This window comes from Methylobacterium sp. FW102-HT35C08 (assembly GCF_058790235.1).
This window is the reverse complement of sequence record NZ_JBYTCL010000002.1, coordinates 969,188-1,025,591: the sequence shown is the minus strand read 5'-3', so window position 1 is coordinate 1,025,591 and position 56,404 is coordinate 969,188. Positions and strand designations below refer to the sequence as shown.

The window sequence follows — 56,404 nt, the reverse complement described above, 5'->3', positions numbered from 1 at the left end:
CGATGTCGCCGGTGCCGGCGCCGACCCGACGCAGCACTATTACAACCACGGCTCCGAGGAAGGGCGCCTCCCCAGCACCCTCTGAGGGTCTGGTCTGGGGAAGCGGCCGGCTGATTGCGCGTTCGAGGGATCTGCGAGGGATCGGAGTGATGCAGGACGGGGCAGGAGAGGCCGCACCCGCGCTCGAGCCGTGGCAGGACGATTTCGCGACGATCTACGCGAGCGGCCTGTTCGACCACATCTGGTACGCGACGCGCTATCCCGAGGTCGGTCTGACCGACCTGTCACCCCTCGAGCATTACGTGAAGTACGGCGCCCGCCTCGGGCGCCAGCCCCGGGCCGACTTCACCGCCCCGCCGGACGAGACCTTCGACGGCAGCTTCGTCAATCCCTTCGCGGCCTGGATCCGCGCGCGGGCCGAGACCGAGCCGGCGCCGGCCTGGAACCGGCCGGTCGTCTCCGTCCTGTGCATCACCTACAACCAGGCGGCGTTCATCCGGCAGACGCTCGACAGCATCCTCGGCCAAGCCACGAACTTCCCCTTCGAGCTGCTCGTCGGCGACGACCGCTCCACGGACGGCACCGCCGAGATCATCGCCGAGTACGCCGCGCGCCATCCCAACCTCGTGGCGGTGCTGCGACCTGAAAATCTCGGGCCCAACAAGAACTTCGCCGACCTCACGACGCGCGCCCGCGGGGAATTCGTCGCGATCTGCGAGGGCGACGATTACTGGACCGATCCGCGCAAGCTCCAGCGCCAGGTCGAATTCCTGCGTGCGCGGCCGGAATTCACCCTCTGCTTCCATCCGGTGCGCGTCGTCTACGAGGACATGCCGGGGATCGAGGAGATCTACCCGGAGCAGTGCAGCCCGCAGCCGTCGCTGTCCGACCTCGTCGCCCACAACTTCGTCCAGACCAACAGCGTGCTGTATCGCTGGCGCTACCACGGCGCCGAGGCATTCGTGTTCGACGAGGGCATCGCGCCGGGCGACTGGTACGTCCACCTGATGCATGCCGAGGTCGGGCGCATCGGCTTCCTGCCGGAGGTGATGGCGGTCTACCGCAAGCACGCGGCCGGGATGTGGGCGACCTACGCCACCGAGCTCGCCCGGCACAAGAAGCTCGGCAATGCCGAGATCGCGTTCTTTCGCAAGCTGCGCGGCCATTTCGGCGGCCGCTACGCGGTGGGCTACGAGGCCGCGCAGAAATCAATCTTCCGGCGGCTCGCCGAGGCCTATCTCGACGAGGAGGACGTGCCGAGCCTCGGACGGCTGATCGAGGCCAATCCCGACATCGCCCGGACGGCCCTGCGCGACATGGGCCTCGACGCCCCCGAGGCGCTCTCCGGCAATCCGGACGCCCTGCGCGCGTGGCTGCTGGAGCAGCTCACCGTCAGCGTCATCGTCACGGCCTACAACCACGCCGCCGATATCGGCCGCTGCCTCGACGCGGTGCTGGGCCAGCGCGGCCTGTTCCGGATGCAGGTCGTGATCGGCGACGACAAGTCCACCGACGGCACCGCCGCGATCGTCGAACGCTACCGGGCGCGCGACCCGGAGCGGATCGTGGTGCGGCCCCGGCCGCAGAACCTCGGCATGCTGCGCAACATGCAGGACTGCCTCGCCGCCTGCACGGGCCGGTACGTCGCCTTCTGCGAGGCGGACGATTACTGGCTGTCCGACCGCAAGATCGCCCTGCAGATGCGGATGCTGCGCAACGACCGCGCGCTCGACATGTGCTTCAACTGGGTGCTGCTCCACTACCCGGCGACCGGCTCCTACGTGCCGCACGACGAACAGGGCCGCTATCCCACCGGCACGATCAGCTTCCCGGTTCTGGCCAATTCGCCGCTCACCGCGAACTTCTCCTGCTGCTTCTACCGTGCCGAGGCCCTGCGCCGGGTGCCGGAGGCGTATTACGAGAACGCCGCCGCGGCCGACTGGCTGATGAACCTCTACATCGCCGACAAGGGGCGCATCGCGTTCCTGCGCGAATTGCTGTCGGTCTACACGATCCAGGAAAAGGGCCAGTGGTCGGGCCTGCCCGAGAACATCAAGAACGCCCGGATCGCCCAGTACCAGAAGCAGTTCGCCGGCATCTTCGGCGAGGGGCGCGGCTTCGAGAAGTACGAGGTCGGCTGCACCGTGGCCGAGCTCGACGGCGAATTGCCGGATTCCTTCGCCCGGGCGAACCTGGAGGCCCCACAGGACCGGGTCTGGGCCGAGATCCAGGACGGGCAGGTGGTGCTGGCCGGCTGGGTCGTCTCGGCGAGCCGCGCCAAGGCGACGCTGGTCGCCGAGGTCGACGGCGAGGTCCAGCGCATCCCCGTGGACGTGCACCGGCCCGACGTGATCGCGGCGGTGCTCGGCGACATGCCGACCACCATGGAGGAGGCCCGCTGCGGCTTCCGCTTCACCCTGCCTTACGCGCTCCACCTCGAGGTGCTGCTCTCCATCGAGGTCGAGCACGAGGTGGTGCCCTGGCTCTCGGTCATCTTCACCCACCGGGTGAAGAGGATCGCCGAGCGGAGCTGACATCCCACTCCGTCTTCGCGCGCAGAGCGAGGCGACACAACGTGGCGCGACTGGTCCGCTCACTCCCTTATTCTGGGGCTGAGCAACGGAGCCCGGCATCCAGAGGCACTTACGTGACAAAGCTCGGCCCAAACATGGGATCTGGATTAGGACGGATCGGTCGGATGAGCGGTTCGCCTAAGCACAAAAATTGTCAGGGTCGCAATCTGTATGCATGATTGCGTTCCGCAAATTTACGTGCGCGTTCAGCGAGATCCGGATGGACAATCCATATGTCCGACCGAATATAGGAATACGTTGCGGTCCTCTTAGAAAAGAGTTGCGCCTTGTTAGGTGCCTGGATCCGGTCTCCCCAGGAAGATAATAGGCTGGTTTCGATACGGGAGAGTGCGCCGATGTCAAAGCTGAGGCAAACCTTTTCCTGAAAATAACTGAACCATTCAGAAAATTCCGAACGCAACTGAGGCGTATCGGCAGATTGAATTGCGTCCGCGCCGCAAAAATCATTCGTGTTCCAAAAGCGCATCAGTTCGCAATCGACATAGTCATACGATTTGTTGATAGCATCCACGCTCTCGATTGTGGCGTTCATTGCAAGAATTTCGGATGCAAATTGCGCCGCAACGTCTGGTATATTGTCGTATAAAAAAATTTTTATGGCATCTCTTCCAAAAATATTTGCCCAATTGGCAATTAGCACGTCCGGAATAAGCAAATGATGCTCGTTTGGATTGAGTATGCAGCTTAGCAGAAACTCAACAAATGTTTCTGTGCTGCCGTGCTTGATTTTCTCTTGCCACCATGGGTACAGCAGAGTGATAGGATTTCTCTGATAAAATATTACCGACACGTCTGCGTCAGAGAGCGTTTCCTTTATAAGGCTGACAGCGTCTTTGCTTAGATAGCAGAGTTCTTCGCTTGAGACGACGCATTGTTTTTCAGCTTTCTTGAGCTCGACAAGCATTTTCTTAAATGCTGGCTTCTCGAGCTGGCTAGCCGTCTGCGCAAAGAGATGCTGTGCAAATTCAGCCTCGCTGCTGAACGGGTAAAGAAAGGTCGAGCCAGGTCCCTGCGAAAGTTTGTGCAGCATCCGCTGAATTGAAGTGGTGCCGGTTTTGTGTGGACCGACGTGGAATATATACTTTGTAGACATCTATCAGCTGAAACGGAATATTTTCTGCGGTATTCAGCAATGTAAATTCGACCAAACGTTAGGAAGCGTGCTCTTGCGCGCCTGCGCGTACATGTTGTCATCCAGCGAGCTTGAGTTTATCAGCCTGTCGAACAACGGCTTTGCCGAGGTGCTAATTGCCAGCCCTGATGTCGCCAACGTCAGATCGGGCGCGCGGGGCTTCTCGTAAGGAGCGGAAATACCAGTGAAATTTGGGATTTCACCCGCCCGAGCGCGACTGTAGAGACCCTTACAGTCGCGCGCCTCACAGATAGCCAATGGTGTATCAACGAAAACTTCTAGGAATGGGACATCGCCCACGATCGCCCGAGCCGCCTCTCGCTCCGCCTCGAATGGAGAGATGAGTGAGACGATCGTTATGAGACCCGCATCAGCCATGAGTTTTGCGGTCTCGGCAGTACGACGGACGTTCTCGGCGCGATCGCGCGCCTCGAAGCCCAGATCACTGTTCAAGCCATGGCGCAGGTTGTCGCCATCCAGCACCATCACGGCGCGGCCAGCCCGGGTAAGCAATCGATCCACTGCATTGGCGATGCTGGACTTCCCTGCACCTGAAAGTCCGGTCAGCCAAGCGACAACCGGACGCTGCCCGAGGGCGTGCCAGCGATGCTCGCGCGGCTGCATCGCGTGCCAAGTCAGGTTGCGTTCCTGCGATGGGTTCAGCGGCCGGTCCAACGTTCGCTCCGTGAAATTCTCCTGCGATGTTGACACGAAAACGTGATCAGGGCTGTTGCTTCGACGTCACGTTGAATCCTCTCGTTGAAGATGCAACTCGTGATGATCGTAGGTGAACCGGCCCTGTCCAGGGGGCTGCGTTCTGTTCAAGCAGAGTTCAGCCTATCGCGGTCGTCGGGACCTGAAGTAGGCTTGCCGGTCTGGGAGTTAGCGGCACGCGTTCACCGACGGTCCGCCTCATCCTCGATTGCCTGCTTCTTGGTGGCAATCAGCAGGTCGAGTTTGGCGGAAAATCCTGCCACACCCCGGCCGCACGTGCAGTGATACAGCGCTGATGCCGCGACCGAACAGCTAGGCTTCCTGCGAGTTGGCCGACCGCGATGGTGGTGAGCAGGCTTGATCGTGCAGCCGGGACGAAGGCCGGTCAGCCCCGCTTGTCGGGAGGAAGCACAAAGATCTGGCCGGGGTAGATGAGGTCCGGATCCCGGATCTGGGTCTGGTTCGCGTCGTAGATCACCGTGTAGCGCTCGCCGCGGCCGTAGGTGCGCTGGCTGATCCGCCAGAGGTTGTCGCCGCGGGTGATCCGGGCCGTGCTGATCTCTGGCACGAACACGGCCCCCGCCGGGGTGCCGGTCTCGGCCGCCAGCCGGCGCGTGTCGGGATTCGCATCCGGCGCCGGGGCCATCCCGGTGGCGGGCACTGAGGCGGGCGCGGCGGGCTGGCGGGGCGCCGCTGCCTCAGGACCCTGCGCGTTCTCCCTGGAGACCATCCTGGAGGCCTCCCGGACGCTGCCCTGGCCGCCGGACGGCGCCGCGGGCTCGCGGGCCGCGACCGGCGACGGCTCGGGCACGGCCAGGGGCACCTCGGCGCGGGACGCCACCTTGCCGGTCGCCGGATCGATCTGGTCGATCCGCACGTGGTACTGGCCGGGCTTGACCCCGCGCCCGATGGTGAAGCTCGCTCGGCCATCGGGGCCGATGCTGCCGGGCGCGATCAGCGTGTCGTTGAGGTAGAGCCGGAGCGTCGCACCGGGCGTGCCGGCCGCCGTCACGAACAGGCGCCCGTTGCCCTGCACGTCGACGCTGATGATGCGGGTGGGCTGCGCTGGGCCGGGATGAACCGCCGCGTGTCCTTCCGAGGCCGCTTGCTTGTTGGGCGTTAGCGGCTGTCCGGGCGCCGCGTTGGCGATCCTGGCGGGCGCGGCCGGTCCGGCTGCGCCGGGCTGCGACAGGACCACGGTCGCCGCGTCCGGGGCCGTCAGGGCGACCAGCGGCTGGCGGTCCCGGCCCGGGGCGACGCTCACCGCCACGCTCTGCTGCGAACTGGCCGCCTGCCCGTCCTTGGCCGTCATGCGCAGCCGGATCGTGCTGGAACCCGCGGGCAGCGCCGGCGGCACGATCGCGAACTGCCCGCTGGCGTCGGCCATTGCCTTGGCCACCGGCTTGCCATCGACCAGCATCTCGACCTCGGCATGCGGCGCCCCGCGCCCGGCCACCACGGCGTCGCCGTTCGGCTCGACCCGGACGATGTCGAAGCGCGGCGCCTCGGCGGCTCCGGGCTTCGCAGCCGGTCTGCCCGATCCGGCGGATCGGGCGCCGGGCGTGGGCGATGCGGGCGCCCCGGGCTCGATCGGGTTGGGCCCGGTCGAACCGGGTCTGGCAGCCTTGGGTTGATCGTTGCGGAAATCGATCGCGGGGTCGGCGCCCTTCGCCATCGTTCCGGAATCGGCGAGCCCGCGCAGGCTGCCCTGCGGCACGGTCGTGGCCGCGGCCGGCGGCTCCGCCGCATCCCGACCGGTCAGCCGGCGCAGGGACTCGCCGCCGAACAGGGCCGCCACGAGCCCGAGGCCACCGAACAGGCCGGCGAGCGCCAGGGCGAGACTGCGCCGCACCTGTCCCGACATCGCCACGAAGGCCTCCCCTGATCCTGTTGCCGCCCGCTGCGGGCTTTGGGCCGCGCGAAAACCGTCGACGGCGTGGGCCATAATACCGTACATGCTCCCGACACCAAGCCGTCCCGCCGCCCTGGCGGGTGAATCCCACGCGATGTCAGCACTTTGGCGCGGGGAGCGCCGGGCGCGGGGCTCTTTCTGGACGGCTCGCAACGGACGCGCAGGAGGGCGCCGGATGGCCCCGGTGAGGACAGTCTGTGTCTATTGCGGCTCCGGCTTCGGCCGCGACCCCGCCTTCCGCGAGGCCGCGGAGGTGCTCGGGACGGCGCTGGCCGAGGCCGGGATGCGCCTCGTCTACGGCGGCGGCGATGTTGGCCTGATGGGCACGGTCGCGCGGGCGGCGCTCGAAGCCGGCGGCCACGTCACCGGCATCATCCCGGACTTCCTCCAGGCGCGCGAGCACATGCTGGCGGACATCCAGGAGACCGTGGTGGTGCCCGACATGCACACCCGCAAGCGCCTGATGTTCGAGCGTTCGGACGCCTTCGTGACCCTGCCGGGCGGGATCGGCACCCTGGAGGAACTCGTCGAGCAGCTGACCTGGGCGCAGCTCGGGCGGCACCGCAAGCCCGTGGTGCTGGTCTCGGTCGCCGCCTTCTGGTCGCCGCTGCTCGCTCTGTTCGAGCACATGCGCGGCCACGGCTTCATCCGCGAGGGGCTCGATCTCAGCTACCTCGTCGCCCGCGAGGCGGCCGAGGTTGTGCCGATGCTCCGCGAGGCCGGCCACGAGCCGGATCCTCAGGCCGAGGAGATCGTCCAGCAGCGGATGTGAGCCGGCTCGCGCGGGATCCCGCGCGTCGGCCGCCGCGCGGCGACAGGATGTCCAGGATGCGCGCTTCCCCCCTCGCGGCCCTGCCGCTCGCCTGCCTCGCCGGTGCGGCCGCCGCGGCCGAGGCACCGGTCCTCCAGACCCTGGACTACGCCAACACCCGCTATTCCGACCTCGACCGGATTAACGCTGGCAACGTCGGCCGCCTCAAAGTGGCCTGGACCTTCTCCACCGGCGTCCTGCGCGGGCACGAGGGGGCGCCGATCGTGGTCGGGCACGTGATGTATGTGCACACGCCCTTCCCTAACATCGTCTACGCCCTCGACCTCGATCAGGACGGCCGGATCCTGTGGCGCTACGCGCCACGGCAGGATCCGAACGTCATCGCCGTGATGTGCTGCGACACGGTCTCCCGCGGGCTGTCCTACGCGGACGGGCGGCTGTTCCTGCAGCAGGCCGACACCACCGTGGTGGCGCTCGATCCGGAGACCGGCCGGGTGCTGTGGTCGGTGAAGAACGGGGATCCGGGCCGGGGCGAGACCAACACCGCCACGGTCCTGCCGGTGCACGGCAAGCTGATCGTCGGGCTCGCGGGTGGCGAGTACGGGGCGCGCTGCCACGTCACCGCGTACGATCAGGCCAGCGGGAAACGTCTCTGGCGGGCCTACGCCACCGGGCCGGATGCCGACATGCTGGTCGATCCGGAGAAGACCACCGCGCTCGGGCGCCCGGTCGGCACGGATTCCTCCGTGAAGAGCTGGGAGGGCGACCAGTGGCGGACCGGGGGCGCCTGCAGTTGGGGCTGGTTCTCCTACGACCCCGACCTGAACCTCGTCTATTACGGCACCGGCAATCCCGCGACCTGGAACCCGGCCCAGCGCCCGGGCGACAACCGTTGGGCCCAGGCGATCATCGCCCGCGACGCCGATACGGGCATCGCCCGCTGGGTCTACCAGATGACCCCCCACGACCAGTGGGATTATGACGGCGTCAACGAGATGATCCTCACCGAGCAGGTGATCGGCGGCCGGCCCCGCAAGGTGCTGACCCATTTCGACCGCAACGGCTTCGGCTACACGCTGGACCGGGCCACGGGCGAATTGCTGGTGGCGGAGAAGTTCGATCCCACGGTGAACTGGGCCAGCCGGATCAGCGTGGATCCCGCCGCGCCCGGTTACGGGAAGCCGGTGGTCGACAAGCGCTATGCGCCGGGCGAGGCCGACGAGGACGAAACAACCAAAAATATCTGTCCCGGGGCGCTCGGCGCCAAGAACCAGCAGCCGGCCGCCTACTCGCCCCGGACACGGCTGTTCTACGTGCCGACCAACCACATGTGCATGGATTACGAGGCGTTCCGGGTCACCTACACGCCCGGCCAGCCCTATGTCGGCGCGACCCTGACCCTGCACCCGCCCGAAGGCACCGACCGGACCGGGGCGTTCATCGCCTGGGACGGGGCGAAGGGCCGGATCGCCTGGACGATCCCGGAACCGTTCTCGGTCTGGTCGGGGGCGCTCGCCACCGCGGGCGACGTGGTCTTCTACGGCACGCTCGAAGGCTACCTGAAGGCGGTCGATGCCCGGGACGGGCACGAGCTCTACCGGTTCAAGACGCCGTCGGGCATCGTCGGCAACGTCACCACCTACCTGCACGCCGGCAAGCAGTACGTGGCGGTGCTCTCCGGTATCGGCGGATGGGCCGGAATCGGCCTTGCGGCCGGGCTGACCGACCCCGCCGACGGTTCGGGGGCGGTGGGCGGCTACGCGGCCCTGTCGCAGTATACGGCGCCGGGCGGGCAGCTCACGGTGTTCGAACTGCCGGAGTGAGCCGGTCCACGGCGGCGTCTGCACGCGCCGCCCCGCGATTCGCACGGCCTCCCGCCGAGGTGCTCCCGCGCGGCATCGGCCGAGGCCCATCCCGGGCCGATTTCCCGTCCCGCCTGGCCCCGCCATCGGCGCCGGCAGCCGGCCTCGGGCACGTCTATTCAGGCACAGCCACGCCATGCGCGGCAATTGATGGCCGCGATCCAGCGCTGTTCAGAGAATTTATATAATAAACAATTCTAACTTACGAAGTATATACCTGATATTAAGTCGGCTTACAGAGTGTTGCGTCGAGGCTACGAATCAAAAGGACGTTGAAGTTTGAACGAACTATGACGATCCGCCATCGATGATCTTGGATATGGGGCGCGCGACCGGCCGGATGGGGCGGCTTTGGGGAGCGCGTCATAAGGCCGCCTACACGGCGCGCCTGACCTACGGCCTGCCGCCGGTCGGGCCCACGGACCTGCCGCCGGTGGTCCCGGCGGGCGCCGAGGCGCTGCTCGCGACCCGCTTCCCCTATCTCACGGCGGCGCAGCGCCGCGACGTGATCGCGACCACCGAAGCGCCGTCCGGCGGCTTCCTCGACAACGGGCTGGGCTACGACCGCATCAACCTGTTCGCCGCCGCGGACGGCTACGGCGCCTTCAACGGCACGGTCACCGTCACCCTGGACGCGGCCAAGGGCGGGTTCTCGGCCTACGACGTCTGGCGCAACGACATCGGCGGCGCGGGCGGCCTCGTGAAGCTCGGCAGCGGGACGCTGGTCCTGACCGGCGCCAACACCTACGCGGGCGGCACGACGATCGGCGGGGGAACGCTGATCGGCCATGCCGGCGCCTTCGGCACGGGCAGGATCGTCGACAATGCGGCCCTCGTCGTGGATCAATCGACCGACGGGACGCTGGCCAACGCCATCTCGGGCTCCGGGACCCTGACCAAGACCAATGTGGGCACGCTCACCCTCACGGGGCTCGGCACGCTGAGCGGCGCCACCGAGGTCCAGGCCGGGCGGCTCGTCGTGAACGGCGCCCTCGCCAATTCGACTGTGACGGTCTGGCAGGGTGCGGACCTCGGCGGCACGGGCACGCTGGGCGGGATCCGCGCGCTGTCGGGCGGCACCGTGTCGCCGGGCAACGCGATCGGCACGCTCACCGTCACCGGCACTATCGGCTTCGCGCCGGGTTCGACCTACCGCGTCGAGGCCAACGCCGCCGGCCAGGCCGACCGCATCACCGCCGGCGGCACCGCCGCGCTCGGCGGCGGCATTGTCCAGGTGCTGGCTGCCTCGGGCGCCTACAACCCGCGCACCACCTACACCATCCTGTCGGCCACCGGCGGCGTCTCGGGCCAGTTCGCGGGCGTGACCTCCAACCTCGCCTTCCTCAGCCCGGGCCTGCGCTACCTGCCGAACGAAGTCGACCTGACGCTCACCCGCAACGACGTCCCCTTCGCCGCCAGCGCCACCTCGCGCAACGGCGCGGCCGCCGCCAACGCCATCCAGGCGGCCGGCGCCGGCCGGCTCACCGACGCGGCGGTGGGCTTCACCGCCGCCGAGGCGGGCAGCGCCTTCCGGGCGCTCGCCGGCGACATCCACGCCGGCACCGTCTCGGCGGCCTACGAGACCGCCTTCTTCGTGCGCGAGGCCGTGCTCGACCGGCTGCGCTCGGGCGATCCCGGCACCGGTCTGAATTACGGCACCCTGCCCTCCGCCTACACCGCCGACCTGCCGGGCCGCCAGCCGGCGGTGGCGAACGTGCCGGTGCGCACGCTCGACCCGCAGGTGTTCGGGCTGTGGGGCCAGGGTTTTGGCGCCTTCGGCATGGCCGGGGGCGGCGGCAACGCGTTCGACCTCGACCGGCAGATCGCGGGTTTCGCGGCGGGCGCGGATGTGCGCTTGTCCAGCGGGCTGCGCTTCGGCGTCGTCGGCGGCTACACGGAGGCGTCTCTCGACAGCGCCGGCCGGGTCGGCGGAACGCGCCGGGCGGAGAGCGCCACGCTCAAGAGCGGCTTCGGCGGCGTCTACGGCGGCTATGAGCTCGGCCCGCTGTCGCTGCGGCTGGGGGCGATCTTCGCCGACACGGACGCGCGCACGCGCCGGGGGGTGCTGTACGGGGTGTCCGACACGCTGAGCGGCCACGGCGGCGGTGGCACGGTGCAGGGCTTTGGCGAGATCGGCTGGACGATCCCGTTGGTTGAGCCGGCCGTGGCGGCGCCGGTGTCGAAGGACGGGGCGGCGGTCACGGCGCAGCCGGCGGCCTCGTATGTCGAGCCGTTCGTGGGCGGGGCCTATATCGGCATCCGGCGGGACGGGTTTGGCGAGACCGGAGGCGCCGCGGCGCTGGTGAGCTTTGCGCGTGACTACGATCTCGGTGCGGCGACTGTGGGTGTGCGGGCGCAGACGCGCCTGGACCTGGGCTTGGGCCTGCCGGTGACGTTGCGGGGTCTCGTCGGCTACCGGCGGGCGTTCGGCGACGTGGTGCCGACGGCTTTGCTGGCCTTCGGCGCGGGCGGCCCGGCGTTCCTGAGCGCGGGCGTGCCGATCGATCGGGACGCGCTGGTGGCGCAGGTCGGGCTGGATCTGGCGGTGGCGCCGAACGCGAGCCTGGGTGTGGCCTATACGGGCCAGACCGGCGCCCGCGCGCAGGACCAGGCCGTGAAGGGCAGCCTCACCATCCGGTTCTAGCGCGCCCCCTGCGCGCCGACGAAGTCCACGAAGGCGCGCAGCGGCGCCGGCAGGTGCCGCCGGCCGGGGTAGTAGAGGAACGGGCCGGAGAAGTCCTGCCACCAGGGTTCCAGCACCGGCTCCAGGGCGCCGCTGTCGAGATGCGGGCGCAGCCAGTCCTCGAACAGGTGGACGATCCCCGTGCCGGCGACCGCCGCCGCCACCGCGAGGTCGCTGGCGCCGACCCGCACGATCAGCGGCCCGGACGGATCCACCCGGACGATGTCGCCGTCGCGCTCGAATTCCCAGGGCGCCGTCAGCGCGCCGCTCGGGAAGCGCCCGAGCAGGCAGGCATGGCCCAGGAGGTCCCGCGGATGGTCCGGCCGGCCGCGCCGGTCGAGATAGGCCGGCGCCGCCGCGGTGGCGAAGCGCTGCCGCCGCGGGCCGATCGGCACGGCGATCATGTCCTGCTCCAGCCGCTCGTCGTAGCGGATGCCGGCATCGCAGCCCGCCGCCAGCACGTCCACGAACCCGTCCTCGACCACCACCTCCAGGCGGATCTCCGGATAGGCCGCCAGGAAGGGCGGTACGAGCGCCGGCAGCACCAGGCGGGCGGCGCTGAGCGGCACGTTGAGCCGCAGCGTTCCCGCCGGCCGGTCGCGGAACCCGTTCACCACGTCGAGGGCGGATTCCACCTCGGCGAGCGCCGGGCCGAGCCGCTCCAGCAGGCGGGTCCCGGCCTCGGTCGGCGCGACGCTGCGGGTGGTGCGGTTCAGGAGGCGTACCCCCAGGCCCGCCTCCAGCCGGCGCACCGCCTCGCTGAGGCTCGACGCGCTCCCGCCCCCGGCGCGAGCGCCCTCGCGAAAACCGCCGGCCCGCGCCACGGTCACGAAGGCGGCGAGGTCCGTGAGATCCTGGGTCATCGTTCGAGAATCCGCACAGGCCGTGCCGATTGTCACGGCTTATCGGCGCAAAACCGGGCGTCTACATCCGGGGCGCCAACAGGAGATACGTCATGACCGACATCGCGCAGGCCGGGACCTTCCAACTCGGCGACCGCACCGTGAAGCGGCTCGGCTACGGGGCCATGCAGCTCGCCGGGCCCGGCGTGTTCGGGCCGCCCAAGGACCGCGCCGAAGCGGTCGCGGTGCTGCGCGCGGCCGTGGCGGCGGGCGTCGACCACATCGACACCAGCGACTTCTACGGGCCGCATGTCACCAACCAGATCATCCGCGAGGCGCTGCACCCCTACCCGGACGGGCTCGTGATCGTCACCAAGGTCGGCGCCAAGCGCGGGGCCGACGCCTCGTGGAACCCGGCCTTCTCGGCCGAGGAACTCACCCAGGCGGTGCACGACAACCTGCGCAACCTCGGCGTCGACGCCCTCGACGTGGTCAACCTGCGCCTGATGTTCGACGTCCACAGCCCCGCGGAGGGCGCGATCGAGGCGCCGCTGACGGTGCTGGCGGAGCTGCAGCGGCAGGGTCTGATCCGCCGGATCGGCCTGAGCAACGCCACGCCCCGGCAGGTCGCGGACGGGCGCCGGATCACCGACATCGTCTGCGTGCAGAACCAGTACAACCTCGCGCACCGGGACGACGACGCGTTCATCGACGATCTGGCGGCGGCCGGGATCGCCTACGTGCCGTTCTTCCCGCTGGGCGGGTTCAGCCCGCTCCAGTCGGGCACCCTGTCGGCGGTGGCGGCCGGTCTCGGCGCGACGCCGATGCAGGTGGCGCTCGCGTGGCTGCTGCGCCGGTCGCCCAACATCCTGCTGATCCCGGGAACGTCGTCCCTCAATCACCTGCGCGAGAACCTCGCGGCGGCCGAACTCAGCCTGCCGGCGGAGGCGATGGCGGCCCTCGACCGGATCGGGGCGGCGTGAACGGCTTCCGTTCGGACGCTTCGGTTGCGGTCTCCCCTCCCGTCATCACGAGCGTAGCGAAGTGACCCAGGGCAGCGCGACGACGGTCGGCGTCGCGCCGTCTGGATTGCTTCGCTCCGCTCGCAAAGACGGCGGTGCCGCCATGATCGACCCGACGCCTACTTCGCCGTCATGCCGGCCAGCATCGGGCAGCCGCCCTCGCTCATCGGCCGGAACGCCTGCTCGGCCGGGATTGTCTCCAGAACCTTGTAGAGGTCCCACTCGCCCTTCGACTCGGAGGGTGCCTTGGCCTCGAACAGGTACATCGGGTGGATCTTGCGTCCGTCCGGCCGGATCGTGCCCTTGCCGAATAGGGGGTCGTCGGTCGGCAGCTCCTTCATCTTGGCGACCACGGCGGCGCCGTCCTTGGCCGAGTGCAGGGCCGCCACCGCCTTCAGGTAGTGCAGCGTGCTGGCGTAGACGCCTGCCTGGTAGGAGGTCGGCTTCTTGCCGGGCATCCGCTTCTCGAAGCGCTCCGCGAAAGCGCGGGTGCCGTCGTTGAGGTCCCAGTAGAACGAGGCGGTGAAGGCGAGGCCCTGCGCCACGTCCAGGCCCAGCGAGTGGATGTCGGTGATGGCGATCAGCAGGGCGGCGAGGGTCTGGCCGCCCTGGCGGATGCCGAATTCGTGCGCCTGCTTGATGGCGTTGGCGGCATCCAACCCGGCATCGGCGAGCCCGATCACCTGCGCGCCCGAGGCCTGGGCCTGGAGGAGGAACGAGGAGAAGTCCGGGTTCGGGAACGGCGTGCGCACGCCGCCGACGACCTTGCCGCCGTTCTTCTCCACCACCGCCTTGGTGTCGCGCTCCAGGGCGAGGCCGAAGGCGTAGTCGGCGGTGATGAAGTACCAGGACTTGCCACCGCGCTTGAGGATGGCCTTGCCGGTGCCGTTGGCGAGCGCCGCGGTGTCGTAGGTCCAGTGCACGGTGTTGGGCGTGCAGGCCGGGCCGGTCAGGTCGGCGGTGCCGCCGCCCGAGTTGATGAAGGCCTTGTTCTTCTCCTTGGTGATCTGCGCGATGGCGAGCGCCACCGAGGAGGTGGGGACGTCGAACACCGCGTCGACGCCGTCGCGGTCGTACCATTGCCGGGTGATGGAGGCGCCGACATCGGGCTTGTTCTGGTGGTCGGCGGCGACGACCTCGACCTTCAGCCCGTGTTCCTCCGGCTTGAAATCCTCGACCGCCATGCGGGCGGCGACCACCGAGCCCTCGCCGGTGGAGTCGAAATAGACGCCGGAGCGGTCGTTCAGCACGCCGATCTTCACCGGCACGAGGTCGGCCGCGAGCGCCGCGCCGGCACCGAGCGCGCACAAACTCCCGAGCAGCGCCGCGGCGCGGTGGCGGAGCGTCATGTCTCTCTCCCTGTTTTTTTGGATGCGGCGCCGTTGATCGGGGCTCGCGGCCTTCGAAGACAAAGTATCCGTGGGCGTTAGCGGCTGATACCGGCGCTGGTGAGGATGTCGCTAATCCGTAAGCGCTACGGCTCCTCCCTCCCCCGCAGAGCTACGATGTTCACACATCGCTCGCCATCGCTCGCCGAGGCGCTCTCTCCTCCCCCTTGCGGGGAGGAGTTGGAGGTGGGGGTGGCTCAGGATCGAGCCCGGCGGTTCCTTCTGCACCACCCCCACCCCTTGCCCCTCCCCACAAGGGGGAGGGAAACGCGCTTGATTTTCAAGGCCTTGGCGTCCGGCAGAGAAGTATGAATCTGCTAGCCCGCAGAGGGGGGAGCGGGGGTCATCACCCAAGCGGCGCCAATCCAAAAATCGCCCGCGCCTGGTCGGGCGTGGCCGGCTCCCGGTCGATGTGGGCCAGCAGGCTGACGGCTTTCTCCACCAGCGCGGCGTTGCTCGGCGCGAGCTGGCCCCGGGACAGGTACAGGTTGTCCTCCAGGCCGACCCGGACGTTGCCGCCCATGCCGGCCGCCACCGCGAGGATCGGGTATTCCTCCCGGCCGATGCCGAAGGCCGACCAGATCGCGTCCTCCGGCAGCCGGGCCCGCATCGCCACCAGCGCCTCCGGGGTCGCCGGGGCGCCCCAGGGGATCCCCAGGCAGATCTGGAACAGCGGCGGGCGCGCCAGATGCCCCTCGGCGATCAGGTGCCGGGCCAGCTCGATCTGGCCGAGATCGAACACCTCGATCTCGGGCTTCACACCCGCATCGCGGATGTGACCCGCCATCGCCCGCAGGTGGCCGGGGGTGTTGAGGAACAGGTGCTCGCCGAAATTCATCGTGGCGATGTCGAGGGTGCAGATCTCCGGCCGCAGCGCGCCGACATGTCGGGTGCGGGCCTCCGGTCCCACGAAGGTCGTGCCCGAACCGGCGACCGACGGGTCGGGATCGCCCGGCACGAACCGGCCCCCTGCCCCCGTGGTCAGGTTGAGGATCACGGCGTCGTTCCTCTCGCGGATCCGCTCCACCACCTCGCGGTAATGGGCGAGTTCCATGCTGGGCGCGGCGGTCTCGGGGTCGCGGACGTGGATGTGGACCACCGCGGCCCCGGCGGCGGCGGCCTCGAGCGCCGACGCGGCGATGGCCTTCGGGCTCACCGGCACGGCCGGGTTCTTCTTCGGCGTGTCGAAGGAGCCCGTGAGGGCGCAGGTGATGACGGTGGTGCTCGACATGTGTGTGCTCCCCGAGCGTCAGATCGCTCCGCCGTCGACCGTGATCGTCTCGCCCGTGATGTAGGCCGCGCCGGCACTCAGGAAGAAAATCGTCTCGGCGATGTCCTCCGGGCGGGCCATGCGGCCGAGCATGGTGCGCCCCACGGTCGAGGCCTTGCGCTCGTCCGACCAGGGTTCGGTCCAGGGCGTGGCGACGAGGCCCGGCGCCACCGCGTTGACGCGCACGTCCGGCGCCAGCGCCCGGGCGAGGCTGCGGGTGAGGTTGATCAGCCCGGCTTTGCTCGCCGAGTAGGCCACCGACGAGCCCCGCCGCCCGAGCCCGGCCACCGAGGCGGTGTTGACGATGGCGCCGCGGCTCGCCTTGAGGGTCGCGGCCGCGGCCCGGGCGCAGCGGAACGGCCCGAGCAGGTTGGTCGCCAGGATCGTGGCCCAGAAATCCTCGCTCATCGCGTCGAGATCCTCGAAGGCGATGGGCGTCGTGGTGCCCGAGGTGCCGGCATTGTTGACGAGCACGTCGAGACCGCCGAGCCGCTCGATGCCGGCCGCCACCATGGCCTCGGCGGCGCCGGCGGCCGACACGTCCCCGGGCAGGGCGATCACCGAAAGACCGTCCCCGGCGAGCCGCTCGGCCTCGGCGGGGCCGCGGGGATCGTCGGGCAGATGGTTCAGCGCGACCGTGGCGCCGTTGCGCGCAAACATCTCCACCGTCGCGAGCCCGATGCCCGACGAGGCTCCGGTGACGAGGACGCGCCGTCCCGACAGGTCCGCCCCGATCATGTGCCCTCCATCCGGCCGATCCCAGCCATGGCCGCCTTCAAAGCCAGGAGCTTGCGGTCGCGCTCGCGGAACAGCTCTTCGGGCGGCCGACCGCCCCAGTCGAAATAGCCCTTGCCCGCCATCACCCCGGTCCGGCCTTCGGCGCAGAGCGCGTCGAGGGTCTCGGAGCGCGTGCGCGCGGGCGGCGGCGCGTAGCTCCCATTGGCCAGCGCCCGCTGCGTCAGCTCCAGGCCGGTGAAGTCGGCCTTGGCGAGGTGGCCGAGGATCGGGATGCGCAAGGAGAGCCCGTGGATGATCGCGTCGTCGATGTCTCGGGGCGCGGCGACGCCCTCGTCGAGGAGCCGGAACACCTCGGCGCTGATCGCCTGCTGGATCCGGTTGGCGACGTAGCCGGGGATGAAGCGTTTCAGCACGATCGGCACCTGACCGAGGCCGCGCACGAGATCCGCCATCGCGGCGACCACCGCGGGGTCCGTGCCGGGGCCGGGCACCACGTCGACGAGGTCGACGATGTAGGGCGGCGTGTACCAGTGCAGGATCAGCGCCCGCGCCTGCCGCGCTTCGGGGATCAGCGGGAAGACGTCGAGGTAGCTGGTGTTGCTGGTGAGGATCGTCTCGGCAGGGCAGAGCCGGTCGAGCTCGGCGAACAGCGCGCGCTTGGCCTCCGGGTTCTCGGTGATCGCCTCGATGACGAGGCCGGCGCCGGCGACCGCCGTGTCCAGATCCGCCTCGACCCGGACGGCCTGCCCGAGCCTTTCGGCATCCCAGCCCTGCGGGGCGGCTCCGGCTTCCCGCAGGGTCGCGAGCGCCGATGCCATGAGGCCGGGCACGCGGGCGCGGGTCTCAGTCGACGTGTCGGTGATCCGCACCGCGTGCCCGTGGAGCGCCAGCACCAGGGCGATGCCGTGCCCCATCAGGCCACCGCCAATGATCGCGATCTCGGTCATGTTCCCCCTCCCCTCACACCGTGGCGATCGGCGTCGTCGGCGAGCCGACCGCCCCGGGCAGGCGGAGCGGCGGGGCGGTGAGCAGGAAGCGGTTGCGGCCGTTCGCGCGCAGCCACTCGGCCAGCGGCGTCAGGTGCCACAGCTCCCCGAGATTGACCCCGAGCTTGAACAGGCAATGCTCGTGGAGCGGCAGCGTCGCGCAGCAGGCGGGTCCCAACCCGGCCGGGTAGGATTCCACGGCGTAATTGTCGGCGATCAGCGCGCACAGGCCCGTGCGGGTGATCCAGTCGAGGAGGCGCGGGTCCCGGCCGTCGAGCCCGGCGCAGAGGTTGTGGACGAGCTTCGGGTCCGGATCGCCGCCCATGGCGATCAGCCGCTCGGCGAAGCCCGTGTGCAGGCAGACCATGTCGCCGGGCTCGATCACGACGCCGTCGGCCTCCAGGATCCGGGCGAGCTGGTCGTAGCCGACTTTGGCTTTGGCGTCGCCGAGATGGGCGCGCAGGTCGATCATCACCGCCCGGCCCTGCATGCCGGTCTCGGCGAGCCGCTCGATCCCGAGCTTTTTCGCCCGGGACGGCTGGTCGGCGGCCTCCGGCGTGCTCGGCCCGACGATGTCGCGGCCGCCGCGGAAGCCGTTGTAGAAGGTCGGCGCCGCCCCTGTGCCGTCCGCGTCGAAGAGCGACCCGACATGGGCGAGCGAATCCCACTGCGTCGAGTATTGCAGGTGGATCAGCGCGCGGTCGTCGCAGATCACGTCGGTGGCACCGTCGACCTCCTCGCAGACGGGGAAGTTCATGTTCGGCCGGCCGTTGGCGCGGCGGGTCGGGGTGATCTGCGGCGGGTGGCGGCGTGGGTTCAGGACGTTGCCGCCCGGAAGATCGAGGGGCAGGCTGAGACAGAAGGTGAGCCCTTCGCGCACCTCGGCGATGCCCTGCAGCACCTTCTCGGGGGTGAGCAGGTTGAGGCGCCCGCGCTCGTCGTCGGGGCCGAAATCCCCCCAGGTCGAGCCCTCGGGCCGCCGGCTCCAGCGCAGGCTCACCGATGTAAATCCCGGCGTGGCCGGAGGCCGCGGCCCGGGAGGCTCCCGGGCACGGCCGCGCGTGCGTTCCTCACCTGTCTGCGCCCTTCTTCGAGGCCGTCCGGTCCGCTTGGCGCGGGATCTCCCGAAGCCTAGGCCGGTCGCACCGGGTCCGGAAGCCCGGGGGCGGACAGGGCGGCCCGCGTGAAACCCGCCGCGCGCCTCAGTTCTTGCGGATCAGCGGCTCGGGCGCTGCCGCGACCGCCAGCGGGAAGGGAACGATCACCCGAAACCAGCCCCGGGTCTCCTCCTTGTGCTGACGGTGCCCCGCATGGTCGATGGTGTCGCGGGCCACGATCTCGCGGGTGACGAAGGTCTGCAGGATGACGCGCCCGAAATCGTAGCCCAGCAGCCCGCCGACGGCGATGGAACCGTCCCGCTGGAACCGGCTGAACAGCCGGTCGCGGCGGTTCACCGGCAGGTCCGTGTAGCCGTACGCCACGGCCCCGATCTCAAGATGCCCGAACTTCCTGGTGGCGGTCAGGTCGAGGTTGATCTGGTCCGCCAGCGGCAGCGGGCCGATTGCCGCCCCGACCGGGCCGCCGAAGCGTCCATGCGCGTCGAACGGCCGGTTGTAGGTGAGGACCGCCGAGAGGTTGAGGCTGCCGTCGCCCACATAGGTGGCGGCGACGCGCTGGCTGAGCGTCCCGGAAGCGGCCGCCGGGATCAGAGGCGTGCCCCGGAGCCCCAGGCCCAGCGATCCGCGGTCGCCGTAGGGCAGGTAGGCGCCCGCGATGTACGACACACCGAAGCCGCCGCCGAGGTTCCAGGCGAAGATGTTGCCCAGGAATGGCGTGTAGAAGGTGCTCACGGTCTTGTTGGGGATCGGGGCCGGGGCGTGGGTGTCGATGAACACCGACGGGAACGCCACCACCGGCTCGATCCGCGCTCCGAAGACCTTGAGCGGCGACGCATAGATCAGGAACGGGATGTTGACCCCGATCTCGGCGGCGTCGCGGCGGTCGGCCCGTCCCCAGCTGAACGTGTCGAAGGCATAGAAGCCCTCCGGCAGCGGCAAGCCCGGTGCAAGGCCCACCTGTTCTCCTGGCTGGGTCACGGCGGCGGCACGGGCTTGGGCCGTCGCGCCCAGCAGCAGGGCGCCCACCGTTAGAATCGCGGCGGTCGTTCGTGTGAGCATGGCGTCCCCCCGATCCGATGCCGCACGGCGCACCTGCGTCCGGGCTCGGCCGGGGGGGACGCGACACCATCGCGCTGTGCCGAAGCTGGATTCCGGTGGACCCACGCGAGCCGCACGCGACGGCAGGCATCCGGCGCCGCTGGAAACGGAGCGCGTATTGTCGGGGCGCAACAGTCCGGGCGCGGCCATGCGCAGCCAACGACTGGCCGGAAACGTCACCCGCCCCGCGCCGCCGACCCCTTGTGATCCGGCAGGCGCCGGATACAGTCGTCGCCAAGCCTGCGAATAAAGAATGCGGGCACGACCAGAGGAAACGCCGATGTCCGAGCCCGCGCGCGCCGTTCCCCGGCGCGTTCAGAACCGGCGCTTGCTGCCCGCGCTGCTGGCCGTGGGCTCAATGCTGGCGGGGCCTGCGCACGCCGCCGACCCGATCAAGATCGGGGTGATCGCCGAGGCGCAGTCGGTGGCCGGGGCCTCGATCCCGCAGGCGGTGCAACTCGCCGCCGACGAGATCAACGCCAAGGGCGGCATCGACGGTCGTCAGATCCAGGTCGTCACCTACGACGACAAGTCCTCCGCCTCCGACGCGGTCCGCGCCTTCCAGCGGGCGGTCTCTGAGGACAAGGTCAACTTCGTCATCGCCAGCTACATCTCGGAGGTCGTGCTGGCCCTGATGCCCTGGGCGGCCCGGCTCAAGACGCCGATGATCACCCCCGGCGCGGCCTCCAACGAGATCAGCGTCGCGGTCCACAAGGACTACGCCCGCAACAAGTACACCTTCCACGGCTACCTGACCTCGCACGCCCTGGCGCAGGCGGTCTGCGATTCGGCCAAGGAGGTGCTGGTCGAGAAGCTCAAGGCCAAGACCGCCGCGATCATGAGCGAGGACGCGGCCTGGACCCGGCCGCTGGACGCCGCCTACCAGGAATGCCTGCCGAAATCCGGGCTCAAGGTGGTCGAGCATGTCCGCTTCTCGCCGGACACGGGCGACTTCACGCCGATCTACAACAAGATCGAGGCGGCCAAGCCCGACCTGATCGTCACCGGCATCGCCCATGTCGGCGTGCAGCCGACCGTGCAGTGGCAGAACCAGCAGGTCCCGATCGCCATGACCGGCATCAGCGGCCAGGCGACCTCCTCGACCTTCTGGGCCAACACAAACGGCGGCACGCAGGGCGTGCTGTTCGACAGCGTGGCGCTGCCGGGCGTGGCGCTCACCGAGAAGACGATCCCGTTCGCCGACGCCTTCACCAAGCGCTTCGGCGGCGCGCCCTCCTACGCGGGCTACATGGCGTACGACGCCGTCTACTACACCGCCGAGGCGATCAAGCGCGCCGGCTCCACGGAGGCCGACAAGCTCGTCGAGGCCCTGGAGAAGACCGACTACGTCGGCACGGTCGGGCATCTCAAGTTCTACGGCAAGGACGAGCCGTTCACCCACTCGATCCAGTACGGGCCCGGCCTGATGACCAGCGTGCTCGGGCAATGGCAGAACGGCAAGCAGGTGGCGATCTGGCCGGCGGCGACCGCCAACGGGGCCATGATCCTGCCCCCCGCCGTCAAGCCGGCGGTCCAGTAGGCCGGGGCGGGAGAGCGCGGTGATCGGCCTCCAGATCCTCGTCGATGGCTTCGCCATCTCGGCCCTCTACGCGCTCGGCGCGATGGGCTTCACCCTGATCTTCGGGGTCTCGGGCGTCCTCAACCTGACCCACGGCGCCCTGATGGTCATGGCCGCGGTGGCGGCCTGGGCGGCCTCGGCCTTGTTCGGGCTCGGCTCCTACGCGGGCGCGGCGATCGGCGTGCTGTGCGGGCTCGCGGGCGCCCTGGTGACCTACTTCGCGGTCGTGGCGCCGATCGAGCGCAGCCGGGCGATCCCGCGGGAGGAGAAAGAGATTTTCGTCCTGACCGGGACGCTGCTCTGGGGCATCATGATCCAGGAGCTGGTGGCCTACTTCTTCACCGACAACCCGAAGACCGTGCTGCCGCTCATCGAGGGCGTGGTCGAGATCGCGGGCGTCCGCACGCCGAAGAACGAGCTGTTCACCGCGCTGATCTGCTGGGTGGTGATCGGGCTGCTCTGGCTGTTCGTGAACCGGGCGCGGGCCGGCAAGGTCCTGCTCGCGGCCTCGATGAACCCGCGCGGCGTGACGCTGCTCGGCCACGACATGGCGAAGATCTACGTGGCGGTCTGGGCGATCTACGGCCTGCTCGCCGGCATCGCCGGGGTCTTGCTCGGGATGTTCCTGGGGGTCTCGTCGTATTCCGTGGGGCCGCTCACCGCGAGCGCCTTCTCGATCGTGGTGCTGGGGGGCTTGGGCAGCGTCACCGGCTCGCTCATCGCGGCCTACGTGGTCGGGTATCTGGAGACCGCCACCGCCTACCTGATCTCGCCCGCCTACCGGGTGATCCCGGCGCTGCTCCTGCTGGTCGCCGTCATGTACCTGCGCCCGCAGGGTCTGCTGGGGCGGCGGTGATGGTTCTTTTTGCACCCCGGGTTTCCAGCCCGCGCCCTCATCCTGAGGTGCGGCGAAGCCGCCTCGAAGGAGCCCTCCAGCCAGCCGCGCGATCCCTGGAGGCCTCCTTCGGGGCCGCTGGCGCGGCACCTCAGGATGAGGGGAGTGGCTGGGAAAGGCCTCTGCGCCGAACGAGCCGGATCGCTGCCGTGTGCGAGGCCACCCCATGAAGCTCCTCACCACCCCCGGCTTCTGGATCGCGGTCCTCGCCATCCTGGCCGCCGCCACCCTGCCCTGGTGGGTCTCCGGCTACATCCTCGGCCTCCTGACCATCGCCTACTATTTCGGCGTGTTCTCGATGGCCTGGGACCTGCTCTTCGGCTTCGCCGGCGAGGTGAATTTCGGCCCGACCTTCCTGATCGGGCTCGGCGCCTACGGTGCCGGCATCCTCAACAACCGCTACGAATTGCCGATCCCCTACTGCCTCGCGGTCGGGACCGTGCTCGCCGTGGTCGGCGGCCTCGCCCTGGCGCTGCCGGCGCTGAAGGTGCGCGGCCCCTATTTCGGCTTGATCACCCTGGTGGCGGTGCTGCTCCTGCAGAACATGATCGTGGTCTTCTCCGGCCTCACCGGCGGCGAGATCGGCCTGACCGTGCCCGACGTCATCTCGATCGACGCCGACACCAATTACTGGCTGGCGCTGGGCTTCATGGCAGTCTCGGGCCTGATCCTGACCGCCATCGCGCGCTCGCCCGCGGGGCTGATCCTCCAGGCCGCCGGCCAGGACCCGGTGGTGACCGGGGCGCTCGGCTTCAACGTCGCCAAGCACAAGCTCGCGGCCTTCGCGGTCAGCGCCGCCTTCTCGGGCCTCGCGGGCGGGCTGGTGGTCTTCTACATGGGCACCGCCTCCGTCGGCACGCTGATCAACACGTCGGTCGGCGTGCAGGTGATCATCGCGGCGGTGCTCGGCGGCCGGCGCACCATCGTGGGCGCGGCTCTGGGCGCCGTGTTCCTGATCGCGGCGGGCGAGCTGCTGCGCCCGCTCGGGGGGCTCTCGACCTTCGTGGTCTCGGCCGTGGCGCTGCTGGTGATCCTGTTCGTACCCTCGGGGCTGCTCGGCCTCGGATCGCTCCGGAGAGCCCGATGACCGTCGCCGTCGCGCCCCCGCCGGCCGTGTCGCCCGTCCTGGCCGAGCCCTGCCTCAGCGTCCGTGGCCTGACCAAGCGCTACGGCGGTCTCGTCGCCGTCAAGAACATCGACCTCGACCTGCGGCCCGGCGAGATCCTCGGCCTGATCGGCCCGAACGGCTCGGGCAAGTCCACCGTGATGAAGCTGATCATGGGGCTGGAGCGCCCGAGCGCCGGCTCGATCCGCCTGGACGGCGCCGAGATCGGCGGGATGCCGGCCCACCGGGTGGCGCGGTCCGGGATCGGCCTCGTGTTCCAGCACGCGCGGCCGCTCCAGCGGCAGACCGTGCTGGAGAACATCAGCCTCGCGCTCCTGCCCGACAGCCTGATCCGGCTGGCGGCCGACCCCGACGTGGCGCGGCGCGCGAGAGAGATCGCCGAGCGCGTCGGCCTCGGCGCGGTCGTCGACCGGCGCCCCGGCACCCTGCCCTTCGCCGACCTGCGCCGGCTGGAGCTCGCCAAGGCCATCGCCCGCGACCCCCGGGTGGTGCTGGTCGACGAGCCCTTCGCGGGCCTGACCGGCGGCGAGGTCGCGGCCTTCTCCGAGCTGATCCGCGGCTTCCGCGACGAGGGCAAGGCCGTGCTCCTCGTCGACCACAACGTGAAGAGCGTCGCGGCCATCGTCGACCGGGTCTTCGCCATGTATCTCGGCGAGCGCATCGCCGAGGGCTCGGCCGAGTCGGTGATGGCCGACCCGACCGTGCGCCGGGTCTATCTCGGCGGCAGCATCGAGACGGCGGCCCGGCCCGAGGCGGCGTTCAAGCCCGACTCGCTGCTCACCGTCGAGGGCGTCGACGTGCTCTACGGCAAGGCGCAGGCCCTGCGCTCCGCCTCGATCCACGTCCACGAGGGCGAGTTCGTCTCGGTGGTGGGCCTGAACGGCGCCGGCAAGACCACGCTGTTCAACGCCATCTCGGGCCTCGTCCCGCATACCGGCGCGATCCGGTTCGACGGCCAGGATCTCGCCCGGATGAAGCCCGCCGCGATCGCGCGCGCCGGCATCGTCCAGGTGCCGGAGACCCGCGAGCTGTTCGGCGATCTCAGCGTGCGCGAGAATCTCGACCTCGGCGGCCAGCACTTCCCGAAGGCCGAGAGCGCCAGGCAGCGGGAGTGGCTCTACGAGCTGTTCCCGATCCTCAAGGCCCGCGAGGCGCAGACCGCCCGCACCCTGTCGGGCGGCGAGCAGCAGATGCTGACCATCGCCCGGGCGCTGATGATGCGGCCGCGCCTCCTGATCCTCGACGAGCCGACGCTCGGCCTCGCCCCGGTGATCCTGGAGCTGCTGTCGAAGGCGCTGGAGAAGCTGCGTCAGACCACGCCGATCACGGTGCTGCTCGGCGAGCAGAACGTCACCTTCGCGCTCCCCCACGCCGACCGGGTCTACGTGCTGGAACAGGCCCGGATCGTCTGGGAAGGCCCGCCGCAGCGCTTCGCCAGCGAGATGGGGAAGGAGTATTTGTGAGAGCAAGCGTTTCCCCTCCCCTTTGTGGGGAGGGGCAGGGGTGGGGCGGGTGAAGACGGCGCCGCGCCGCTCGATCCTGAACCACCCCCACCTCCAACTCCTCCCCACAAGGGGGAGGAGGGTGGCCCGCAGCGACGGACGTGAGCGGAGTTGACGGCGTGGACTTCAACCTCTCCCAGTCCCAGACGCACTGGCTGACCCGCGTCCGCGCCTTCATCGAAGACGCGATCCTGCCGGCCGCCGCCGCGGTGGCAGCCGAGCGTGCGGAGAGCCGCGAACCGTCCCCCACCATGGAGCGCCTGAAGGAGAAGGCCCGGGCCGAGGGCCTGTGGAACCTGTTCCTGCCGCCCTCCCCCGAGCACGACACCGACGATTATCGCGGCGCCGGCCTGACCAACCTCGATTACGCTCTCTGTGCCGAAGAGATGGGCCGTGTCGGGATCGCCTCGGAGGTGTTCAACTGCGCGGCGCCCGATACCGGCAACATGGAGGTGCTGCACCGCTACGGCACCGCGGCCCAGAAGGACCGGTGGCTGAAGCCCCTGATGGCGGGGGAGATCCGCTCGGCCTTCCTGATGACCGAGCCGGAGGTCGCCTCCTCGGACGCCACCAACATCAGCACGTCGATTCGCCGGGACGGCGACCATTACGTCGTTGACGGCCGCAAGTGGTGGTCGACCGGCGTCGGCGATCCGCGCTGCCGGATCGCGATCCTGATGGGCAAGACCGATCCGGAGGCCCCCCGCCACCGGCAGCAATCGCAGATCCTCGTGCCCATGGATACGCCGGGGGTCCGGGTGGAGCGCCTGCTCCCGGTCTTCGGCTATGAGGACGCGCCCAAGGGACACGGCGAGGTGGTGCTGGAGAACGTTCGCGTCCCGGCCGAGAACCTGATCCTCGGCGAGGGTCGCGGCTTCGAGATCGCGCAGGGCCGGCTCGGGCCCGGGCGCATCCACCACTGCATGCGTACCATCGGGGCAGCCGAGGTGGCGCTGGAGGCGATGGCGCGACGCCTCGTGTCCCGCGTCGCCTTCGGCAAGCGGATCTCCGAGCAGTCGGTCTGGGAGCAGCGGGTCGCCGAGGCGCGGATCGACATCGAGATGACCCGCCTCCTCTGCCTGAAGGCCGCCGACATGATGGACAAGGTCGGCAACAAGGGCGCCAAGCTCGAGATCGCCATGATCAAGGTCGCGGCGCCGCGGGTGGCGCTCAAGGTGATCGACGACGCCATCCAGGCCCATGGCGGGGCCGGCGTCTCGGAGGATTTCGGGCTCGCGAAAATGTACGCCCATATCCGCACCCTGCGGCTCGCCGACGGGCCGGACGAGGTCCACAATCGCTCGATCGCCCGGCTGGAATTCGGGCGCTACACCAATGCCCGGCCAGGAGCCCCGGAGGCGGAGCGGGCATGAGCGACGCCGAAATCTTCTCCGGCGTGAAGCCGGTCGAGCCGCGCCACCGGATCGACGAGGCGAAGCTCGCCGCCTGGATGGCAGGCCACGTCCGCGGCTATTCCGGCCCGCTCACCGTGCAGCAGTTCCGCGGCGGCCAATCGAACCCGACCTACCGGCTCGACACGCCGGGCCAGGCCTACGTGCTGCGCCGGAAACCCTTCGGCCCGCTCCTCCCCTCCGCGCACGCGGTGGACCGTGAGTTCCGGGTGATCGGCGCCCTCTACGGCGAGGGTTTTCCGGTGCCGCGCCCCTTCGCGCTGTGCGAGGACCCGGAGGTCATCGGCGCGGCCTTCTACGTGATGGAGGCGGTCGACGGTGCGGTGCACTGGGACGGCGCCCTGCCGGGCCTCGACCCCCATGCCCGACATCGACACTACGCGGGCATGATCGCCACGCTGGCGCGCCTCCACGCCATCGACCCGGAGGCGGCGGGGCTCGCCGATTACGGCCGCCCCGGCAACTACTTCGCCCGGCAGGTCGACCGCTGGACCCGCCAGTACCGCGCCGCCGAGGACGGGCGCCTGGAGGATGTCGAGCGGCTGATCGCGTGGCTGCCCAAGACCGTGCCGGAGCAGCAGGGTGCCTGCGTGGTCCACGGCGATTACCGCCTCGACAACCTGATCTTCTCCAGGGATGGCGGCGTCAGCGCGGTGCTCGACTGGGAGCTGTCGACCCTCGGCGATCCGCTGGCGGATTTCAGCTACCTGCTGATGCAGTGGGAATTGCCGGCCGACGGGCGCAGCGGGCTCGGCGGCCTCGACCTGCCGGCACTCGGCATCCCCACCCGGGACGAGGCCGTGGCGCTGTACTGCCGGGCGGCGGGCCGAAAAAGCTTGCCCGACCTCGACTGGTACTTCGCCTACAACCTGTTCCGGCTGGTCGGCATCCTCCAGGGGGTGGCGGCCCGCGCCAAGGCCGGCAACGCCGCGAGCGAGCACGCCTCCGCGATGGCGGCGCGCGTGCCGAAGCTCGCCGCCGCGGCCTGGGGCTTCGCCGAGCGGGCGGGGGCCTGAGCATGGAGCTCGCCGGCCGTGTCGTCGCCGTCACGGGGGCCGCACGGGGCATCGGCCGGGCGCTCGCGGTCGCGGCCAAGGCCCGGGGGGCGACGATCGTGGCCCTCGACCGGGACGGGGAAGGGGCGGAGGCCGTGGCGGCGGAACTCGGCGGGCGGGCCTTCGCGCTCGACGTCGGCGACGCGGAGGCCGTCAGTGCGGTCCTGGCGCGCATCGAGGCCGAGATCGGCCCGATCGCGCTCTACTGTTCCAACGCCGGCATCCTGGAGCGCGACCCCGACCCGGATCTCGCCACCTCCGCCGATCCGGAGAGCTGGGCGCGGTCCTGGTCGGTGAACGTGATGGGCCATGTCCACGCGGCACGGGTGCTGGTCCCGCTCTGGCGCGCCCGGGGCGGGGGCGCGTTCCTCGGCACGGTCTCGGCGGCGGGGCTGCTCAGCCAGATCGGCAGCGCCACCTACTCGGCCACCAAGCACGCGGCGCTCGCGTTCCTGGAGCATCTCGCCATCGCCCATGCCGAGGACGGGATCCGGGTCGCCGCCCTGTGCCCGCAGGGCGTCGACACCGCCATGCTGGGGGAAGCCAGCGCCGCGTCGCGCGACGGCGTGCTGGCACCGGAGGCCGTGGCCGAGGCCGCCCTCGACGGGCTGGCGGCGGGGCGCTTCCTGATCCTGCCGCACCCGCAGGTGGCCGAATATGCCCGCCGCCGGGCCGAGGATCCCGAGCGCTGGCTCGCCGGCATGGCGCGCCTGCGCCGGTCGATGCGGGCGGAGCGGGAGGCGGCCGATGATCTGTGACCCGCCCCCTCCCCGCCCGTCATCCCGGGGCCGCGCAGCGGAGCCCGGGATCCAGGTGCGCTGTCCGGCCTCGTCCTGGCGCCGCGGCGGCACTGGGTCCCGGGCTCGCCTGCGGCGCCCCGGGACGACGGGGCCGGTGCGGGATCCGCGCGTCTCCGGTGAGAGGGTCTAGCCCATGTCGCTGTTCGACCTGACCGGCAAGGTCGCTCTCATCACCGGCTCGTCGCGGGGCATCGGGCGGGCGATCGCCCTGCGGATGGCCGAGCACGGCGCCCGGGTGGTGATCTCCTCGCGCAAGCGCGAGGCCTGCGCGGCGGTCGTGGCCGAGATCGAGGCCGCCCATGGGGCCGGCCGCGCCGTTGCGATCCCGGCCAGCATCTCGGTGAAGGAGGAGCTGGAACACCTCGTCGCCGAGACCGAGAGCCGGCTCGGGCCGGTCGACGTGCTGGTCTGCAACGCCGCCAGCAACCCCTATTACGGGCCGCTGGCCGACATCACCGACGCGCAGTTCCGGAAGATCCTCGACAACAACGTCCTGTCGAACCACTGGCTGATCCAGAAGGTCGCCCCCGGCATGGTGGCGCGGCGGGACGGGGCGATCGTCATCGTCTCGTCCATCGGCGCGCTCAAAGGGTCGCCGGTGATCGGCGCCTACAATGTCTCCAAGGCCGCCGACCTCCAGCTCGCCCGCAACTACGCGGTGGAGTACGGGCCCGCCAACGTCCGGGTGAACTGCCTGTGCCCGGGGCTGATCCGGACCGACTTCGCCCGGGCCCTGTGGGAGGATCCCGCCATGCTGGCCGCCACCACGGACGCCGCCCCCTTACGCCGGATCGGCGAGCCCGACGAGATCGCGGGTGCGGCCGTGTTCCTGGCCTCGGCGGCGGGCCGGTTCGTGACCGGCCAGGCGCTCGTGATCGACGGCGGGGTGACGATCGCGCGATGAGCCCCGATCCCCGCATCCCCGCCGGCTGGCCGGCCCTGCCCTTCCGCGAGGCCGAGGCGCGGCTCACCGCCTCAGGGGCGCCCTTCGCCATCGCCACGGTGCAGATCCGGGGCGTGCCGACCCGGATCTGGGAGAAGGCGCCGCCGACGCTCGGCGACCTGTTCCGGATCGCGCGCGGCCACGGGGACAAGACCTTCGTGGTCTATCAGAACGAGCGCGTGACCTTCACGGGCTTCGCCCGCGCCGCCACCGCCCTGGCGCGGGCTCTTGTCGAGGCCGGATTGCGCAAGGGCGACCGGGTCGCCATCGCGCAGCGCAACCTGCCCGAGTGGCCGGTGAGCTACTTCGGTGCGCTGCTCGCCGGGGCGATCGCGACGCCGCTCAACGCGTGGTGGACCGGGCCCGAACTCGCCTACGGGCTGCAGCATTCGGGCGCGCGGGTGCTGATCGCCGACGGCGAGCGCTTCGACCGCATCGCCCCGCACCTGCCCGAATGCCCGGCCCTGGAGCGGGTTCTCACCACCCGGATGGCGCCGGACCCCCGGGCGACGCCGCTCGCCGACATCGTCGGGCCGGTCCGGGACTGGGGCGCCCTGCCCGACCTGCCCCCGCCGGACATCGCCCTCGATCCGGAGGACGACGCGACCCTGTTCTACACCTCGGGCACCACGGGCAAGCCGAAAGGAGCCGTCGGCACCCACCGGGCGGCCGCGACGACCGTGATGGCCTATCCCTATTCGGCGGCGCGCAGCGCCCTGCGCCGGGGCGAGGCGCCCCCAAAACCCGACCCGGCAGCGCCGCAGCGGGCGGCGCTGCTGGTGATCCCGCTGTTCCACGTCACCGGCTGCCACGCGAGCCTCGGGGCGGCCCTCTACGGCGGTCACCGGCTGGTGATGATGCACCGCTGGGACGCGAATGCGGCCCTCGACCTGATCGAGCGGGAGGGCTGCACCAGCGCGGGCGGCGTGCCGACCATCGCGTGGCAGCTCGCCAATGCGGCCCGGGAGGCCGGCCGGCCGCTGCCGACCCTCGAGGGCGTCACCTACGGCGGTGCCCCGGCCGCCGGCGACCTCGTCCGGGCGCTGGGCGAGGCCCTGCCGCGGGTCGTCCCGGGCACCGGCTGGGGCATGACCGAGACCTCGGCGACCTTCACCCACCACCAGGGCGAGGATTACCTCGCCCATCCGGAATCCTGCGGCCCGCCCCTACCGGTCTGCGAGGTGCGGATCCTCGATCCCCTCGGGCAGGATCTGCCGCCGGGCAGCGTCGGCGAGCTGTGCGTGAAGGGTCCGAACGTGGTCCGCGGCTACTGGGACGACCCGGCGGCCACCGCGGAGGTTTTCTCGGACGGCTGGCTGCGCACCGGCGACCTCGCCCGGGCCGATGCCGAGGGCTTCCTGACCATCGTCGACCGGATCAAGGACATGCTGATCCGCGGCGGCGAGAACATCTATTGCTGCGAGGTCGAGAACGCCCTCTACGCCCATCCGGACGTGATCGACGCCGTGGTGCTGCCGGTGCCGCACCCGACGCTCGGCGAGGAGCCGGGCGCCATCGTGGTGCTGGCCGAAGGCGCCGAGGCCAAGCCGGAGGCGATCCGCGCCTTCGTGGCCGAGCGGCTCGCGGCGTTCAAGGTGCCGGTGCGGATCGTGGTCTGGGACGGGCTCCTGCCCCGCAACCCGGCCGGGAAGGTCCTGCGCGCGCCGCTGCGGACGGTCTTTGCCGGGTCAGGGGAGAATCAGAACGGCTCGCTCTCGTCGTCCGGGCGGTAGTACCGCAGGGTCCGGCCGTCCGGGAACTGCACGGTCCGGCGGCGCACGACGAGGTAACCGGCGGCCTCCGCGCTGCTCAGCCGGTCGAGGCGCTCGTCGGCGTAGCCCGGGCCGTAGCCGGGTCCGTACCCGTAAGCGCGGTAGCGCGCGTAGCCGTCCGGTGGCGGCGCGACGGCGACGACCTGCGGTTCGCGGAAGGTCCGCGCCGGCGTCGCGGCGACCCGGGTCCGGCGCGACGCGGCGACGACCCTCTTGGTCGCCGGGACCCTGCGCGTTGCTGTCCGCTCCGGAGCGCGCCGCGCCGCGACGGCCTTCCGCTTGGCGCGCGGCGGCCGGGCCTCCGGCGACGCCGCGGCCGGAGTCGATGCGCTCACGGCTGCCGGCGCCGGCGCGGCGGCCTTCTTGTCGGCGGCCGGCGGCGGCTCGGCGGCCGGCTTGTGGGCGGGCGGGTCCGTCCAGGTCGAGCCCGCGGCGGGCTCGGCGGTGGCGCCCCCGACGCCGAGGAGCAGGATGAGGGCGGCGAGGCTCGTGCGTGCGCCGTGCGGCATGGTGCCCTCCTGAGATCGCGGTGCATCGGCTCGGTCCGCGGGGCGGTGCAACAATAGAGCGAACGGCGACGCAAGGGAATTCCGACCTTCCATTTCCGCGGGGATCGGCGAGTACATGGTTATACCGGTGATGCACCGCTTCGGCGGTGCGGAACCCGCAGCGCTCGCGGGGGTTGCCTCGCCATGTCCGCCCCCGCCGATGCGTCCTCCGGCTCCCCGCCCGGCCTGCGGGTGAGCGTCGATCTCAACCTGTGCCAAGCCTATGCCCAGTGCTGCTACGCGGCGCCGCGGCACTTCCGCATCGAGGGGCACGAAGCCCTGTTCTACGATCCGGCCCCCGCCGCCGAGCACCGGGCCGACATCGAGCGGGCGCGCGTCGCCTGCCCGGTCCAGGCGATCCGGGTCGAGGATCCGGGGCAGACCGCCTGATGCCGCAGATGTCCGAGCGGGCGGTGATCGTGGGCGCCGGTCTCGCGGCCTTGCGCGGCGCCGAAGCCATGCGGGCGGCCGGCTTCTCCGGCCCGCTGACCATCGTCGGCGACGAGCCCTACCGGCCCTACGACCGCCCGCCGCTCTCGAAGCACGTCCTCACCGGTGCGACGCCCGCGGACGCGACGACCCTGCCGGGCAGCCTCGGCCTCGACGCGGACTGGCTCCTGGGCTGCCCGGCCACCGGCCTCGACCGGGAAGCCCGCGCCGTCCGGCTGACCGACGGGCGCACCCTCCCCTACGACCGCCTGCTGATCGCCACCGGCACGCGCGCCCGTCCCTGGCCGAACCCCCATGAGGGCCGGCTCGCCGGCGTCTTCACCTTGCGCGGGCGGGACGACGCCGCCGCCCTGCGGCAGGCCCTGTCCGCCGGCCCCCGGCGCGTGCTGGTGATCGGTGGCGGGTTTATCGGCTGCGAGGTCGCCAGCCTGTGTCGGCAGCTCGGCCTGCCGGTGACCCTGGTGGAGCCCGGCCCGACGCTGCTGGCCCGTGTCCTCGGCCGCACCGTCGGGTCATTCATCGGCGCGATCCACGCGGGCCACGGCGTCGAGCTGCGCTGCGGCAGCGAGGTCGAGTGGCTGGAGGACGAGCACGGACGGCTGGTCCGCGCCCACCTCGTCGACGGCACCCGGATCGAGGCCGACCTCGCCGTGGTCGCCCTCGGCGCGGTGCGCAACACCGAATGGCTGGAGGGTTCCGGCCTGTCGGCGGATCCGGGCGGGGTCGATTGCGACGCGCGCGGCTACGCCGTCGATACGGACGGAACAGCAGATCCGCGCATCACCGCGGCCGGCGACGTGGCGCGCTTCCCGCACCCGCTCTACGACGGCCGTCGCGTCGCACTGGAGCATTGGAGTCAGGCGGTGGCGCAGGGCATCCATGCCGGCCGGCTGCTCGCCGGCGCCGTGCCCGAAGGCCCCTATGCCGAGCTGCCGACCTTCTGGTCGACCCAGGGCGACCTCGTGGTCAAGTCGGCCGGACTGACGGAGGGGGCGGACGCGGTGGCGATCACGCAGGGCGATCCGGCGTCCGGCCGCTTCGTCGCCCTCTACGGCCGTGAAGGCCGGTGCATCGCGGCGGTCTCGGTGGATTCGGCCCGCTGGCTGCCGGCCCATGCCGAACTGGTCGCCGCCCGCGCGCCGTTCCCGCCCCGCGGCGGCGCCACCGACCGGCCGAAGGAGATCGAGATCTTCGCGCCGGATTTTCCCTAGCGCACCGTCCTTCGGACACGATGTGCGTGCCGTTCGCTGCGGTGAACGGCTCCTGCTCCGTCATTCCGGGGCGCCGAGGGCGAGCCCGGAAGCCGGAACCACAGGTTCCTCAAAGGCTTGGCGCGTCGGCGGCTCTGGATCCCGGGCTCCGCTGCGCAGACCCGGGATGACGATGCGAGGGGCGGAATCCCGGCGCATTGCGGCCGGAAACCGATGCCTTCTGACCCGCCGCCCGGGTGGCGAACACCCGGAAGCGGAACCGCCACGATGCGCGAAGCCTTTGCTGTCGCGGCATCGTTGCCCGAAGGCCGACGGCCGCCATTCGGGCTGATGCGCCAAGGAGACCGCATGCCCGACGCCACCCTCCTCGATCAGGTCAAGGATATCGCGAACCGGCCGAATCCCTACCCGGTCTACGCGAAGCTGCGGGCGAATCCCGTCTCGCGCCAGGACGACGGCACCGAGGCGGGTACCTGGGTGGCGGCCACCCACGGCACCATCGCGCGCCTGCTGCAGGATCCGCGGGTTAGCTCCGACACGCTGCCGCCGGCCGACCGGCCGCGCACCGGCAACCGCCTGACCGACCTGATCGTGAAGCCGCTCAAGGATTGGATGATGGACCGCCACCGGGTCTTCATCTTCCGCGACCCGCCGGACCACGACGCGCTGCGCTCGGCGGTGATGCACCAGTTCAGCCGCGAGCGCGTCCAGGCGATGCGCGCCCGTTCCGACCGGCTGGTGGCCGACCTGCTCAACGAGAAATGCGGTGCCCGGGAGATCGACGCGGTCGACGACCTCGCCTACCCGCTGCCGGTGACGGTGATCTGCGAGCTGTTCGGCGTGCCCCGGGAGGACGAGCCGAAGTTCCACGGCTGGGCGACGCAGCTCGCCACCGCGCTCGAACCCGACAGCCTGTCCGACCCCGAGATCCGCGCCAAGAACAGCCGGACCTTCGACGCGATCGGCGGCTACATGGGCGACCTGATCAAGGAGAAGCGCAGGCACCCGCAGGACGACATGCTGTCGGGGCTCGCCAACTACGCGACCCCGGCGGGGGTGAAGATGGGCGATTACGACCTGATCGCCACCTCGATCCTGATGCTGGTGGCGGGCCACGAGACCACCGTCAACCTGATCACCAACGGCCTGCTCACCCTGCTGCGGCATCCGGACGAGTTCGAGCGCCTGCGCCAGGATCCGCTCCGGGCGCCGCGGCTGATCGAGGAGCTGCTGCGCTACGAGCCGCCGGTGCAGTTCCGGACGCGCCGGACGCTCTCCACCATCGATATTGCCGGGGTCACGATCCCCGAGGGGGCCGACCTCGTGCTGCTGCTGGCCTCCGGCAACCGCGACGAAACCGTGTTCCCGGATCCCGACCGGTTCGATCCGGACCGCACCGGCACCCGCCATCTCGGCTTCGGCGGCGGCCTGCATTACTGCGTCGGCGCGCCGCTCGCCCGGTTCGAAGCCGAGGCGGCCCTGACCGCGCTGGCCGCCCGCTTGAAGGCGCCGCGCCTGATCGAGGATCCGCCGCCCTACCGGCCCGGCGCTGCCCTGCGCGGCCCGAAGCACCTGCGGGTGGCGATCGACGGAATCGCCTGAGCCACGCCGTCATTCCGGGGCGCCGCAGGCGAACCCGGAATCCAGAACCGCTTTCGGTGCAGGATCCTTGCGCTTCGCCGAGTATGGATTCCGGGCGCCGCAGGCGAACCCGCAATGACGGGGAGAGGCGGCGACGATGCCTCTGCACGGAAGGCGTGAGCGGCGCTCCCCGCGTCTCAGGCGGCCTTTACTTCAGCGAGGAACGTGGCGACCTCCTGTCCGAGGTTCGCGGAGTAGCGCGCCAGTTCCTGTGCGGCGCTCAGGACCTGGCCGGAGGCCGTCCCGGTCTCGCGGGCGGCCTGCCGGACGTCGGCGATGTCCACGCTCACGGCCTGCGTCCCCTGCGCCGCCTGCGACACGTTCCGCACGATTTCGCCGGTCGCCGCGCCCTGCTGCTCCATGGCGGCGGCCACGCTCAACGCCACCGTGCGCATCGCGTCGATCGTGCCGCCGATCGCCTGCATCGCGTCGACGGCGTGGCGCGTCTCGCCCTGGATCGCCGCGATCTGGCCGGCGATGGTCTCGGTCGCCTTCGCGGTCTGGGACGCCAGGGCCTTCACCTCACCCGCGACCACGGCGAAGCCCTTGCCGGCCTCACCGGCCCGTGCCGCCTCGATCGTGGCATTGAGCGCCAGCAGGTTGGTCTGGCCGGCGATCCCGGCGATCAGGCCCATCACTTCGCTGATCTGGTCCGTGCCCCGGGCCAGGACCTGCATGAGGTCGTTGGTGCGTGCCACATCCGTGCCGGCCTGGTCGGCCATCGCCGACGACTGGGCGACCCGGGCGCTGATCTCCTGGATCGAGGTGGCCATCTCCTCGCTGGCGGCCGCCACGGTCTGGACGTTGCTCGCGGTCTGCTCCGAGGCCGCCGTCACGCGCACCGACTGCTCGGTGGTGCGCGCGGCGGTGCGAGTCATCGCCTGGGCGGTGGCCTCCATCTCGATGGCGGCCGAGGCCAGGCCCTGTGTCAGGGCGCTGACCTGTGCGTCGAACCGGGCGGTGATGGCGTCGAGATTCTGGGCTCGGCGCATCTTGGTGTCGTTCTCCGCCAGGGCGGCCGCGTCGGCCGCGCGCTTGGCGATCAGCGCGTCCTTGAAGACCTGCACGGCGCGCGCCATCGCGCCGACCTCGTCGCCGCGCCGCTGGTCCGCGATCGTGACCGCGAGATCGCCGTCCGCGAGGCCGCGCATCGCCGCAGTCAACCGGCCGATGGGCCGCGACAGGCTGGTGCCGATGAGGAGCAGCAGGAGCAGCACCGGCAGCGCGAGACCGGCGGACCAGAGCGCGTTGGTGAGTGCGCGGCCGCGCACGGCTTCGTACACGTCGTCGCGATAGAGGCCTGCGGCGACGATCCAGCCCCAGGGCTTGAACATCTGCACGCTCACGACCTTCTCCACCGGGACGGTCCCGCCCGGGCGCGGCTTCATGTAGTCGACGAAGCCGGCCCCATCGCGCTTGGCAGTCGTGACCATCTCGGCGAAGTAGCGCTTGCCGCCCGGGATGTCGGTCTGATCCAGCACCTGCTTGCCGATATTCTTGGCGTTGAAGGCGTTGGCGACGAGCCGGCCGTCGGAATCGAGGACGAAGAAATAGTCCTCGTTTCCGAAGCGCAGGGCGCTGATCGCCGCGAGCGCCGCCTTCTGCGCGTCCTCGACCGGCATCGCGCCCGAGGTGGCGAGCCCCTCGTAATGGACGAGCAGACTCCGCCCGACCTCGGCGAGCCGTTTCGTCATCAGCCCGCGATCCTCCAGGGCCGAGGACCGGGTGTCGACGAAGCTGAGGGCGCTCAGGGCGCCCATGGCGATCACCACCAAGGCCATCACGGCCGCGAGCTTGTGGCGCAGCGTGAGGTCCGCGAGGCTTCGCGGTAACGCGACGCGATCGGCGGAGGGGTGGCGAGTTTGCGTGAGGGTCATCCGAGCACCGGAAGGGGACGGCGGCAGCCGTCGGGGCATATCCAGCGGGTCGCGGCGAATCGCCGAGAGCGCTGCGCCGCAGCACGCTCCCCGATTCGGGTTAGTAAACAGCAAACATTCCAATGAAATGTAAGCGATAATTTGTCTGCAGCAGGTTGTCTCCGGGCTAATCGGAAATAGTCTCAGTTCTTATCGTTGTAGAGCCTGATATCGAATTGGAGATAGTTTGGGGTTTGACGGATCAGGACTAGGTCTCAACACGGTAATGGATCGGCTTAAAGCTGCCGTTATTCGATTGCAGGGCCGAGCAGGCTGTCAGGCCGATGATCAGGTCGGTCTCGGCCACGAAGACGATGCGGTCCCCGGCCCGGCTCAACGGCGGCTCGACGGTGAGGGCTCCGGTTCTGCCGTCGATCGGCACGTTCATGAAGCAGTTGAACGCCACCGGAATGGCGTCCGGCGCGACGCCGTAGGGGGCGAGCGCGGCCGCGAGGTTGCCGAAGCAGCCGCGATGCGGGTTCGTGTCGCCGTAGATGATGCGGAACGTGTCGGCCGAGCACGGGGTCAGCAGGAAGTCGTGACGCCCCACCGTGTCCTCGACGATGCGCAGGAGCACGTTCGAGCGGTTCGAGTAGAGCGGATCGCCGGTGGTCAGGTAGATCCGGCTGGCATAGTCGAGGGTCCGCCCGGACGAGATCACCTCGCCGATGTCGTGGCGGTTGTAGGCGACGAGGTCGGCGACCTGCTCGCCGCGCGGGTCGATTACCGTGAGGCGCTGGCCCCGGTCGAGGGTGAAGGCGACACCCGAGCGCGGCTCGATCTGCTGCACGTCCGCTTGGCACATGGTGGATTGGCTCACTCCGTTGAGGGGCGCAGCGGGCCCGCGTCCGGGAACGCGCCGGCCGGCCCCGCGATCCGCGGCGCTTACGCTCCGGTTCCGGGCAGCGTCCGGTCCAGGGGCAGGACCGGCGGGTGCCAGTCGTCGGATTCGGCGGCGGGCGCCGGACGGCCCTGCATCGGGCAGCGCCAGTCCGCATCGACCACGCGGCCGCTGTACTGGCGCGCCTCCGAAGCCTCGCCGTGGCGCGCCAGCATCGGATTGACGCTGCCGGCCAGAGCCTCGTCCCGCTCCAAGATCGAGGCGCGCAGCTTCTCGTAGCGGCCCTCCGCGCGCAGCCGCTCGAACTGCGCGTGCAGGTTGAAGACCAGCACCGGTGACGAGAAGCGTCGCGCCGGCCGGCTGGCATGCGGGTGGAGGCCGACCACGAAGAACGCCTCCCCGCCGAAGCTCAAGGAGAAGTGCGGGTTCTCGGGGTCGTCGGCCACGCGGGCATCGTGGGGCTGGCCGAGCCACGCGTCCTTGTCGGTCAGGGATTGCGCCCGGGCCCAGAGGTTCTGCTCGAAGGCTTCCTCGGACAGATCACCCGGCCCCTCGAACACGACCGCGAAGCTCTGGAACAGGTCCGGCTGCTGGCGATAGCGCGCCACGAAGGCGAGCAGCGCCGGGTAGATGCGCATGTCGTCCCAGCCCGAGGTGATGTCCCGGGCCACCACGATCTGCATGCGCCCGCGCGACAGCGCCGATTTCGCGCCGACGCAGGGGAAAGGCGGATTTCGGATGAAGTCGCGGAAGGCCTCGGCGCGGGGGTGCTCGCTGTCGTCGCGGGGAAGTTGCATGCGGTCTCTGCCCGTCTCCTGCGCAGGCCGCCCGGGATCGAGACGGCCGCTGTTCGGGACTCCGGCAACTGAACCGCGATGGCCCTGTTCCGTCCTGCGACAGGTCGTCCGGGGATGATGGTCAATCGCGCGGGGCTGAAGAAAGATCTGTCCAGCGTCCGCGAAGATGCGAGGCAGATTTTCCGCCGTAGATAAACATAGGTTAAGTCACGGACGACTCGTCCGGCCGGTCATGCCGCCGCGCTGTGCTGGCCCGGCGGCTCGGCACGATCACGAAGGCGAAGCGAATGCCGGGGATCAGCCCCGCCCGCCGCTCCGCGCACGGCGATGCGCCGCCGCGGCGGACCCGAAAGCCTCGAACAGGGCGCGGTTGATCGAGTTGGTGGCCGGGTCGTGCTCGGCATGCCACTGGACGCCGAGCGCGAAACCCGCGGCGTCGCGGATCCGGATCGCCTCGACGGTCTCGTCCTCGGCCACGCCCTCGATCACCACCCGGGCTCCCGGCTCGAGGATGCCCTGGCCGTGCAGCGAGTTCACCCGGATCGTCTCGCGCGCCAGGAGCCGGGCGAAGGCACCGTCCGGGGTCAGGCGGACCTCGTGACGGTCAGCGAAGATCACCTCCAGGTCCGGATGGATCTCGCCATTCGCGAGCCGCGGCATCCGGTGATTGAGGCGCCCGGGAAGATTGCGGATCTCCGGGTGCAGACTGCCGCCGAAGGCGACATTCATCTCCTGGAAGCCGCGGCAGATGCCGAAGAGCGGCACGCCGCGGGCCACGCAGGCCTCGATCAGCGGCAGCGCCACGGCGTCACGCGCCTCGTCGTAGGGCTCGTGTGCCGCGCAGGGTTCGGCGTTGAAGCGGGTCGGGTGGACATTGGCGCGGCCGCCCGTGAGCAGGATGCCATCCACCGTGTCGAGGAGGTCGCCGAGATCGGTGATCGCCGGGTCGGCGGCGAACATCAGCGGCAGGGCGCCGGCCACGGCGGCCACGGCCTGCATGTTGTTGGCGCCGACGATCTGCGCCGGGAATCGATTGTCGATCAGACGTGCGTTACCGATGACGCCGATCACGGGTCTCGCCATCGTCTCGACTGCTCCTCGTCCCTGCCCCCGCGGCAGGCTCTAAAGCCCAGGCAAGGCCGGCGCCAGTCCCGGCGGCTCAGGGCAGGCCGAGGGTCCGCGCCTCCGCGAGCAGAACCTCGGCCACGCGCTCCGGCGCCTCCTCGTGGGCGAGGTGGCCGAGCCCGCGGATCAGGGCCACGCGGGCATCGGGCAGGCGGTCGCGCAACGCGAAGGCGGTGTCCGGCAGGATCGCCTTGTCGTCGCCGCCGACGATCAGCAGCGTCCGGGTCGCGAGGCCGGGCAGCGCCCGGTGCAGCCCGGCAAGATCCCAGTTCGCCATCATGCCGAGCGCCCCGCGGACATGGCCGGACCGGGCGAAGAGCCGCCGATAGAGATCCACGCCCGCCGGATCCAGACGCGAGCCCGTCCCCTCGATCAGGCGCTTGGCCGCCGACCGGTCGGCCGTCCAGGCGAAGATCCGCGGGGTGAACGGGTTCAGGAACAGCAGCCGCGCCATCCTGGGAAACAGGAGATTGGCCGCCCCCGGCAGCGGCGCCAGGGCGCCGTTGAAGGCCGCCAGCAGACGGGGCGCGATCGAGCCGTCCAGGCACATCCGCGCCAGCACCGCAGCGCCGGCCGAGTGGCCGGCCGCCAGGACCGGCGGGCGGCCGAGCGCCGCCACGAGACCCGCCACGGCCCGCGCCATGCCGGGCAGCGACAGGTCGGCATCGGGTAGGGGATCGGTGAAGCCGTGGCCCGGCAGGTCCGGGGCGATGACGAAGAAGTCCTGGGCGAGCAGCGGCGCCAGCCCGCGCCAGGAATGGGTCGCCGCTCCGGTCCCGTGCAGGAGCAGCAGCGTCGGAGCCTCCGCCCGGCCGAATTCCTGGATGTGCCAGCGCAGGCCCGCCGCCTCGACGAAGCGGCTCGCCTCCCGATGCGGCCAGTCACGGCCCTCGACCGCCCAGTCCGGCCGATCGGCGTCGAACGGGCTCACCACGCATCCGCCTCCCGCACTGCACCGAAGCCAGGGCCGGCAGGCAGGGATGCGGCGCTATCGTTCAGGACCGGAAGTATTTCGTAATGCTGAAGAATCCCATGCGGCAACCGCATGCCACCGCTGATCCAGACCCGATTGCTGCGACGCAGCACAACCCGCATATCCGGGTCGAACAAGAGCAAGACACGTCCCCCAACTTCGGAGCAGGCCATGATCCTCTTCACCTCCTCGACGCAGAACATCGCCGCCCCGACCACCGGCGGCTGGAGCTTCAGCGCCATCGTCCGCGAGATGCTGAACTCCTGGCTGGCCCATCACCAGCGCCTCGCCGATCTCGGCATCAGCGGCGACCTCTGAGCCAGACCCGTCGCGGCGCTCACAGCGCCGCGCGCACTGCCGCGCTGAGCTGCCCGGCCTCGACGCGCGGCAGCTTCAGGTAGCGGGCCCCCATCGCCTCCGCCACCGGCCGGGCTTCCTCGCCCCGGCTGCCCGTATCGATCACCAGTGCCGGCAGCCCGGCGGCCCGCAAGGTTCGGGCCGCCTGCAGGGCGTCCGCGCCGGCTCTGCCGCGACCACCCTCCCCCGAGCGCGCGACATTGGCCCGGCCGTCGGTCAGCAGCACGATCGCCGGCCGGCTGCCGCCCCGGCGCACGCCGAGCGCCACCGCGACCGCCGCGTCGATCCCCGACGCCAAAGGCGTCCCGCCCCCGCCCGGCAACCCCGAGAGGCCGCGCTTGGCCCGGGTCAGCGAGCGGGTCGGCGGCAGGACCAGCTCCGCGCCGGCGCCGCGGAACGCCACGAGCGCCACCCGGTCGCGCCGGACATAGGCCTCGGCCAGCAGCAGCTCGACCGCGCCCTTCGCCTCGGCCAGCCGCTCCAGCGCGGCCGAGCCCGAGGCATCGACGCAGAACACCGTGGTCGTCTCGGTCCGCTGCTTGAGGATCCGGATCCGTAGGTCGTCCCGCCGCACCGCGATGCGGCGCGTCTCCTCCCTGCCCCGCCGCAGGGCCTGCCAGGGTGCTGCCGCCCGCAGGGTCGCGAGCAGGTCGAGCCGACCGCGGCGTGGATCGCCGCGCCGGCTGCCGACCGGGCGCCCGGTGCGCGACGCCGCGGCCTGCCCGACCCGGCCGGCCTTGGCGGCGGCGAGACGCGGCTGTCCCGACAGGATCTGCTCGAGGAGATGCGCCGGGATCGCGGCGCGCACGGCCTCCAGCACGACATCCTCCGGCGCATCTGCGGCGCCCGGCTCCGCGGCGTCCGTGGGCGGTTCCGCGGGCGGATCGTCCGGAGGGACTTCCGCGGTTTCGGGCTCGGCCTCCGCGGGGGCTGGCAGGCGCGTGGCGCGCGGCGCCAGGACAAGGCGCGCGGCCGCGGTGATCTCCGCTTGGCCGACCCGTCCCGCCCCGGCGAGCGCCCGCGCCAGCCGGGCCGCCAGGATCGGGCCGCGCAGGGACGCGACGCCGAAGGCTTCGGCCAGGGCACAGAGGCTGCCGACCGGATCCGGCTCCGCGGTCTGCAGGGCGGGTTCCGGGTCGGGCGGTGTCGCCTGCGCGTCCGCGGCGCCGAGGCCGGTCAGGTCGATCCGGAAGGCGAGGCGGTCGGCCAGGGTGTCGGCGACGGCCTCATCCGCCACGCCCTCATCGAGCAGGATCAGGCCGAAGCGGGCGCTGCGCTCTGAGGCCGTGCCGGTGTCGAGGGCGGCGGCGAGGCGGGACGCGGTGCCGGGGGCGAGGCGCTCGGCCATGGGCGCGACGATGAGGCCGCCATCGGCTTCCGCCAGCAGGCCGGCGCGCGCGACGGGGCGGCCGGCCGCCAGGGTCGCGGCAAGGTCGAGCCCGCCGAGCAGGCTGTCGTCGCCGATGCCCGGCGGCAGGCGCCGCCAGGGCGTTCCCGGGGGCAGCGCCGCCCGCACGACGTCGAGCCAGCGCTCGCGCACCGGGCCGGCGGGGGCCCGCAGCACCGCGCCGCCGAGCCCGTGCGGGTCGGCGGCGAGAACCCGGGCGGCGAGGCAAGCATCGGCCCAGCAATCTGGCGCCCTCCCTCCCCCCTCTGCGGGGGGGGAGACAAGCGGCTGCGCCATCACGCAAACACCTCCGCCAGCGCCCGCTCCACTCGGGCCGTGGATCCGGATTCGTCCAGCGGGTTGCGGCGCAGGCGGTGGCGCAAGGACGCCGGGGCGATGCGGCGGAGATGGTCGTCGGTGACCGCCGCGGCGCCGTCGAGAGCAGCGAGCGCCCGGGCGGTGCGCATCAAGGTCAGCTCGCCGCGCAGCCCGTCGATGCCGAGCGCGAGGCAGAGCCGCGCCGCGCGCTCGAGGGCGGCATCCGGTACAGTCACGGACGGCAGGCGCTCCCGCGCCAGCAGGATTCGTTTTTGTATTTTCCGCTCTTCGCCAGCACGTTCGGCACAGAATACCTCCGGGTCGCGCTCGTAGGCGTCGCGGGCGCGCACCACCGCGATGCGGGTCGGGATGTCCTTCGGGGTCACGACCTCGCAGGCCAGCCCGAACCGGTCGAGAAGCTGCGGGCGTAATTCCCCCTCTTCCGGGTTGCCGGAGCCGACGAGCACGAACCGCGCCGGGTGGCGCAGGGACAGCCCCTCGCGCTCGACGGTGTTGATCCCTGAGGCCGCCACGTCGAGCAGCAGGTCGACGAGGTGGTCCTCCAGCAGGTTGACCTCGTCGATGTACAGGAAGCCGCGGTTGGCGCGGGCGAGCAGCCCCGGCTCGAACGCCTTCACGCCGGCGCCGAGCGCCCGCTCCAGGTCGAGGGTACCGACGACCCGGTCCTCGGTGGCGCCGAGCGGCAGGTCCACGACGGGCACCGGTGTCTTGTGACTCTTGCGCGGGCCGCCCTCGGCGCAGTGCGGGCAGCTCTCGGCCGGGCTGTCGGGGTCGCACTTGTACGGGCAGCCGACCACCGCCCGCATCGGCGGCAGCAGGGCGGCCAGTGCCCGAATCGCCGTGGACTTGCCGGTGCCGCGGTCGCCGAAGACCAGCACGCCGCCGACGGCCGGGTCCACCGCCGCGATCAGCAGCGCCTGGCGCATCTCGTCCTGGCCGACGATGGCCGAGAAGGGGAAAGTGGGCACGCGATGACTCGATGCTGCGGGGGGCATCCAACCCAGCCCCCTCATCCTGAGGTGCCGCCGCGCAGCGGAGGCCTCGAAGGAGAGCTCCAGGGATCGCGCGGCTGGCTGGAGCCCTCCTTCGAGGCCGGCTGACGCGGGCGCCTCAGGATGAGGGTGCGGGTGGGGGAAGGAAAGCCCTACTCCGCCGCCTTCTGCCGGAGCCCGATCCGTCCCCAGATCGTGGTGAGCGCCGCGACCAGATGCGCGATGTCGGCATCGGTGTGCAGTGGCGACGGGGTGATCCGCAGGCGCTCGGTGCCGCGGGCCACCGTCGGGTAGTTGATCGGCTGCACGTAGATGCCGAACTCGTCGAGCAGGGTATCGGAGATCCCCTTGCACAGCACGGGGTCGCAGACCATCACCGGCACGATGTGGCTGTCGTTCGGCATGGTCGGGATGTCGGCGGCCTCCAGGGCCTGCCGGACCTTCGCCACGCGCTCCTGATGCCGGGCGCGCTCGACGCCGCTCGTCTTCAGATGGCGGATGCTCGCCGCCGCGCCGGCCGCCACCGCCGGCGGCAGCGAGGTGGTGAAGATGAAGCCCGAGGCGAAGCTGCGCACGAAGTCGCAGAGCTTCTCTGAGGCCGTGATGTAGCCGCCATGGACTGCGAAGGCCTTCCCCAGCGTACCCTCGATCACATCGAGCCGGTGAGCGACGCCGTCCCGCTCCGAGATGCCGCCGCCGCGCGCGCCGTAGAGGCCGACCGCGTGGACCTCGTCGAGGTAGGTGAGCGCCCCGTGGGCCTCGGCCACGTCGCAGATCTCGGCGATCGGCGCGATGTCGCCGTCCATCGAGTAGACCGACTCGAAGGCCACCAGCTTCGGCCGGGACGGGTCGATCAGGTCGAGCTTGCGGTTCAGGTCCTCCGGGTCATTGTGGCGGAAGATGTGGCGCTCGGCCCGCGAGAACCGGATGCCCTCGATCATCGAGGCGTGGTTCTCGGAATCGGAGAAGACCGCGCAGTTCGGCAGGCGCGACGCCAGGGTCCCGAGCGCCGCCCAGTTCGACACGTAGCCGGAGGTGAACAGCAGGGCCGCCTCCTTGCCGTGGAGGTCGGCGAGCTCACGCTCCAGCAGCACATGGTAGTGGTTGGTGCCCGAAATGTTGCGGGTGCCGCCGGCGCCCGCGCCGCAGCGGTCGATCGCCTCGTGCATCGCCCCGGTAACGGTCGGGTGCTGGCCCATGCCGAGATAGTCGTTCGAGCACCAGACCGTGACCGGCCGCGTGCCGCCGGCATGGTGGTGGGTGGCGTGCGGGAAGTTGCCGGCATGGCGCTCGAGGTCGGTGAAGACCCGGTAGCGCCCTTCCCGATGGAGACCGGCGATCTCGGCTCCGAAGAAGGTCTCGTAGTCCATGTCGCCTCTCCCCGAACAAACCCTGCGGGTTGATCCCGCCTGTGACACCGGACTTCGCACAAGACCAGTTCCAGACTGGTGGACGTGCATCGCCCGGATCTGATCCCTCGCCCTACACGCGATCCCGCGGTGGGGCCGCTTCCCCGGGCGCCCGCCCCGGCAGGCTCCAGCGCCACAGCTCCGCCGAGGGCAGCGGCAGCATCAGGAACCAGTGCTCCAGGGTGGCGAGCGCGGTCAGCGTCGCCAGGACCGTGAAGCCGATCAGCTCATGCTCCAGCAGGTCGGCGCCGAGCGCCGCGCGGCCGAGCAAAGCCGCCGCGATGGTCCCGAGGCTCACCGAGACCGGGAACAGCAGGTTCATCGGCTTCCGGGACAGGTAGCAGGCGAGGTAGCCGAGATGGTCCGGCAGGAACTCGGCGTGGAGGTTCCGCACCCCCAGGAACAGGTTGAGCCGCGCCGAGAGGTTCATCACCACCAGCGTGCCGTAGGTCCACAGGGCGAAGCGGTTGGGGCTGCCCCAGACCAGCGCCAGGATCGCGAGGCCGCCGATCACGATGGCGAATTCATGCCACAGGCTGGTCGCCAGTGCGGCGAGGAACCGGTCGAACCCCCGTACGCTCGGCGCGCAGGCCACGGGCCGCGGGCCGGACAGGAAGCCCATGTAGTAGCTCATCTCCTGCCAGCCCCAGACGATGAGCGCGGCCGTGAAGGCCGTGTAGGCCCCCGTGGCGCTCGTGTCGGCGGCGCTGGCGCGGATCGCCACCAGGGCGCCGGCGAGCAGCAGCGTCGCCCCGGCCATGCTCCACGGATGGGTCCGCCGCGGGGCGTGGTCGAGCAGCAGGATCAGCCCGGTGGAGAACCACCAGAGCAGCACCGCATACAGGACCGGGGCGGCATAAGTCGCCATGCTACCAGACCGGCTGGAGGCGGATGTCGGCCGGCAGGGCGTTGGCCTTGACGGGCAGGAGATAGAGCCGCGCGAAGGTCACCGCCGCCCGCGCGGCGTGGAATCCCTGCAGGGCCTTGCCGGCGAGGCCGCCCCGCGCCTTGGCGTCGGCGATCGCCCGGGAGCAGCCGAGCAGCCGGTCGAGCCCCGCCTTGAACTTCGGGTTGTCGAGGTCGAGCTCCAGCGGGAAGGTCTGGCGGGAGATCTCCGAGGTGATCCGGAAGACCTTGAAGTCGTAGTCGCTCGGATCGACGCCCAGCGCCTTGTGGAAGGCCGGCCGGTGATGGTCGCGGACGTACATCGTGGCGAAGACGGCGAGCAGGAAGAACCGGATCCAGTAGCGGTTCACGCCGCTCGTCAGCTTCGGATTGGCGCGCATCAGCAGCGCGAAGGCCTCGCCGTGGCGGAACTCGTCGTTGCACCACAGCTCGAACCACTTGAAGATCGGGTGGATGCGCCGCTCCGGGTGCCGCTCCAGCTCACGGAAGATCGTGATGTAGCGGGCGTAGCCGATCTTCTCGGAGAGATAAGTAGCGTAGAAGATGAATTTCGGCCGGAAAAACGTGTATTTTTTAGATTTCGTGAGAAATCCGAGGTCCACGCCGATGCCGAAATCCTTGAGCGTGTCGTTGATGAAACCGGCGTGGCGCGCCTCGTCGCGGCTCATGAAGCCGAACAGCTCCTTGATGTCCTTGTTCTTGGCCCGCTTCCGCATCTCCGCGTAGAGCACGCAGCCGGAGAACTCGGCGGTGATCGACGAGACCAGGAAGTCCAGAAATTCCTTCCGCAGCTCGGGCTCCATCTGCGACAGGTCGCAGTCGAACTCCTCGTTGCGGGTGAAGTGGCGCTTGTTCGGGTCGGCGCGCAATTCGGCGATGAGCACGTCCCAGTCGCGCCGCACAGGCTCGACATTCGTGCGGTCGAGTTCGACGAAATCGGTCGTGTAGAACCGGGGCGACAGGAAGGTCGTCTCCTGGGCCGCCTTGGTCGATTCGTTGACCGGATTCTTCGGGATCGGCTGGCCGGAGGGCGGCGGGACGGGTGCGTTCACAGCTTCCTCCTCTCGGAAAAGCTGACCTCGTAGAGTTCGGTCAGCTCGAGATGGGCGATGAGCTTGGTCCAGGCCCGCTCCAGCGGGCCGGCCCGGGTGATGGTGGCGGTGCGGCGCACGGTAAGCCGCTCGCCGTAGGGCACCGAGGTCGGCGCGTCGTGGACCTGAACCGCGTCGCCGGGCTCGATCTCGAAGCCGGCATCGAGGGTGACGTGCGCGTGCAGGCTCTCGGGCGTCTGCTCGATCTCGACCGTGCAGGGCACGGTGACGGTGCGGCTGCCGAACAGGCCCATCACCGCGTCTCCGTGGCGGGCGCACCCGGCCCGGGCATCAGCCGGGCGAAGGCCCCGGCATTGGTCGATCCGAAGGCCTCCAGGGGCACTTGGCGGCCGGTGGCCTCGTCGGCGAGCGCGAGGCGGCCGTCGTCGTAGCGGGTCAGGCTGAAGGGTTGCTCCGGCCCGAGGCCCCCACGCTGCCGGGCCTGGGCGAGGCCCCGCAGGGTCCCGCGCAGGAAGCCGTCCTCGCCGGGGCGGATCCAGGCGACGATGTGCCGGTCGGAGACGTCCCGCAACGCGATCGAGCCGTCGACCTGGTCCTCGGCCCGGAATTCGAGCCGGGCCACCGCCTTGGCGGCCGGCAGGGCGACGAGGCCGACTCCTTCGCTGCGGCCGATCAGGACCGCCAGCATGGAGAAGCCCATCAGCGCTCCCGCACCGATCATCAGCAGCGCCGGCGCCGGTCCGGTCGTTCGGCCGGCCTTCTCCGCCCGCTCGCCCATCGCGCTCCTCCCTATTCGGCCGCGACGAGGCGGCCGGGATTTTCGTCCGCCTGCGGCAGACGGGCCACCCGCACCGGCAGTGCGGCCCCGGCGGCGTGCGCTTGGAGCGCCCGCGCCAGGATCGCCGCCACCGCGTCCGCCTCCGGTACGGAGCGCAGCATCGGCTCCGTCCGGGTCAGACGCCAGGGCCGGGCATGCGGCCAGAGCTGAAGGTAGGCGATGCGCAGCCCTGGCCGCAACTGCAGCGGTAGATCCCCGCTGCCGTCCGTGAACGCGCGCAAAGCCGCGCTGTCGAGCTGCGCGAAGGGCAGGTTGTGGGTCACCGGCAGGGCGATCCCGGCCTGCAGCACGATCCGGCGGTTGGTCACGGTGTAGAGGGTCGTGCGGTGGGTCAGCCACGCGAGCAGCCAGAGCAGCGCGACGGCACCGGCGCCGACCAGCAGCGTCGGTCCGACCTTGGCGAGCGCCGCCGCGGGCGAGCCGGCGGCGAGGCCGAAGGCCAGGGCGCAGACCGCGAACCACGCGATCACCAGACGGGCGTGGAACACCCGCACCAGCAGGCCGGTGGTCGTCGGCGCCCCCTGCCAGAGGATGCGCTCGCCCATTGGCAGCGGGCCGGGCAGCCCCCGCAGGGTGCCCTCGGGGAGGAAATCGCCGCTCACAGGATGGGCTCCGCGCGCTCGGGCGTGGCGTAGAGCGTGCCGGCGCCGAAATACGAGACGATCCGCTCCTCCTCGAGGAAGGTCACGCTGTCGGGGTCGCGGGTGGCCGGGATGTCGGCGAACTGGCTGGCGAGCAGCGCCTCGGTCGTCACCGTCTTGGTCAGGCCGCCGGCCCGGCAGAAGGTGGTCGGCATTAGCCGGCGACCGCCCGTCGGGAGTTCCACCTCGTAATAGCGGATCAGCGACTCGCCGCGATCGACCCAGACGTCACTGATGACACCCGCCAGGGCGTTGTCGGTGCCGAACACGCTCATGCCGATCGGGTTCGGGCCGTCCTCGTGGATGATGAAGTTCTTCGCCACCCGCAGGGGCACGATGCGGATCTCCTCGTCCCAGGTCCGGTCGTGCACGTCGTGCCGCAGCACCCAGGAGCCGGGGCCGACGCCGGCCTGGAGCGAGGAATCCGTCCGCTCGTAGGGCGCGCCGGGCCAGGGCTCGACCTTGCGGGCCGGGATGCCGGTCTCGATGTCGTTCCGGCCGTGCACCGCCTGCGGCGCGTAGGTCGTCTCGCCGCCGGGGAGATAGAAGGCTTTGGACCGGGGGATCAGGATCGGATCGTCCGCCTTGCGGCGGCCGACGGCCTCGTTCTCCAGGGGGTAGCCCTCGCGCCGGTCCTCGCGGCGGAGCCAGAACACCAGCCCCGCGAAGAAGAGGAAGAACGCGTAGAGCACGACCTGGGCGACGTCGACATAACCCGTAAGTGCGCCGGTTGGCATGGCAGTCCTCCCCGAGTCTCAGGCCGTCCGACCGGCAAGGCCGTCGGCAATGCGGTCTCGAACCTCTGTTCGCGTGTCCTCACGCACCAGCGGTCCCAGCGCGAGGAGCGCGGCGAACAGCAGGGCGATCTCGATGTGGTAGACGATGAGGTAGCCGATGGCGGGCTCGTTCATGCCCTCGCCGAGCACTCCCGACTGGGCGATGGCGCCGCCGACATCGCGCACGAGGCCGCTCGCCGCGATCGACAGGCCGGCCGCGGTCGCCTGAACGGCGCCCCAGGCGCCGAGCGCCAGCCCGGTATCTTCCGGCCCGGCGCGGTTCATCGAGGCGGTGAGCGTGCCGTGGGCGAACAGGCCGCCACCGAGCCCGATCAGGCTGACACCCGCGGCGAACAGGTCGGCGGAGGCCAGCGGCGCGGCGAAGACCACCGCCGAGAAGGCCATGATCCCGATCCCGACGCCCACCGCCGACACCCGGAACGGATCGCCGCCGCGCCCGAGCCAGCGCGCCGCCACGAGAAGGCCGAGGCCGCCGCCGGCCGCCAACAGGGCAGTCAGCGCCGTGGTCGCCCCCACGGAGAGGTGCAGGATCTGGCCGCCATAGGGTTCGAGCAGGATGTCCTGCATCGAGAAGCCGGCCGTGCCGAGGCCGATCGCCACGAGGCGCCGGCGGGCGGTGCCCTGCCCCGCATAGGCCCGCCAGGAGGCACGGAAGTCGCGTTGGGGCGCTTCCTGCGCCCGGTTGGGGTCGCGCGGCTCCTGCTTCCACAGCGCGAAGCCGTTGAGGATGATGGTGACCAAAGCCGCTCCCTGGATCACCTGGATGAGCCGTACGGGCGAGAAGTGGGCGAGGAACAGGCCGAACAGCACCGCGCTCGCCATCATGCCGAACAGCAGAGCCGCGCAGAGCAGCGCCACCACCTTCGGCCGCGCGTGGGCGGGGGCGAGGTCGGTGGCGAGCGCCAGCCCGACGGTCTGGGTGGTGTGCAGGCCTGCGCCGACCAGCAGGAAGGCCAGCGCCGCCGCGAGGTCGCCGACCCAGAGCGGGCCGGTCGTGTCGCCCGACAGGATCAGCAGGGCGAACGGCATGATCGCCAGCCCGCCGAACTGCAACAGCGTGCCGAACCAGATATACGGCACTCGCCGCCAGCCCAGCACCGAGCGATGCGTGTCCGACCGGAAGCCGACCAGCGCCCGCAACGGCGCGAAGATCAGTGGCAGGGCCAGCATCACCGCGACGATCCAGGCCGGGACGCCGAGTTCGACGATCATCACCCGGTTGAGCGTTCCGATCAGCAGCACCGCCGCCATGCCGACGGTGACCTGGAACAGGGCGAGGCGCAGGAGGCGGCCCAGCGGCAGCTCGACCGTGGCAGCATCCGCGAAGGGCAGGATCGCCGGGCCGAGGCGCATGAGGGCTGCGGTGAGGGTACGGCCGGACTTCATGGGGCGGATCCTTCCGTCCCATCCATCCCCCTCATCCTGAGGTGCTGCGCAGCAGCCTCGAAGGAGCCCTCCCGGGATCGTGCGGCTGGCTGGAGCCCTCCTTCGAGGCCACCGCTGCCCTGCGGCACCTCAGGATGAGGGCATGGTTTGGAGGCACCGGAAACGCGCGTCAGCGCGATCGCGTTCGACAGGTAGAACCCGCTGTTGATCCGGTGACTCCGCGCCCAGGCGAAGCCGTCGAGCGCGTGCTCGGACGAGATCTGCCGCCGCAGCGCACGCTCGGTCACCGGCACGATGGAAGGCGAGCGGTCGCCCCGCGGAAAGAACTGTCCGGCCGCGTGCATCAGCGTCAGCAGGGCCGTGCGCGGCGCCACGGTGAACAGCACCGACCGGTCCGTGCGCGCGCCCAGCACCGCCAGCGCCCGGGTAATGTCGGCGGCGCGGTAGTGGATCAGCGAGTCCATCGCCACCACGTGGTCGAACCGGCCGAGCGCCGGGTCGAGCATGTCCCCGACCCGGAAGTCGATGCGGCCGGCGCCGGAGATCGCCGGCAGCCGCTCCTGCGCCAGCCCGATCAGCGTCGGCGAGACGTCGATCGCCACCACCTCCGCGCCGCGCCGTGCTGCCTCGACGCTGAGCGCCCCGGTGCCGCAGCCGGCATCGAGCAGCCGCAGGCCGGTCATGTCGGCCGGCAGCCAGGAGAGCAGGGTCGCCCGCATGGCGTCACGGCCGGCGCGCACGGTGGCGCGGATCCGGCTCACCGGGGCATCCGAGGTCAGGCGCGACCACGCCTCAACCGCGGTGCGGTCGAAGTAGGTGGTCAGCTCGCCCCGGCGGGCGTCGTAGCTGGCGCTGGCCATCGGTCGAACCCCAAACTCAATCGAAACCGAGGAACTCGAACAGGTCGCGGTCCTTCATGGGAATCGCCTCGCAGGCTTCGCCCCCGGCCCAGAGCGTCTCGGCGAGCCGCATGTACTCGGCGGTCACGGCGTCGAGCTCCGGCGAGGAATCCATCTCGAACAGGGTCGACTTCTTGAGCCGCGAGCGGCGGACCACGTCGAGATCGGGGAAATGCGCGAGACGCTTCAAGCCGACCGCGTCGTTGAACCGGTCGATCTCGTCGGTCTTGGCCGAGCGGTTGGCGATGACGCCGCCGAGCCGCACGCCGTAATTCTTCGACTTGGCGTGGATCGCCGCGACGATCCGGTTCATGGCGAAGATCGAGTCGAAGTCGTTGGCGGTGACGATCAGCGCCCGGTCGGCGTGCTGGAGCGGCGAGGCGAAGCCGCCGCAGACCACGTCGCCCAGCACGTCGAAGACGACGACGTCGGTGTCTTCGAGGAGGTGGTGCTCCTTGAGGAGCTTCACCGTCTGGCCGACCACGTAGCCGCCGCAGCCGGTGCCGGCGGGCGGCCCGCCGGCCTCGACGCACATCACGCCGTTGTAGCCCTCGACCACGAAATCCTCGACGCGCAGCTCTTCCGAGTGGAAGTTCACCGCCTCCAGGGCGTCGATCACCGTGGGGGCGAGGCGCTTGGTCAGCGTGAAGGTCGAGTCGTGCTTCGGGTCGCAGCCGATCTGCAGCACCCGCTTGCCGAGCTTCGAGAACGCCACCGACAGGTTCGACGAGGTGGTCGACTTGCCGATCCCGCCCTTGCCGTAGACCGCGAAGACCTTGGCGGTCTCGATCTTCAGATCGGGATCGAGGGCGACCTGAAGGCTCCCCTCCTCCTTCCGGGCCATGACGGGGTTGCGGATCGCGATGTTCATGCGGCCACTCCTGCGGTGACGCCTTCCAGGCGGTCCTCCAGCTCCTCCTCGGCCCGGTCGAGGGCGTCGCGCATCGCTGCGTCGGGGGTCCAGAAGCCGCGGCGGTGCGCCTCGATCAGCCTTTGGGCGACCTTGGCGGAGGCGGTGGGGTTCAAGGCGGCCATGCGCTCGCGCATGTCCTTGTCGAGGACGTAGGTCTCGGTGATCCGCTCGTAGATCCAGGGCTGGACCGCGTTGGCGGTGGCCGACCAGCCGACCGTGTTGGTCAGGTGGGTCTCGATCTGGCGCACGCCCTCGTAGCCGTGGCCGAGCAGGCCCTCGTACCATTTCGGGTTGAGCATCCGCGTGCGCGTCTCCAGCGCCACCTGCTCCTCCAGGGAGCGGACGCGTCCCTCCCCGCGGGTCTGGTCGCTGATGTAGATCGGCACCGACTCGCCCTTGGCCCGGGCCACCGCCCGGCCCATGCCGCCGAGCCCGTCGAAGTAGTGGTCGACGGAGGTGACGCCGACCTCGACCGAGTCGAGGTTCTGGTAGGCCATGTCGACGGAGGCGAGCACCGCCTGCATCAGGGCGCGCTGTGGCGCCGGGCGGCCGGTGCGGCCGTAGGCGAAGCTCTTGCGGCGCGAGAAGGTCTCGCAGAGTTCCGCGTCGTCGTCCCAGTTCCCCGAATCGACCAGGTGGTTGACGTTGGCCCCGTAGGCGCCCTCGGCGTTGGAGAAGACGCGGAGCGCCGCCGTCTCCAGATCGCAGCCCTGCGCGGCCTGTATCGCCAGGGCGTGCTTGCGGACGTAGTTTTGTTCGAGGGGCTCGTCGGCGATGGCGGCGAGGAAGGACGCTTCGGCCAGCAGCTTCGTCTGCAGGGGCAACAGGTCCCGGAAAATGCCCGAGAGGGTCACCACCGCGTCGATGCGCGGGCGGCCCAGAGTTTCCAGCGGGATCAGTTCGGCGCCGCTCAAGCGCCCGTAACCGTCGAAGCGCGGGGCGGCGCCGATCAGCGCCAGGGCCTGGGCGATCGGGCCGCCCTCGCTCTTGAGGTTGTCGGTGCCCCACAGGACCAGGGCGACGCTCTCCGGGCAGGGTTTTCCGTCCGCCGCAAAGCGTTCGAGGATCCGGGCTACCTGCCGGGCACCGTCGGCCACCGCGAAGGCCGAGGGCAGGCGGTAGGGATCGAACCCGTGGAGGTTGCGGCCGGTCGGCAGGATCGCGGGGTTGCGCAGCAGGTCGCCGCCGGCCACCGGCGGCACGAAGCGGCCGTCGAGTGCGCGCAGCAGCGCCGGAACTTCGTGGTCGCGGGACAGCAGCCGGTCGGTCTCGGCGAGGCTCGCGAACGCGGCGCGACCCGTATCGTCCGCGGGTAGGCCGGAGAGTTTCAGCGCCGCCTCGATGCCCTGGCCGGCCGCAAGCGCCTCGATCCCGGCCCGCTCCGGCCGTACGCCATGAGCCGACTCGGCGAGCGCCAGGAGCAGATCGACCCGCTCTTCCTCCGGCGTCCCCTGCCCGACCACGTGCAGGCCGTGCGGGATCAGGGTCTGCTCCAGTTCCTGAAGGGCGGTCCAGAGGCCGGCGACGTGGGTGCCGAGATCGCCGTTCCAGGCCGGCTCGGCCGCCACGAGATCGACCGCCGCGCCCTGGTCCTGGATCAGGCGGGCCAATGTCTCGCGCTCGCCCCCCGCCTCGGGGCCGAGGCCGCGCCAGCGCTCGATCGAGCTCTTCAGGTCGATCAGCCCGCGATAGAGCCCGGCCGCCGCGAGGCTCGGGGTCAGGTAGCTCACCAGCGTCGCCGCCGAGCGGCGCTTGGCAAGCGTCCCTTCGGACGGGTTGTTGGCCGCGTAGAGGTAGACGTTCGGCAGCGCCCCGATCAGCCGCTCCGGCCAGCAGGCTTCGGACAGACCGGTCTGCTTGCCGGGCATGAATTCGAGCGCGCCGTGGGTTCCGAAATGCAGCACGGCGTCGGCGGAAAAGTCCTCGCGCAGGTAGCGGTAGAAGGCGCTGAAGGCGTGCGTCGGCGCGAAGCCGCGCTCGAACAGCAGCCGCATCGGGTCGCCCTCGTAGCCGAAGGCCGGCTGCACCCCGACGAAGACGTTCCCGAACTGCGCCCCGAGCACGAAGATCTCGCCGCCGTTGGTCTGGTGGCGGCCCGGTGCCGGGCCCCATTGGGCCTCGATCTCGGCGAGGTAGGGCTCGCGCCGCAGGTGATCCTCGGCCGGGATGCGGGCGTGGACGTTGGCCTGGGTCCCATAGCGCTTGGCATTGCCGTCGAGGATCCGCTCGCGCAGGGCATCGACGCTCTCCGGCACTTCCACCGTGTAGCCGTCCGCCGCCAAGCCCTTCAGGGTGTTGAGCAGCGAAGCGTAGACCGACAGGAACGCCGCCGTGCCGGTGGCACCGGCGTTGGGCGGGAAGTTGAACAGCACCACGGCGAGCTTCCGCTCGGCCTTCGCGGCCCGGCGGAGCGACACCAGCCGGGCGACGCGCTCGGCGAGGCGGGCGGCGCGCTCAGGGTGGACCCGCATGTCCCGGGCGTTGTCGGCGCCGGAATTCGCGGAGCGGCCGCCGAACACCATCGGGGCCGTGGCTCCGTCGAGTTCGGGGATTGCAACCATCATGGTCGCCTCGACCGGCGACAGGCCGCGGTCGCCCGCCTCCCACTGCTCGAGGGTCTGGAACTCCAGCGCCTGGGCGGCGAGGTAGGGCACGTCGAGCCGGGCCAGCATCAGTTCGGCGGCGGCGGCGTCGTTGTAGGCGGGGCCGCCGACCAGGGAGAAGCCGGTGAGCGAGACCAGCGCGTCGATGCAGGCGCGCCCGTCCTTCATGAAGAAGGAATCCACCGCCGGACGGTTGTCGAGGCCGCTGGCGAAGGCCGGCACCACGTCGAGGCCCTGCGCTTCCAGGGCGGCGATCACCCCGTCGTAATGGGCGGTGTTGCCGGCGAGCACGTAGCTGCGCATCACCAGCAGGCCGACCCGGCCCTTCGCATCAGCCCGGCGCGGCAGCCGCGACGGGTCGGCGCCGATCCGGGCGGGCAGGTGCGGGTGGTAGAGGCCGGTCTCGGGGTAATCGAGGGGCGCCGGGGCCGCCGGGCCCTCACGCCACGCGGCGCGTTCGCCCGCCGCGTAGCGGTGCACGAGGAAGCGCACCAGGGCGGCGACGTTCTCGTCCGAGCCCGCCAGCCAGTATTGCAGGGTCAGGAAATAGGCGCGCACGTCCTGGGCTGAGCCCGGGATGAAGCGCAGGATCTTCGGCAGCTTGCGCACCAGCCCCATCTGGCGGCTGGCATTGCCCTGCTGGCCGGGCTTGCCGCGCAGCTTCTTGAGGAAATCGAGAGCGCTGCGCTTGGTGCCGCTCATGTCGAAGCGGCCGAGCCGCGTCGTCTTCACCACCTCGCTGGCCGATAGGCAGCCGATTATCGCGTCGCAGGCCTCGCGCCGCGCCGCCAGTGCGGGCAGGATCGCCCGGACATGCTCGTCCATGAACAGCATGGCCGAGAGCACGATGTCGGCCTGCGCGATGTCGGCCCTGCAGGCCTCCAGCGTCGCGGGATCGTTGTCCCACTCGGCGGCCGCGTGGAAGCCCAGCACCAGCCCGGGCATCTCGGACCGGAGGCGCAGGCGCGCCCGTTCCACCGCGCTCGCCAAGTGATTGTCGAGCGTGACGATGACGACGCGGATCGGCGGCCTAGCGGCCGTAATGCGCTTTGGCATCGTAGAGGGTCTCGAGGGTGATGAGCGGCAGGTGCCGCTCCCGGGCGAAAGTCTCGGTGTTGGTGCGTGCCTTGCCCCGCACGAAGAACGGGATCTTCTTCAGTTCCTTCTC

The 56,404-nt window shown here is 70.7% G+C and carries 49 protein-coding genes (2 of these 49 cut by a window edge); 19 read left to right on the top strand and 30 right to left on the bottom strand.

The window, feature by feature from the left end:
* On the top strand, positions 1-85 hold the 3' portion of the coding sequence (locus tag AC3WSN_RS05050) for a hypothetical protein (RefSeq protein ID WP_492536608.1). 353 nt of this gene lie to the left of the window's left edge; the window shows 85 of its 438 coding nt (coding positions 354-438); the start codon falls outside the window, past its left edge; the stop codon is at positions 83-85.
* 64 nt (positions 86-149) lie between these two features.
* Positions 150-2,534 (top strand): glycosyltransferase family 2 protein, encoded by a 2,385-nt coding sequence (locus AC3WSN_RS05045; RefSeq protein ID WP_492536607.1) that lies wholly within the window; start codon positions 150-152, stop codon positions 2,532-2,534.
* A gap of 193 nt (positions 2,535-2,727) precedes the next feature.
* Here the strand turns inward: AC3WSN_RS05045 and AC3WSN_RS05040 are convergent, their stop codons facing one another.
* The 3 genes from AC3WSN_RS05040 to AC3WSN_RS05030 form a co-directional block, all read right to left on the bottom strand.
* The gene (locus AC3WSN_RS05040) at positions 2,728-3,624 is read right to left on the bottom strand and encodes a hypothetical protein (protein ID WP_492536606.1); all 897 of its coding nucleotides are present in this window, start codon (positions 3,622-3,624) and stop codon (positions 2,728-2,730) included.
* Positions 3,625-3,720: 96 nt separating this feature from the next.
* Positions 3,721-4,350 carry an adenylyl-sulfate kinase gene (gene cysC / locus AC3WSN_RS05035; protein ID WP_492543014.1) on the bottom strand — a complete coding sequence of 210 codons (630 nt, stop codon included), beginning with the start codon at positions 4,348-4,350 and terminating at the stop codon, positions 3,721-3,723.
* A 475-nt stretch (positions 4,351-4,825) separates the two neighbouring features.
* The gene (locus tag AC3WSN_RS05030) at positions 4,826-6,304 is read right to left on the bottom strand and encodes a LysM peptidoglycan-binding domain-containing protein (RefSeq protein ID WP_492543012.1); all 1,479 of its coding nucleotides are present in this window, start codon (positions 6,302-6,304) and stop codon (positions 4,826-4,828) included.
* 223 nt (positions 6,305-6,527) lie between these two features.
* On the opposite strand from AC3WSN_RS05030, the gene AC3WSN_RS05025 reads away from it, so the two are divergent.
* From AC3WSN_RS05025 to AC3WSN_RS05015, 3 genes are all read left to right on the top strand, one after another.
* Positions 6,528-7,124, top strand: coding sequence for an LOG family protein (locus AC3WSN_RS05025; protein WP_492536605.1), 597 nt, complete (start codon positions 6,528-6,530; stop codon positions 7,122-7,124).
* 56 nt (positions 7,125-7,180) lie between these two features.
* Complete coding sequence (locus tag AC3WSN_RS05020; protein WP_492536604.1) at positions 7,181-8,947, top strand: methanol/ethanol family PQQ-dependent dehydrogenase; 1,767 nt, start codon at positions 7,181-7,183, stop codon at positions 8,945-8,947.
* 346 nt (positions 8,948-9,293) lie between these two features.
* Complete coding sequence (locus AC3WSN_RS05015; RefSeq protein WP_492536603.1) at positions 9,294-11,630, top strand: autotransporter family protein; 2,337 nt, start codon at positions 9,294-9,296, stop codon at positions 11,628-11,630.
* Here AC3WSN_RS05015 and AC3WSN_RS05010 read toward each other — a convergent pair.
* On the bottom strand, positions 11,627-12,532 hold the full coding sequence (locus AC3WSN_RS05010; protein WP_492536602.1) for a LysR family transcriptional regulator: 906 nt from the start codon (positions 12,530-12,532) through the stop codon (positions 11,627-11,629). The genes AC3WSN_RS05015 and AC3WSN_RS05010 overlap by 4 nt on opposite strands.
* Positions 12,533-12,624: 92 nt before the next feature.
* Here AC3WSN_RS05010 and AC3WSN_RS05005 point away from each other — a divergent pair, with 92 nt between their 5' ends.
* On the top strand, positions 12,625-13,494 hold the full coding sequence (locus AC3WSN_RS05005) for an aldo/keto reductase family oxidoreductase (RefSeq protein WP_492536601.1): 870 nt from the start codon (positions 12,625-12,627) through the stop codon (positions 13,492-13,494).
* Between the two features lie 158 nt (positions 13,495-13,652).
* Here the strand turns inward: AC3WSN_RS05005 and AC3WSN_RS05000 are convergent, their stop codons facing one another.
* The 6 genes from AC3WSN_RS05000 to AC3WSN_RS04975 form a co-directional block, all read right to left on the bottom strand.
* On the bottom strand, positions 13,653-14,882 hold the full coding sequence (locus AC3WSN_RS05000; RefSeq protein ID WP_192710257.1) for an ABC transporter substrate-binding protein: 1,230 nt from the start codon (positions 14,880-14,882) through the stop codon (positions 13,653-13,655).
* Between the two features lie 385 nt (positions 14,883-15,267).
* Positions 15,268-16,152 (bottom strand): beta-keto acid cleavage family enzyme, encoded by an 885-nt coding sequence (locus tag AC3WSN_RS04995; protein WP_492536600.1) that lies wholly within the window; start codon positions 16,150-16,152, stop codon positions 15,268-15,270.
* 18 nt (positions 16,153-16,170) lie between these two features.
* Positions 16,171-16,929 carry an SDR family NAD(P)-dependent oxidoreductase gene (locus AC3WSN_RS04990; protein ID WP_492536599.1) on the bottom strand — a complete coding sequence of 253 codons (759 nt, stop codon included), beginning with the start codon at positions 16,927-16,929 and terminating at the stop codon, positions 16,171-16,173.
* On the bottom strand, positions 16,926-17,876 hold the full coding sequence (locus AC3WSN_RS04985) for a 3-hydroxyacyl-CoA dehydrogenase family protein (RefSeq protein ID WP_492536598.1): 951 nt from the start codon (positions 17,874-17,876) through the stop codon (positions 16,926-16,928). The genes AC3WSN_RS04990 and AC3WSN_RS04985 overlap by 4 nt, the downstream gene beginning before the upstream one ends.
* Positions 17,877-17,889: 13 nt before the next feature.
* The gene (locus tag AC3WSN_RS04980; RefSeq protein WP_492536597.1) at positions 17,890-18,915 is read right to left on the bottom strand and encodes a cyclase family protein; all 1,026 of its coding nucleotides are present in this window, start codon (positions 18,913-18,915) and stop codon (positions 17,890-17,892) included.
* Positions 18,916-19,117: 202 nt separating this feature from the next.
* Positions 19,118-20,092, bottom strand: a complete 975-nt coding sequence (locus tag AC3WSN_RS04975) for a transporter (protein WP_492536596.1) — start codon at positions 20,090-20,092, stop codon at positions 19,118-19,120.
* A 319-nt stretch (positions 20,093-20,411) separates the two neighbouring features.
* On the opposite strand from AC3WSN_RS04975, the gene AC3WSN_RS04970 reads away from it, so the two are divergent.
* From AC3WSN_RS04970 to AC3WSN_RS04930, 9 genes are all read left to right on the top strand, one after another.
* Positions 20,412-21,671: an ABC transporter substrate-binding protein gene (locus AC3WSN_RS04970; protein ID WP_492536595.1), complete on the top strand. Its 1,260-nt coding sequence runs from the start codon at positions 20,412-20,414 to the stop codon at positions 21,669-21,671.
* Positions 21,672-21,690: 19 nt separating this feature from the next.
* The gene (locus AC3WSN_RS04965) at positions 21,691-22,566 is read left to right on the top strand and encodes a branched-chain amino acid ABC transporter permease (RefSeq protein WP_043386828.1); all 876 of its coding nucleotides are present in this window, start codon (positions 21,691-21,693) and stop codon (positions 22,564-22,566) included.
* Between the two features lie 205 nt (positions 22,567-22,771).
* Positions 22,772-23,692: a branched-chain amino acid ABC transporter permease gene (locus tag AC3WSN_RS04960; protein ID WP_492536594.1), complete on the top strand. Its 921-nt coding sequence runs from the start codon at positions 22,772-22,774 to the stop codon at positions 23,690-23,692.
* A complete protein-coding gene (locus AC3WSN_RS04955; RefSeq protein ID WP_492536593.1) occupies positions 23,689-25,194 on the top strand; it encodes an ATP-binding cassette domain-containing protein in 1,506 nt (501 codons plus the stop codon). The genes AC3WSN_RS04960 and AC3WSN_RS04955 overlap by 4 nt, the downstream gene beginning before the upstream one ends.
* Positions 25,195-25,352: 158 nt before the next feature.
* On the top strand, positions 25,353-26,606 hold the full coding sequence (locus tag AC3WSN_RS04950) for an acyl-CoA dehydrogenase family protein (protein WP_492536592.1): 1,254 nt from the start codon (positions 25,353-25,355) through the stop codon (positions 26,604-26,606).
* Positions 26,603-27,661 (top strand): phosphotransferase family protein, encoded by a 1,059-nt coding sequence (locus AC3WSN_RS04945; RefSeq protein WP_492536591.1) that lies wholly within the window; start codon positions 26,603-26,605, stop codon positions 27,659-27,661. The genes AC3WSN_RS04950 and AC3WSN_RS04945 overlap by 4 nt, the downstream gene beginning before the upstream one ends.
* Before the next feature lie 2 nt (positions 27,662-27,663).
* Positions 27,664-28,458, top strand: a complete 795-nt coding sequence (locus AC3WSN_RS04940; RefSeq protein ID WP_492536590.1) for an SDR family NAD(P)-dependent oxidoreductase — start codon at positions 27,664-27,666, stop codon at positions 28,456-28,458.
* Positions 28,459-28,633: 175 nt separating this feature from the next.
* Positions 28,634-29,404, top strand: coding sequence for an SDR family NAD(P)-dependent oxidoreductase (locus AC3WSN_RS04935; protein ID WP_492536589.1), 771 nt, complete (start codon positions 28,634-28,636; stop codon positions 29,402-29,404).
* The gene (locus AC3WSN_RS04930; protein ID WP_492536588.1) at positions 29,401-31,176 is read left to right on the top strand and encodes a class I adenylate-forming enzyme family protein; all 1,776 of its coding nucleotides are present in this window, start codon (positions 29,401-29,403) and stop codon (positions 31,174-31,176) included. Before AC3WSN_RS04935 ends, AC3WSN_RS04930 begins: the two co-directional genes overlap by 4 nt.
* Here AC3WSN_RS04930 and AC3WSN_RS04925 read toward each other — a convergent pair.
* Entirely contained in the window at positions 31,143-31,724 is a 582-nt protein-coding gene (locus AC3WSN_RS04925) for a hypothetical protein (RefSeq protein WP_492536587.1), read from the bottom strand. The genes AC3WSN_RS04930 and AC3WSN_RS04925 overlap by 34 nt on opposite strands.
* A 183-nt stretch (positions 31,725-31,907) precedes the next feature.
* Between AC3WSN_RS04925 and AC3WSN_RS04920 the strand changes: the two genes are divergently transcribed.
* The 3 genes from AC3WSN_RS04920 (at position 31,908) to AC3WSN_RS04910 (ending at position 35,026) form a co-directional block, all read left to right on the top strand.
* A complete protein-coding gene (locus AC3WSN_RS04920) occupies positions 31,908-32,153 on the top strand; it encodes a ferredoxin (protein ID WP_492536586.1) in 246 nt (81 codons plus the stop codon).
* A complete protein-coding gene (locus AC3WSN_RS04915) occupies positions 32,153-33,424 on the top strand; it encodes an NAD(P)/FAD-dependent oxidoreductase (RefSeq protein WP_492536585.1) in 1,272 nt (423 codons plus the stop codon). The genes AC3WSN_RS04920 and AC3WSN_RS04915 overlap by 1 nt, the downstream gene beginning before the upstream one ends.
* Before the next feature lie 348 nt (positions 33,425-33,772).
* Entirely contained in the window at positions 33,773-35,026 is a 1,254-nt protein-coding gene (locus tag AC3WSN_RS04910) for a cytochrome P450 (RefSeq protein WP_492536584.1), read from the top strand.
* A gap of 176 nt (positions 35,027-35,202) precedes the next feature.
* On the opposite strand, the gene AC3WSN_RS04905 is transcribed toward AC3WSN_RS04910, so the two are convergent.
* The 5 genes from AC3WSN_RS04905 to bchO all read right to left on the bottom strand — a co-directional run bounded on the left by AC3WSN_RS04905 (position 35,203) and on the right by bchO (position 40,678).
* The gene (locus tag AC3WSN_RS04905; RefSeq protein ID WP_492536583.1) at positions 35,203-36,942 is read right to left on the bottom strand and encodes a methyl-accepting chemotaxis protein; all 1,740 of its coding nucleotides are present in this window, start codon (positions 36,940-36,942) and stop codon (positions 35,203-35,205) included.
* Between the two features lie 247 nt (positions 36,943-37,189).
* Positions 37,190-37,786 (bottom strand): DUF1989 domain-containing protein, encoded by a 597-nt coding sequence (locus tag AC3WSN_RS04900; protein ID WP_492536582.1) that lies wholly within the window; start codon positions 37,784-37,786, stop codon positions 37,190-37,192.
* An 80-nt stretch (positions 37,787-37,866) separates the two neighbouring features.
* Positions 37,867-38,619, bottom strand: a complete 753-nt coding sequence (gene gntA, locus AC3WSN_RS04895) for a guanitoxin biosynthesis heme-dependent pre-guanitoxin N-hydroxylase GntA (protein ID WP_192710276.1) — start codon at positions 38,617-38,619, stop codon at positions 37,867-37,869.
* Positions 38,620-38,916: 297 nt separating this feature from the next.
* Positions 38,917-39,702: a gamma-glutamyl-gamma-aminobutyrate hydrolase family protein gene (locus AC3WSN_RS04890; protein ID WP_492536581.1), complete on the bottom strand. Its 786-nt coding sequence runs from the start codon at positions 39,700-39,702 to the stop codon at positions 38,917-38,919.
* 76 nt (positions 39,703-39,778) lie between these two features.
* Positions 39,779-40,678 carry an alpha/beta fold hydrolase BchO gene (bchO, locus tag AC3WSN_RS04885; protein ID WP_492536580.1) on the bottom strand — a complete coding sequence of 300 codons (900 nt, stop codon included), beginning with the start codon at positions 40,676-40,678 and terminating at the stop codon, positions 39,779-39,781.
* A gap of 210 nt (positions 40,679-40,888) precedes the next feature.
* Here bchO and AC3WSN_RS04880 point away from each other — a divergent pair, with 210 nt between their 5' ends.
* Complete coding sequence (locus AC3WSN_RS04880; RefSeq protein ID WP_192710279.1) at positions 40,889-41,035, top strand: hypothetical protein; 147 nt, start codon at positions 40,889-40,891, stop codon at positions 41,033-41,035.
* Between the two features lie 19 nt (positions 41,036-41,054).
* Here AC3WSN_RS04880 and AC3WSN_RS04875 read toward each other — a convergent pair whose 3' ends face one another.
* The 14 genes from AC3WSN_RS04875 to bchB form a co-directional block, all read right to left on the bottom strand.
* Positions 41,055-42,758 carry a magnesium chelatase subunit D gene (locus AC3WSN_RS04875; protein ID WP_492536579.1) on the bottom strand — a complete coding sequence of 568 codons (1,704 nt, stop codon included), beginning with the start codon at positions 42,756-42,758 and terminating at the stop codon, positions 41,055-41,057.
* A complete protein-coding gene (bchI, locus tag AC3WSN_RS04870; RefSeq protein WP_492536578.1) occupies positions 42,758-43,768 on the bottom strand; it encodes a magnesium chelatase ATPase subunit I in 1,011 nt (336 codons plus the stop codon). The genes AC3WSN_RS04875 and bchI overlap by 1 nt, the downstream gene beginning before the upstream one ends.
* 176 nt (positions 43,769-43,944) lie before the next feature.
* Positions 43,945-45,162: a 5-aminolevulinate synthase gene (gene hemA / locus AC3WSN_RS04865; RefSeq protein ID WP_492536577.1), complete on the bottom strand. Its 1,218-nt coding sequence runs from the start codon at positions 45,160-45,162 to the stop codon at positions 43,945-43,947.
* Between the two features lie 112 nt (positions 45,163-45,274).
* A complete protein-coding gene (gene puhE / locus AC3WSN_RS04860) occupies positions 45,275-46,069 on the bottom strand; it encodes a putative photosynthetic complex assembly protein PuhE (protein ID WP_492536576.1) in 795 nt (264 codons plus the stop codon).
* Between the two features lies 1 nt (position 46,070).
* Entirely contained in the window at positions 46,071-47,159 is a 1,089-nt protein-coding gene (gene acsF / locus AC3WSN_RS04855; protein ID WP_492536575.1) for a magnesium-protoporphyrin IX monomethyl ester (oxidative) cyclase, read from the bottom strand.
* On the bottom strand, positions 47,156-47,452 hold the full coding sequence (locus tag AC3WSN_RS04850; protein WP_192710362.1) for a hypothetical protein: 297 nt from the start codon (positions 47,450-47,452) through the stop codon (positions 47,156-47,158). The genes acsF and AC3WSN_RS04850 overlap by 4 nt, the downstream gene beginning before the upstream one ends.
* Positions 47,452-47,937 carry a photosynthetic complex assembly protein PuhC gene (puhC, locus tag AC3WSN_RS04845; protein ID WP_192710285.1) on the bottom strand — a complete coding sequence of 162 codons (486 nt, stop codon included), beginning with the start codon at positions 47,935-47,937 and terminating at the stop codon, positions 47,452-47,454. Before puhC ends, AC3WSN_RS04850 begins: the two co-directional genes overlap by 1 nt.
* A gap of 11 nt (positions 47,938-47,948) precedes the next feature.
* Positions 47,949-48,599: a photosynthetic complex putative assembly protein PuhB gene (gene puhB / locus AC3WSN_RS04840; protein ID WP_492536574.1), complete on the bottom strand. Its 651-nt coding sequence runs from the start codon at positions 48,597-48,599 to the stop codon at positions 47,949-47,951.
* Positions 48,596-49,375 carry a photosynthetic reaction center subunit H gene (gene puhA, locus AC3WSN_RS04835; protein ID WP_192710287.1) on the bottom strand — a complete coding sequence of 260 codons (780 nt, stop codon included), beginning with the start codon at positions 49,373-49,375 and terminating at the stop codon, positions 48,596-48,598. Before puhA ends, puhB begins: the two co-directional genes overlap by 4 nt.
* Before the next feature lie 18 nt (positions 49,376-49,393).
* Positions 49,394-50,821: a BCD family MFS transporter gene (locus AC3WSN_RS04830; protein ID WP_492536573.1), complete on the bottom strand. Its 1,428-nt coding sequence runs from the start codon at positions 50,819-50,821 to the stop codon at positions 49,394-49,396.
* A complete protein-coding gene (gene bchM, locus AC3WSN_RS04825) occupies positions 50,818-51,681 on the bottom strand; it encodes a magnesium protoporphyrin IX methyltransferase (protein ID WP_492536572.1) in 864 nt (287 codons plus the stop codon). Before bchM ends, AC3WSN_RS04830 begins: the two co-directional genes overlap by 4 nt.
* 16 nt (positions 51,682-51,697) lie before the next feature.
* On the bottom strand, positions 51,698-52,591 hold the full coding sequence (gene bchL / locus AC3WSN_RS04820; RefSeq protein ID WP_492536571.1) for a ferredoxin:protochlorophyllide reductase (ATP-dependent) iron-sulfur ATP-binding protein: 894 nt from the start codon (positions 52,589-52,591) through the stop codon (positions 51,698-51,700).
* On the bottom strand, positions 52,588-56,292 hold the full coding sequence (locus tag AC3WSN_RS04815; RefSeq protein WP_492536570.1) for a magnesium chelatase subunit H: 3,705 nt from the start codon (positions 56,290-56,292) through the stop codon (positions 52,588-52,590). The genes bchL and AC3WSN_RS04815 overlap by 4 nt, the downstream gene beginning before the upstream one ends.
* Positions 56,267-56,404, bottom strand: the 3' portion of a protein-coding gene (bchB, locus tag AC3WSN_RS04810; protein WP_492536569.1) for a ferredoxin:protochlorophyllide reductase (ATP-dependent) subunit B. It continues 1,455 nt past the right edge of the window; 138 of the gene's 1,593 nt are visible here — the last part of the coding sequence; its start codon lies beyond the right edge, outside the window — the gene reads right to left on this strand; its stop codon occupies positions 56,267-56,269. The genes AC3WSN_RS04815 and bchB overlap by 26 nt, the downstream gene beginning before the upstream one ends.

Excerpts from the sequence above, each read along its gene's own strand:
- AC3WSN_RS05045 (WP_492536607.1), top strand. The coding sequence starts at position 150 with ATGCAGGACGGGGCAGGAGAGGCCGCACCCGCGCTCGAGCCGTGGCAG.
- AC3WSN_RS05040 (WP_492536606.1), bottom strand. The coding sequence starts at position 3,624 with ATGCTGCACAAACTTTCGCAGGGACCTGGCTCGACCTTTCTTTACCCG.
- cysC (WP_492543014.1), bottom strand. The coding sequence starts at position 4,350 with ATGCAGCCGCGCGAGCATCGCTGGCACGCCCTCGGGCAGCGTCCGGTT.
- AC3WSN_RS05030 (WP_492543012.1), bottom strand. The coding sequence starts at position 6,304 with ATGTCGGGACAGGTGCGGCGCAGTCTCGCCCTGGCGCTCGCCGGCCTG.
- AC3WSN_RS05025 (WP_492536605.1), top strand. The coding sequence starts at position 6,528 with ATGGCCCCGGTGAGGACAGTCTGTGTCTATTGCGGCTCCGGCTTCGGC.
- AC3WSN_RS05020 (WP_492536604.1), top strand. The coding sequence starts at position 7,181 with ATGCGCGCTTCCCCCCTCGCGGCCCTGCCGCTCGCCTGCCTCGCCGGT.
- AC3WSN_RS05015 (WP_492536603.1), top strand. The coding sequence starts at position 9,294 with ATGATCTTGGATATGGGGCGCGCGACCGGCCGGATGGGGCGGCTTTGG.
- AC3WSN_RS05010 (WP_492536602.1), bottom strand. The coding sequence starts at position 12,532 with ATGACCCAGGATCTCACGGACCTCGCCGCCTTCGTGACCGTGGCGCGG.
- AC3WSN_RS05005 (WP_492536601.1), top strand. The coding sequence starts at position 12,625 with ATGACCGACATCGCGCAGGCCGGGACCTTCCAACTCGGCGACCGCACC.
- AC3WSN_RS05000 (WP_192710257.1), bottom strand. The coding sequence starts at position 14,882 with ATGACGCTCCGCCACCGCGCCGCGGCGCTGCTCGGGAGTTTGTGCGCG.
- AC3WSN_RS04995 (WP_492536600.1), bottom strand. The coding sequence starts at position 16,152 with ATGTCGAGCACCACCGTCATCACCTGCGCCCTCACGGGCTCCTTCGAC.
- AC3WSN_RS04990 (WP_492536599.1), bottom strand. The coding sequence starts at position 16,929 with ATGATCGGGGCGGACCTGTCGGGACGGCGCGTCCTCGTCACCGGAGCC.
- AC3WSN_RS04985 (WP_492536598.1), bottom strand. The coding sequence starts at position 17,876 with ATGACCGAGATCGCGATCATTGGCGGTGGCCTGATGGGGCACGGCATC.
- AC3WSN_RS04975 (WP_492536596.1), bottom strand. The coding sequence starts at position 20,092 with ATGCTCACACGAACGACCGCCGCGATTCTAACGGTGGGCGCCCTGCTG.
- AC3WSN_RS04970 (WP_492536595.1), top strand. The coding sequence starts at position 20,412 with ATGTCCGAGCCCGCGCGCGCCGTTCCCCGGCGCGTTCAGAACCGGCGC.
- AC3WSN_RS04960 (WP_492536594.1), top strand. The coding sequence starts at position 22,772 with ATGAAGCTCCTCACCACCCCCGGCTTCTGGATCGCGGTCCTCGCCATC.
- AC3WSN_RS04955 (WP_492536593.1), top strand. The coding sequence starts at position 23,689 with ATGACCGTCGCCGTCGCGCCCCCGCCGGCCGTGTCGCCCGTCCTGGCC.
- AC3WSN_RS04945 (WP_492536591.1), top strand. The coding sequence starts at position 26,603 with ATGAGCGACGCCGAAATCTTCTCCGGCGTGAAGCCGGTCGAGCCGCGC.
- AC3WSN_RS04940 (WP_492536590.1), top strand. The coding sequence starts at position 27,664 with ATGGAGCTCGCCGGCCGTGTCGTCGCCGTCACGGGGGCCGCACGGGGC.
- AC3WSN_RS04935 (WP_492536589.1), top strand. The coding sequence starts at position 28,634 with ATGTCGCTGTTCGACCTGACCGGCAAGGTCGCTCTCATCACCGGCTCG.
- AC3WSN_RS04930 (WP_492536588.1), top strand. The coding sequence starts at position 29,401 with ATGAGCCCCGATCCCCGCATCCCCGCCGGCTGGCCGGCCCTGCCCTTC.
- AC3WSN_RS04925 (WP_492536587.1), bottom strand. The coding sequence starts at position 31,724 with ATGCCGCACGGCGCACGCACGAGCCTCGCCGCCCTCATCCTGCTCCTC.
- AC3WSN_RS04920 (WP_492536586.1), top strand. The coding sequence starts at position 31,908 with ATGTCCGCCCCCGCCGATGCGTCCTCCGGCTCCCCGCCCGGCCTGCGG.
- AC3WSN_RS04915 (WP_492536585.1), top strand. The coding sequence starts at position 32,153 with ATGCCGCAGATGTCCGAGCGGGCGGTGATCGTGGGCGCCGGTCTCGCG.
- AC3WSN_RS04910 (WP_492536584.1), top strand. The coding sequence starts at position 33,773 with ATGCCCGACGCCACCCTCCTCGATCAGGTCAAGGATATCGCGAACCGG.
- AC3WSN_RS04905 (WP_492536583.1), bottom strand. The coding sequence starts at position 36,942 with ATGACCCTCACGCAAACTCGCCACCCCTCCGCCGATCGCGTCGCGTTA.
- AC3WSN_RS04900 (WP_492536582.1), bottom strand. The coding sequence starts at position 37,786 with ATGTGCCAAGCGGACGTGCAGCAGATCGAGCCGCGCTCGGGTGTCGCC.
- gntA (WP_192710276.1), bottom strand. The coding sequence starts at position 38,619 with ATGCAACTTCCCCGCGACGACAGCGAGCACCCCCGCGCCGAGGCCTTC.
- AC3WSN_RS04890 (WP_492536581.1), bottom strand. The coding sequence starts at position 39,702 with ATGGCGAGACCCGTGATCGGCGTCATCGGTAACGCACGTCTGATCGAC.
- AC3WSN_RS04880 (WP_192710279.1), top strand. The coding sequence starts at position 40,889 with ATGATCCTCTTCACCTCCTCGACGCAGAACATCGCCGCCCCGACCACC.
- AC3WSN_RS04875 (WP_492536579.1), bottom strand. The coding sequence starts at position 42,758 with ATGGCGCAGCCGCTTGTCTCCCCCCCCGCAGAGGGGGGAGGGAGGGCG.
- hemA (WP_492536577.1), bottom strand. The coding sequence starts at position 45,162 with ATGGACTACGAGACCTTCTTCGGAGCCGAGATCGCCGGTCTCCATCGG.
- puhE (WP_492536576.1), bottom strand. The coding sequence starts at position 46,069 with ATGGCGACTTATGCCGCCCCGGTCCTGTATGCGGTGCTGCTCTGGTGG.
- AC3WSN_RS04850 (WP_192710362.1), bottom strand. The coding sequence starts at position 47,452 with ATGGGCCTGTTCGGCAGCCGCACCGTCACCGTGCCCTGCACGGTCGAG.
- puhC (WP_192710285.1), bottom strand. The coding sequence starts at position 47,937 with ATGGGCGAGCGGGCGGAGAAGGCCGGCCGAACGACCGGACCGGCGCCG.
- puhA (WP_192710287.1), bottom strand. The coding sequence starts at position 49,375 with ATGCCAACCGGCGCACTTACGGGTTATGTCGACGTCGCCCAGGTCGTG.
- AC3WSN_RS04830 (WP_492536573.1), bottom strand. The coding sequence starts at position 50,821 with ATGAAGTCCGGCCGTACCCTCACCGCAGCCCTCATGCGCCTCGGCCCG.
- bchM (WP_492536572.1), bottom strand. The coding sequence starts at position 51,681 with ATGGCCAGCGCCAGCTACGACGCCCGCCGGGGCGAGCTGACCACCTAC.
- bchL (WP_492536571.1), bottom strand. The coding sequence starts at position 52,591 with ATGAACATCGCGATCCGCAACCCCGTCATGGCCCGGAAGGAGGAGGGG.
- AC3WSN_RS04815 (WP_492536570.1), bottom strand. The coding sequence starts at position 56,292 with ATGCCAAAGCGCATTACGGCCGCTAGGCCGCCGATCCGCGTCGTCATC.